This is a genomic window from Mesorhizobium sp. 131-3-5 (assembly GCF_016756575.1).
In the GTDB taxonomy this organism is placed as follows: Bacteria; Pseudomonadota; Alphaproteobacteria; order Rhizobiales; family Rhizobiaceae; genus Mesorhizobium; species Mesorhizobium jarvisii.
In genome coordinates, this window is sequence record NZ_AP023254.1 from 5,593,819 (window position 1) to 5,651,168 (window position 57,350).

Sequence of the window (57,350 nt, forward strand, 5' to 3'; positions counted from 1 at the left end):
CCAGGTCATTGCGGCGACCAGTTGGCCGCTGGCAAGCGCCTGCTCGACCGACGTCATGTCGGTGGTGTAACTCGACAGCAGCGGCCGCTGTTCGCGCAGCTTTGCCGCAACCTTGTCCATCTGCTCGGGCGTCATGTCGAACGGATTGACGCCGGCCAGAAGCGCGGCGACGATCGGCGTGTCGTGCACGGCGTCGATGGTCGCCATGCGGCCGGCATATTGTTTGTCCCAGAGCAGGTTCCAGCTTGCCTCGGGGTTCTTCACCAAATCGGTGCGGTAGAGGATGGAAGTGTTGCCCCAGTCCCACGGCACCATCCACACCTTGCCATCGCCGGCCTGCAGGTCGGGCAGGTTCTTGAACACCGGGAAGATCGAATCCCAGTTCTTGATGCGCTTGGTGTCGATCGGCTGCAGCAGGCCTTCCTTGTTCCAGCGCGCCACCTTGTCGTAGCAGGGGTGCGCGATGTCGGGCCGGAAGCCGGCCTTGACCTTGGTGAAGGCATCGTCGTCATCGCCAAAGATCGAGGCCTCGACGCCATCGGGATGCGCGGCGAGGAAGCTCTTGTTGAAATCGGGCAATTCGTAACCCGACCAGGTGAAATATTGCAGCTTTTCGGCGGCCAGCGCCACGGTCGAAGACAGTGCCAGCGCCAGCGCGGCGAGGCCGGCGCGCGCCTTGTGTCCGGTTATCGATGTCAGGTGGAATGTCATTTTCGTTCTCCTCTCATTGTTATGGTCAGGCTGGATTGCGGCGCGTGGCACCGAGCCCGCGATGGCGCAAGATCTCGGCGGTGCCGGCGATAATGAAGGATGTGGCCAGGATCACCGTCCCCAGCGCCATGACGGTCGGCAACGAGCGGGGGAAGCGCAGCTGGCTCCAGATATAGAGCGGCAGGGTCGGCTCGGTGCCGGCAAGGAAGAAGACGACGATGAATTCGTCGAAGGAGATCAGGAAGGCCAGCATGAAGGCCGACAGCACGGCGGGCAGGCTGAGCGGCAGCATGACCCGCCGGAACGTCGTCCAGTCGGAGGCGCCGAGGTCGAGCGCCGCCTCGCGAACCGTCCTGGGGATGGCGGCGAAACGGCTGCGCATGACGACGACGGTCGTGGGCAAAGCCACCAGTATGTGGCCGAGCACGATGGCGATGCGCGACGGCCCAAGGCCGATGAGGTTGATCAGGATCAGCAACGATATGCCAACGATGACGCCGGGGATCAGGATCGGCAGGCGGGCTATGGCGCTTATGGTGGCGGCAAGCGGCGAGCGGCCGTAAAGGTCCATATAGGAAACGGTGATGCCGCACAGTGTTGCACCGGAAGCGGCGACAGTGGCGATGACGAGGCTGTTCACGAGCGCGCCCGACAGCGCCGGATTGCCGTAGAGCGTCTCGTACCATTGCAGCGTGAACCCCTGGAGCGGAAACGCCGCCTGGATGGAATCGTTGAAGGAAAACAGCGGGATCAGCAGGACCGGCAGATATAGGAACACCAGATAGGCAAGCACGTAGAGGCCGAGCCAGCGGCCATCCCGTTTCGTCCCGGCCCGGTCCACTCTCATGTGCGGCTGCCAAATCTGCGGTCGGCGTTGCGCGCGACCAGCACCACGACGAGGATGACCAGCATGACGCAGACCGAAAGGGCGGCGCCGAACGGCCAGTCATTGGCCTTGCCGAACTGCGACTGGATCAGCGTGCCGATCATGGTGCTGGCCGGGCCGCCGACCATGGCCGGCGTGACATAGTCGCCGACTGTCGGCACGAAGACGACGAGCGCGGCCGCCAGCACGCCCGGCATCGAATTCGGCAGCACGACGCGGCGGAAAGCGGTGAACGGCCGCGCGCCGAGGTCGGAGGCAGCCTCGAGCAGCGATTTCGGGATGGTGTCCAGCGCCACGTAGATCGGCAGGATGGCGAAGGGCGCATAGGCGTGAGCCAGCGTGACGACCACAGCGGCTGGCGTGTTGAGAAATGCCAGTGTCGGCTCCGACCAGATGCCGCTTTCGATCAGCGCCGAGTTCAGGACGCCATTGTAGGCGAGTACGATCTTCCAGGCGAAGACGCGCAGGAGATAGCTGGTCCAGAACGGCAGCGTCACCAGGAACAACAGCAGGCCGCGCCGGCGCCCGGCATGGAAGGCAAGATAGTAGGCGACGGGATAGGCGGTGGCGACGGTTGCCAGCGTCACCAGGCCGGCGATAACCAACGAGCGCAGCGTCACCGTCCAGTAGAGCGGATCGGTGGCCACGGTGACGAAATTATCGACGGTCAGCCCAACGCCGAGGAGCGAGCCGTCATTGCCGCGAAAGGCAAGGAACAGCACCAGGCCAAGCGCGAACAGGATCAGCAGGAAAGTGACCAGCGCCCCTGGCAACAGCATGGCGAGCCGGAAGCCCGATGAAGACCGGGCCTCTGGCGCTTGTGCTGCAACTAAGGCCGACATCGACCAGCTCACCAAATTTGAAATTGGCTAACAGTTTTTCATATTCGTGAAACTGTCAAGCGGAATCCGGCTTTCCTGAATTGGTCGCCATCAACGTTCCAGCGACTGCCGGAACGCCGGGGCTTTGCCCGGAATGGTCGAAAAGCCGTAGCCGACCTGGTAAGCCTGCCGTTCTCGGCCGCGTCAGTCAGGTTATCTCATCCGAACCGTTTGGTCGGTGTGCCTCGAACGCCTGCGCGCACCGCGAACAACCCGCCCTCCTGCGGGTTGGCCTGCAAATGCCTCTCGCTCATGGTAAACCGCGCCGAAGTGACGAAGAGGATATCAAAATCCTCGCCGCCGAAGGTACAGCTCGTGGGCCAGCTGCAGGGCAGGTCCACCACCTTGTCCAGAACCCCGTCAGGTGAAATGCGAACCAGGCAGCCGCCCCCCGCAACGCGACAGTTCCAGACATAGCCCTCCGCATCCATGCACGACCCATCCGGCAGGCCGCGTGGAAAGTCCGAGAAGAAAGGGCGCCTGTCGGTTATTCGCGACTGCACCCTGTCCCAGTGATAGCGAAAGATCTGGTTCTTGGTCGTGTCCGCCGTGATGAAGGTATCATTCGCTGTCCAGACCATCGTGTTGGTGATGCCGAAGCGATCGGCGCTGAGCGCCTCGACGATGCCGGCCGTGTCGACGCGATAGATCCGCCCCGCATCTCGCCAAATATCGCGTGGACGATCGTCGGCGCCGATGTTGTTTTCCATGGTGCCGACCCAGAATGAGCCATCCGGGGCGACCACGCCTTCATTCAACCGTGTGTCAGGGCTGTCCGGCTCGATCGTCGCTATCGCCCTGAAGGCCTCTCCGAAATCCCACAGAGCCACATCCTTTCGCAGTCCGACGATCGCGCCGCCGTCCCTGCGCAGGCCAATCGATGTTGCGAGGTCCGGTGTCTGCCAACTCTGGTGATCGCGAGTAACGGGATCGAGCTGGTGGATGCGTCGCCCGATGATATCCACCCAGATCAGCGTCTTCCTGTTCTCGTCCCAGAGCAGGCTCTCACCGACGATATCCTGGGCATCGAACACGAAGCCTGGCTGTTTCTCTCCGCTATCCACTACCCTTTTCCCTTCCTAACTGTCGCGTAGTCAACCGCTATTGACAGACAAGGTTTCACAAAGATATACCCATTTCAAGAAAACATGTCATACAGGTTTTGGGCAAATGGTAAGCGATCGCGGCATAGGGCCTGACGAGACAAATCCCGGGCTGGTGAGTACCGCAATTCAGGCCATCACCCAGCACATCCGCGTTGAAGGCCTTGGCCCTGGCGACCTCTTGCCCAGTGAAGCCGACATGACCCGCAAGCTCAGTGTCTCGCGGACGGTGGTGCGGGAGGCGTTTCGGTCGCTGTCGGCGATGCGCCTCATCGACATGAGCGCCGGCCGGCGCGCCAGCGTTGCCAAGCTCGACATTGGCGCCATGTCGATGGTGATCGAGCACGGCGTCACGACCGAACAGATCAGCGTCCAGCAGGTTTATGATGTGCGCCGCACCATCGAAATGCGCACGGTGGCGCTCGCCGCACTCCGGCGGACCGACGCGGAGGCGGCTGAAATACAGAAATGCGCGCGGCTGATGCGCGAGAATTACCGTGCGCCCGAGATCGTCATGGAACACGACATCGCATTCCATGAGGCGATCGCGCGGGCCTCTCACAACCCGGTGTTTTCGTTGATCATCAACGCCTTCAGCGGCGTCACGCGACGCACTTGGGTGATCGGCTGGCGTACGCGTGTAACCGAGGAAGAACAGATCAAGATGATCGAGGGGCACGCGGATATTGCTCGGGCGATCATCGCGGGGAACCCGCAACTTGCCGCCGAACATATGGCCGCGCATTTCGACAAAAGCGTCAAGGCATTGATCGATGCGGGGATCGCATGAAAATCCGCTCACTTGAGACCATCCGCATCGAAGAGCGGCCCAATCTGCTCTGGATCGAGGTGCATACCGACGAAGGCATTACCGGCCTTGGCGAAACTTTTTTCTTGGCCCGCACGGTCGAGGAATATGTCCATGAATATGTCGCGCCACGCGTAATCGGCCGCGATCCACTTCAGATCGATTTGCTTTCCGCGGACCTGGTTGGCTATCTCGGTTTCCGCTCAAGCGGGGTCGAAGTCCGCGGCAATTCCGCCTTCGACATCGCGCTCTGGGATATTTTCGGCAAGGCCATGAACCAGCCGATCGCGCAACTTCTGGGAGGCTTTTCGCGCCGGTCCATCCGTACCTACAACACCTGCGCCGGTACCGAATACATCAAGGACGGCAAGGGACAGACCACCGCGAATTATGGTCTGGGCACAAGGCAAGGATACGACGACCTGAACGGGTTTCTCCACCGCGCCGACGAATTGGCGGCGGAGCTGCTTGAGGACGGCATCACGGCCATGAAGATCTGGCCTTTCGACCATGCCGCCGAGAAAAGCCGGGGGCAAGACATCACCGCCGGCGACCTCAAAGCCGCGCTGCAGCCCTTCGAAAAGATCCGCAAAGCGGTTGGTGACAAGATCGACATCATGGTCGAGTTCCACTCCATGTGGCAGCTCTTGCCGGCGATCAAGATCGCCAAGGCGCTCGGGCCTTATGGCACGTACTGGCATGAGGATCCCATCCGCATGGATAGCCTCGCCGATCTCAAGCGCTACGAGGCCGCGAGCCCGGCACCGATCTCGGCGTCGGAAACCCTGGGCAGTCGCTGGGCATTCCGCGACCTTCTGGAGACCGGCGCCGCAGGCATCGTCATGCTGGACATTTCCTGGTGCGGCGGGCTTTCCGAAGCACGCAAGATCGCCGCAATGGCGGAGGCCTGGCATTTGCCGGTCGCGCCGCATGACTGCACCGGGCCAGTGGTCCTGGCGGCATCCACGCATTTATCCCTCAACGCGCCCAACGCGCTCGTACAGGAGAGTGTGCGGGCATTTTACAGGACCTGGTACCGCGACCTCGTGACCGCGCTACCGGAAGTCAAGGACGGCATGATCACCGTGCCGCCTGGCCCAGGCCTCGGGCTGGAACTCAATCCCGACCTCGGTCGGGCCTACACCGTCCATCGCCGCGTCTCCGACAAGACGGACATCTGAAGAACACTCAACGGGAGGAATAGAAATGAAACGACTGACTGCAACGCTTTTGCTCGCCACGACGCTGCTTGCCGGGCCTTCCGTCGCCAGTGCCGACGGGCTCAACATCGTCTTTACACACCATTCGTCGGCCTCGAACACCTTCTGGCAGGCGGTGAAAAAGGGCTTTGACGATGCCTGCGGCAAGGTCGAGGCCAAGTGCAACATGATTTTCACCCAGACCGAAGGCTCGGTCGAGCAACAACTCGCCAACATGCGCGCCGCACTTGCCGCCAAGCCGGATGCCCTGCTGACCTCGATTGTCGACAACAAGGCGTTCGACGACGTCATCAAGGAGGCGCGAGATGCCGGTGTGTTGGTGATTGCCGTCAATGTCGATGACACCGAAGGCGCCAAGGGCAATGCGCGGCAGGCCTTCATAGGGCAAGGTTTCAAGCCGGCGGGCTATTCGCTCGGCAAGGCGATTTCCGAGAGCTTCCCGAAAGAGGGGCCAATCAAGGTTCTGGTCGGCATTTCCGCACCCGGCCAGAACTGGTCCGAAAGCCGTGGCGCAGGCGTGATGCAGTTCCTGGAAGAGTACAAGGCGGCCCATCCCGACCGCCAGGTCTCATGGGAGCGGATCGACAGCGGAACGGACCTCGCGATTACATCCGATCGTGTCGGCGCCTATCTCAATGCGCATCCCGACACCACAGCCTATTTCGACACCGGCTTCTGGTGCGCGGGCGTTGCGCGATCGCTGCAGGACCGCGGCGTCGCGCCGGGCAAGGTACTCCTTGGCGGTTTCGATCTGGTGCCGGAAGTTCTGCAGCAGATGCAGAAGGGCTACGTACAGGCTTTGGTGGACCAACAGCCCTACATGCAGGGCTTCATGCCCGTCATGGAAGCCTACCTGAACAAGAAGGTAGGTCTGGCCCCCTCCGACATCGATACGGGTCAAGGCATCGTGCGCCCGGATCAGGCCGACGCGATCATGACGCTTTCCTCGCAAGGTCTGCGTTAAGCCCACGCGCGCCATGTGTTCGCCCGGCAGTGCTCGCACCGCCGGGTGGTCCCTTGCCTCGAATTCCTGGAGCCTGCCTTGAAACGCCTCTTCAAGACCTATCTGGAAAAGCCGGAACTGGCGGGACTGATCCTGCTGGTGCTTCTGGTGGTGATTTTCGAGATCCGCTCGAATGGCGTGTTCCTCAACCAGGATAACCTTCGCGGCATACTCGGCATTCTGCCGGAAACGGGCCTCGTCGCCATCGGCGTCACGATCTTGATGATCAGCGGCGAATTCGACCTGTCGGTCGGATCGGTGTTCGCCCTGATGCCGATGTGCATGGCGGTCCTCATGGTCGAAGGGGTGCCTTTCCCACTTGCCTTGCTGGCCGGGCTTATCGTTTGCGCGGTGATCGGATTTATCAACGGCTATGTGACGATCTGGTTCGAGATCCCGAGCTTCATCACCACGCTCGGCATGCTTTTCATCGCCCGGTCGCTGACGATCGTCGTCTCGGGCGGGTTTCCACCCTTGCTTCCCGCCGATCTTCCGAACTGGCTGTTCACGTCGTTCGTCGGCCCCGGCAACATGTTCCGCATGTCGTTCCTGTGGTTTGCGGGAATTGCCCTTTTAACGTCACTGATGCTTTCCAGAACCAATTTCGGCAATTGGATAAAGGCCACCGGCGGCTTCCACCCGGCTGCCGCCTCGATGGGCATCCCGACAGCGAGAGTAAAACTCGCATGCTTCGTGCTTTGCTCGATGCTGTCGGGTTTCGCCGGCATGTTGCAAGTGCTGAGGCTGGGCTCTCCTTTGCCTTCCATTGGCGAAGGCCTGGAACTCCAGGCGGTGGCCTCGGCGGTCATCGGCGGCGCTTCGCTCGCAGGCGGCATCGGTACGGTCGCTGGCGGCATCATCGGCACGATCCTCATCCGCATCATCGACAACGGGCTGGTGCTCTCCAATGTCGACGCGAACTGGTTCAAATTCGCGATCGGCTTCCTGACCATTTTCGCCGTCGTGGCCAATGCCTGGATGCGCAAGCGCGCCAAGGCGATCAAGATGGAGGGCTGAGCCATGGAAGACGCAATCATCTCCGTCCGCAATCTTCACAAATGGTATTCCGGCGTCCATGCGTTGAAGGGCGTGAGCCTCGACCTGAAGCGAGGCGAGGCACTTGGGTTGGTCGGCGACAACGGTGCCGGCAAATCGACGCTCATCAACATTCTGTCGGGCGTCCATAGCGCCGACGAGGGCGAGATCCTGGTCGAAGGCAGACCGGTGCGGATCGCCAGGCCGCGCGACGCGATGAACCTCGGCATCGAGACCATCTACCAGTACAATTCGATGGTTCCCACCATGTCAATCGCCAGGAACCTGTTTATCGGCCGCGAACCGACGCTGTTTTCCGTATTCGGCGTCGGCATACTGGATCAAAAGAAGATGGGCAGCGAAAGCATCAAGGCGATCGCCAATGTCGACCTGCATCTGCGCTCGCCCGACGCACTGGTCGGTGAATTGTCAGGCGGCCAGCGGCAGGGCGTCGCCATCGCGAGGGCCATGCATTTCAAGTCGAAGGTGATGATCCTCGACGAGCCGACCAATCACCTTTCGGTCAAGGAGACCAGCAAGGTCATCGGCTTTGTACGTGGATTGAAGGCACAAGGGGTGACCGGCGTTTTCATCAGCCACAACATGCATCACGTTTTTGATTGCTGTGATCGCGTGGTGGCGATGGCGCGCGGCGAGGTCGTTCTCGACAAACGCATCGAGGAAACCTCCATCGATGAAGTTCACAACGTGCTTTGAGGGGCGGGAACGGTGATGACGAACCTTTCCGGTAAAGTTGTGCTCCTGACCGGCGGTCTGGGTTCGCTCGGCCGCGCCCAGGCTGCCGCGCTTGCCCGCGCTGGCGCGCGCGTGCTTCTGCTTGACCGGCCGGAGAATGCAGAAGGGCCCGGAATCGCAGCGGAATTGGCGGCGGCGAACAAGGGTACGATCGTCTATGTCGGTTGCGACTTGAACCAGTTGGCCGAAGCCGAGACAGCGGTCAAGGCGCTCGCCGACGAAGAAGGCACGATCGACATTCTGATCAACAACGCGGCGCTCATCATCAACCGTCCGTTCGAGGAATTCTCACTTGGCGAGTACGAGGACCAGATCCGTGTGAATTCGTCAGCCGCCTTCGCGCTGGCGCGCGCCTGCGCGCCTGGCATGAAGAAGAAAGGCCAGGGCAGGATCGTCAACTTCTGCTCGGTGACGCTGAACGGTCGCTGGGACGGCTACGTGCCCTACGTGGCTTCGAAGGGAGCCATGCTGGGACTCACCAAGTCGCTGGCGCGGGAATTGGGACCACACGGCATCACCGTGAACGCGGTGTCGCCAGGCGCCGTCGTTTCCGAGGCAGAGGAGCGCGTCTTCGGAGAACGGCTCGAGGAATACAATGACTGGATCCTTGCCAACCAATGCCTGAAGCGACGCATCGAGCCGCAGCATATCGCCGATCTCGTGCTGTTCCTCGTCTCCCCGGCCTCGGACATGATCAGCGGTCAGAACATCAACATCGATGGCGGATGGTAGCCATGGCTGCTTTTCAATGAGCAATGGCGATGAGATCGAACTTGCCGATGGGCGTGCGAGCGTCGTGGTGCGTCCTCGCGAGGGCGCTGCCATCCTGCGCTACGACGCGCTCCGCACCGGCCGAGCACCGACGCCTGTGCTTGAGCCATCGAGGGGTCTGCTGAAGTTCGGGTCCCAACTGCTGATCCCTTGGTCAAACCGCATTTCCGGCGGCGGCTTCGAGTTTGACGGGCGCTTCCATGCGATAGAGCCCAATGTCGACGGCGAGCCGTTCCCACTCCACGGCGACGCATTTCAAAGGCCGTGGCGGTTGACGAGGCGAACCGGCACTGAAATGGAGCTGGCTCTGGAGGATGGGGCGATCGGACCCTACCGCTACCATGCGAGCGTCCGCTATGCATTGGAGGATGGCGCGTTGTCCGCCGTGCTGGCTGTCGAGAACCGAGCCGCCATACGCCTGCCCTACGGGTTAGGCTTCCACCCCTGGTTTCCGCGCCGCCCGCGCACTCTGCTCCAAGCATCGGCGCGCAGTGTCTGGTTGGAGGACGACCGACACCTGCCGACGGGGGTGGTGCCGCTGGCCTCCCGGCCGGACTGGGATTTTTCGCAAGCCGCGCCGCTTCCCGACGCCTGGGTCAACAATGCCTTCGAAGGCTGGAACGGGCACGCCTCGATCATCCAGCCGGATGACGCTATCGCTGTCACGATCGAGGCGTCGCCCTCGCTGAATGTCTTCGTCCTCTATTCGCCGGCACGAGACGCTGATTTCTTCTGCTTCGAACCCGTTTCACATGTGGTGGATGCTCATCACGGCAGCGGCCTGACCACGCTGGAAAAAGGCGGATCGACAAGCGCGCATTTGCGGTTACGTTGGGATGAGCTGTAGCGCCACATCGGAAGTCGCGACGCAGTGCAGTGACATCGTGACAAAGGCCATTTTCGTTGATCGCCTGTCGCTTGGCACATGCTGCTTCAGGGTGTGTCGGCTTGAAGAGGCCATGCGCACCTCATAACATCGAACCATCCTGCGTAACGACGAGAGTGCAATGACAAACATGACGTTTCTGCCTGACGATGGCGTCTTTCTCGGCCGCGCTCGATCGGCTGATGTGCCTCACCCCCTCGTGGTCACGGTGCGTGACGACACCGTCTTCGATATCACCTCGATCGCAGCGCCGACCGTGCGGGACATCTGCGAAATGGCCGATCCGGCAGGTCATGTGCGCTCGGCCAAGGGCAAGCCGATCGGCTCGCTCGACGACATCGCAGCAAACAGTTTTCAAGCCAGACGCGATCCGACAAAGCCCCATCTCCTCTCCCCGGTCGACCTGCAGGCGGTCAAGGCGTCGGGCGTCACCTTCGTCGTCAGCCTGCTCGAGCGGGTGATCGAGGAACAGGCGCGCGGCTCGGCGGAAAAGGCCGACGCCATCCGCGCTGACATTGCCGGGCTGATCGGCCATGATTTGTCGAAGCTCAAGCCGGGTTCGCCGGAAGCCATGGAGATCAAGGCCAAGCTGATCGCGCGCGGCGCCTGGTCGCAATATCTGGAAGTCGGTATCGGTCCCGACGCCGAGATCTTCACCAAGTGCCAGCCGATGGCCTCGGTCGGCTTCGGCGCCGATGTCGGCCTGCACCCGGTGTCGACCTGGAACAATCCGGAGCCGGAGATCGCCATGATCGCCGCCTCGAGCGGCAGGATCGTCGGCGCCACCATCGGCAACGACGTCAATCTGCGCGACGTCGAAGGGCGCTCCGCGCTGCTGCTCGGCAAGGCCAAGGACAACAACGCTTCGGCGTCACTTGGACCCTTCATCCGACTGTTCGACGACACCTTCTCGATCGACGACGTGAAGCGCGCCGTGGTGCGCCTCAAGGTCGAGGGCGAGGATGACTTCTCGCTGGAGGGCGCAAGCTCGATGGCCGAGATCAGCCGTTCGCCCGAAGAACTGGTAGCCGCCGCTATGGGGCCGCACCACCAGTATCCGGACGGGCTGGCGCTCTATCTCGGCACCATGTTCGTGCCGTCGAAAGACCGCGGCGAAAAGGGCAAGGGGTTTACCCACAAGGTCGGCGACATCGTCACCATCTCGTCGGAAAAGTTCGGCGCGCTGGTCAACCGGGTGCGGCTGTCGCCCGATTGCCCGCACTGGACCTACGGCGCCAGCCATCTCATGCGCGACCTGGCAAAGGCCGATCTGATCTAAGAACCTGCCCACAACGCCATGACCTTGCTTGGCGTGGATGCCATCTGGGCCGCCTTCACCACCGGTGCTCTGGTCGTGCTTGGCTTGGCGATCGACCGGCTGATCCGGCCGTGGCGCCACTGGCACGCCGGACACAGCGGGGACAATCCGCTCGGCTGAGCCTCGCCGCCAATCATCATCCGGCCGCCCGGAAAAATCACCCCGACTGATGCAATCTGATGGGACCGTTGATGGCGCCGCGTCAGGCGCCAACTACATCTGCAGATGGAGGCTTGCCATCCGTCGAAAAAGGGAATGCTCTGAGGCATCCGAGCGGCGCTGGCAAAAGACGCAATCCGGCCGACGCCGGAACAAGAGACGGATCATCTTCAACCGGGAGGAAATCAAATGCTGACAAGACTGAGACTTGTGCTCTACGGCCTGCTGGTCGCGCTGACGGTCATTCCGGCAGCGGCGCAGGCCAAGACCTTCTACTGGATTTCGCACGGCGGCCCGGCCGACCCGGTCTGGACCTACTTCCTGGCCGGGGCCAAGCAATGGGCCAAGGACACCGGCAACACCGTCAACACCTCGTTTCACAATGGCGACGTCGCCTCCCAGCAGGAAGCGGTTCGCGCCGCCCTCTCGGCCAAGGCCGACGGCATCGTCACCACCAGCCCCGATCCGGGCAGCCTCGTCGAGATCGTCAAGGAAGCCCGCGCGGCCAACATCCCTATCATCAACTTCAACACGCCTGATCCAAAAGCCAATTTCAATGCCTATGTCGGCGGCGACAACGTCACCTTCGGCAAGCATTGGGCGCAATATCTGGTCGACAAGGGCCTGGTGAAGAAGGGCGACTTCGTCTGGATGCCCGTCGAGATCCCCGGCGCCACCTATGGCGTCCAGGAAGAGGAAGGCATCAAGAGCGTGTTTGGACCGCTCGGCATCACCTACGAAGTGACCGAAGCAACGCTCGACCAGGCCGAAGTGATCAACCGCATGGTCGACTACCTCACCGCCCACAAGGGCAAGGTCAACGCCATCATCGGTCTCGGCGACCTCGTCACCGGCTCGATCAAGCGGGTGTTCGACCAGGTCGGCGTCAAGCCGGGCGAAATCCCCGTTGTCGGCTGGGGCAACTCGCTCGACACCACGCAGGAAGTGCTGAACGGCTACGTCAATGCCGGCCAGTGGCAGGACCCGCAGGCGACCAGCTATGTCGCGCTGTCGCTCGCCAACATGGCGGCGTCAGGCATTCCTCCGGGCTTCAACGTCATCACCGGCGCGCTCTATGAGAAGGACACCGCCGGCATCTACGACAAGATACTGTCCGGCAAATAAACCGCGATCCCTGGCGCCGTGTCCGTCTGGCTCGCGGCGCCAGATATCTTCTTGCGTCGCGACAATCCATCCGAGGCGGTGGAGATCGCGGCCCGTTCCAAACCATGTCGCGGGTTCCCAGTGGAAAATCATTCGCTTGTCCAACGCCTGATTGCGCGGCCTGAATTCGGTCCCTTCGTGCTGCTCATCGTCGAGATCGGCGTTTTCTGGGGCTTCAATCACGACTTCCTGTCGCCGCAGAACATCTCCAACACCCTGGCCTTCACCGTCGAGCTCGGCCTGATCGCGCTGGCGATGACCTTGCTGATGACGTCAGGCGAATTCGACCTGTCCGTCGGATCCCTGTTCGGCTTCTCGCCCGTGCTGATGTGGACGCTGTTCAACAGCGGCGTCACCTCGCTGGAAATGGGCTTCGTTGCCGCGCTGGTGGTTGCCGCCCTGATCGGCCTGGTCAATGGCTGGTTCGTCACGCAACTCAAGATCCCGTCCTTCCTGGTCACGCTCGGCATGCTGCTCGTGGTGCGCGGCAGTGCGCTTTTCATCACCGACGGTTTTCCGCAGCGCACCTGGAGCGCCGAGGGCAGCTGGCTGGCAGAGGCGCTGGTCGGCGACTTCTTCATCGGGCCGTTCCGCATCTACATGTCGCTGTTCTGGTTCATCGCCGCGGCGATCGCGCTCGGCTATGTGCTGACGCAAAGCCGGACCGGAAACTGGATCCAGGCGGCGGGCGGCAATCCCAACGCCGCGCGCGCCCGCGGCGTCAATGTCAACCGCGTCAAGATCGGCCTGTTCGTGCTGTCGTCGCTCATGGCCTCGCTGGCCGGCGTCATCTCCTCGCTGCGAACTTCCGCCGCCAATCCCAATAGCGGCACCGGCTACGAACTCGAAGTCATCGCCATGGTGGTGATCGGCGGCACGGCGCTGACCGGCGGACGCGGGACCATCATCGGCACCGTGCTCGGCATCCTGATCCTGCGCGTGATGCGCAACGGCATCGTGCTGATCGGCGTGCCCGGTCTTGCCTACAATATCTTCATCGGCGCGATCATCCTTGGCATGATGGCGCTCCACTCATGGCTGGAACGCCGGCACCAGGCAGGGACTTGAACCATGGCCGAGCCACTGATCCGCATGCAGAACATCCGCAAGTCCTACGGCCGCGTGCAGGCGCTCGAGGACGCCAATTTCCATGTCAACGAGCGCGAGATCGTCGGCCTGCTCGGCGACAATGGCGCCGGTAAGTCGACGCTGATCAAGGTCTTGTCGGGCGCGGTGCCGCTGACCAGCGGCGACATCTTCATCCGCGGCAAGAAGGTCACCTTGCGCAGCACCAGCGACGCCATCGCGCAGGGCATCGAAACGATCTACCAGGATTCCGCGCTGGTCACGCAACTGTCGATCGCCCGCAATTTGTTTCTCGGGCGCGAGCCGATCAAGCCGCCGCGTTTCCTCAACCGCATGGACCAGGAGGCGATGAACACCGTCGCCCGCGACCTGCTCAAACAGGTCGGCATTTCGAAGAACATTCCGCCGACGACGCCGATCGGCTCGCTCTCCGGCGGCGAACGCCAGGCGGTGGCGATCGCGCGCGCCATGCATTTCGACAGCGACCTCATCATCCTCGACGAGCCGACCAACAATCTCGGCGTCGCCGAGACACAAGGCGTGCTGAGCTTCGTGCGCAACGCTCGCGATTCCGGCCATTCCTGCATCTTCATCGCGCACAACATCCATCATGTCTTCCAGGTGGTCGACCGCATCGTCGTCATGCGCCGGGGCAAGGTGGTCGCCGACGACATCGACCCGAAGAAGACAACCGTGACGGAAGTCGAACGGATCATCACCGGCATGTCGGACAAGGAAATTCGCGAAGCCATCGCCGACGGCAAGCCGCCGCACTGAGGGCGGAAGCCGCCTTGTCGAAACAGCCAAACGCGCATCGCGGTGATGGATGTCGATCACCCGTCCCTCGGATCGCATCGGCTGCGAAATTGCTTGTCTGGCGCACGATCGCATCGGCGCATAGGGTTGCGGCATGAAGGCCACCGTCTCCGACATCGCCAGGAATTGCGGACTCTCGACCGCGACGGTCGACAGGGTGCTCAACAACCGGCCGGGCGCCAGCGCCGCCAACCGGCAGCGCGTCATGGAAGCCGCCAAGCAGCTCGGCTATCTGCCGGTCGCCGACCAGGTTACGCTTCCCTCCAAGCCCGCAAACCTTGAATTCTTCCTGCCGATCGGCGGCAACGCCTTCATGCAGGATCTGGCAAGGCACATCGAGGACTATGCATCGCGCCTGCCGCTGGTCGCTTCGTGCCGGATCCACAACCTCGCCGGCATCTCGCCGAACGCACTGCAGAGCGCCGTAGAAAATCTGTCGCTGAGGGCCAATGGCGTCGGTGTCATCGCCATCGACCATCCGCGAACCCGCAACATCCTGCGCGACATTGTCGAGGCCGGCATCCGCCTGGTGACGCTGGTGTCCGATATTCCTGCCGCTCCCCGCTCGGCCTATATCGGCATCGACAACCGGGTGGCGGGCCGAACGGCGGCACTTCTGATGGGCCGCTTCCTCGGCGGCCGCGAGGGCCATCTGGCGATGGTCGTCGGTTCGCGCTCCTATCGCGGCCATGAGGAGCGTGAAATGGGCTTTCGCTCAGTGCTCGGCGAAGAGTTTCCCAACCTCACCGTAACCAGTGCCGTCGAGATCAACGACGAACCGGATGCCAGCTACGCCGAAACCATGAAGGCGCTGCACAACGAACCGGAGCTGCTCGGCATCTATTGCGTCGGGGCCGGACGCTCCGGCGTTGCCAAAGCCATCCGGGAACTCAGACCCAACCGCAAGCCGGTGTTCATCTGCCACGACCTGACGCGGGAAACCCGCGGCTATCTCGTCGACGACCTCGTCGACGTCGTCATCGACCAGAACGCCAGGCTGATCGCCGAACAGTCGGTTATCCGCCTGCTCGGCTCCATCGCCTCATCGGCGCCCTATCTCACCCGGAAATTCATCGAGCCGCGCCTGATTTTCAGGGAAAACGTGCCGGTGCAATAAGGCCGGCGCCTCGGAAAAGCCGGTTTCTTGGATTTGTCTGATAATTGATACGGCAAATCTGCACAGCTGCTATGCACAATTCATTGTTGCCGAATCATTGGGCAACTCGTAAGTTCTGGTTGTCGGCCATCTACTCCTCCCAGATGCGGTGCCGACGCTGAATGGGGTGCACCTCCTCCCGCGCCACATTCGAAATCGAGCCCGCTGCCACCTCCTCCCGGCAGCGGGCTTTTTTCATTCAGCATCGGAAATTCCTTTGCCCACGCCAAAGGGCGCCAAGCATCGCCTCGATCATACGCCGGCATATCGCCAACAGTCGCGGCGGATTTCAACCGGCGGCGGTGCCCCGGAAGGAAACGATCAACCCTTCGGCCATCCGCACGAACTGCGTGCTCGGACCTTCGGCGCCCACGGTCTGCACGCTGACACGGGCGCCTTCGAACAGCAGCGACAGCGTATCGGCAAGCAGTTCGGCCTGACCGATGCCCGCACCCCGGCATAGCGTCACAAGGCGTTCGCGCTGGGCTTCCTTGAGTTCCTTGATCACCAGCCTCGCCGGATGGTCTGGCTCGGTCAGCTCAGCGGCGGCATTGGCCATGTCGCAGCCGCGGCCGTCGGTATTGAGCATGGCAGCCGCCTTGCCAACCCAGGCATGCAGCTGCGCGAGCTTGTCGCCGGGAAACTCGGCCTCGAAAGCGTCCCACATGGCGCCGGCCTTGGCCGCGTTGGCGCGCAGGCACTCGACGATCAGTTCGTCCTTGGATTCGAAGTGACGATAGAGCGTCATCTTGTTCGTGCCGGCAGCTTCGGTGATGGCGTCGACGCCGACGCCCTTGATGCCGTGCTTGTGGAACATGTCGCGTGCCGTCTCCAGAATCCGATCCCGGGGACGAGAGCGCTCCACGACGCCGTCTGTCATCATGATCTCCTTTCGTTTCCAAAAAACCCTCGGCCACCTCTTGACTAGGGTGTTACCGGTCTGTAACTTCCAGAATGTTACTTACTGGTAACACCTATGTCGCCCGCCGTCAATAACAAGGCCGTGAACTGGTCCTGCCAGATGAGACGGACGAGAAACTGCCAATCATGCGGCTGCGGCCGGTGAGGAAATGAAAAACGGTTCGCGAGCATGGGCTGCGAATCGACAGACAAGGAGCCGGCCAATGCCACAGCGCCGCGATCTTACCATAGATGAGGCCGTCCGGGATCCGATGATCCGGCTGGTCATGAAGGCAGATGGGGTCGACCCCCGCGCCCTCGAGAAGATGCTTCGCTCGCTTGCCGATGGGCAGCGTCGCGAGGTGCCGTTGCTGCGTTCACGGGAAGTCTCCCGTGACGGGCACGGCCAGTTATCCAGAGTTGCCAGCGCCCTCGGGCGGGCAAGAGCAGCCGGCGAGGCATGTGTGTCGTGGTAAACTTCTTCATTCACCGTCCGATCTTCGCCTCGGCGATCGCCATCATCATGGTGCTCGCCGGGACGATTTGTTATTTCCTGCTGCCGGTCTCGCAGTTTCCAGACATCACGCCGCCCCAGGTCGTGGTCAGCGCCCACTATCCGGGCGCCAGCGCGCAAGTCGTGGCCGACACGGTGACGACGCCGCTGGAGCAGCAGATCAACGGCGTGCAGGGCATGACCTACATGTCGTCGACGAGCTCCAATGACGGCTCCTCGACCATCACCATCACCTTCGATGTCGGCTACTCCCTGAGCACCGCCGCCGTCGACGTCCAGAACCGCGTCTCGCAGGCGGCCTCGTCGCTGCCGGCGATCGTCAACCAGGGCGGCGTGACGATCAAGAAGCAGAACCCGAACTTCGTGCTCATCGTCAACCTCACCTCGCCCGACAAGTCGGTCGATCCGGTGGCGCTGTCGAACCTCGCCTACCTGCAGGTTGTCGATCCGCTGAAGCGTCTGCAAGGCGTCGGCGATGTGCAGATCTTCGGCGAGCGGCGCTATTCGATGCGCGTCTGGCTCGATCCGGACAAGCTTGCCAATCTCGGCATCACCGCCGTCGACGTGCAGAATGCCATCTCCGAGCAGAACGTCCAGGTGGCGGCCGGCAAGATCGGCCAGTCGCCGGCACCCGCCGGCACCGCCTTCGAGATGCAGGTCAACGCTGTCGGCCGCCTGAGCGACCCGAAGGAATTCGGCGACATCGTGGTGCGCGCCAACACCGACACCGGCTCGCTGGTGCGACTGCGCGACGTCGCGCGCATCGAACTCGGCGCCCTGCAATATTCGTCCTCGGCCTTCTTCGGCAAGGACCCGACCGTGGTGCTCGCGGTCTACCAGATGCCCGGTTCCAACGCGCTCGACCTTCAGCAGCGCGTCAAGGACAAGATGCAGGAACTGTCGGCGCGTTTCCCGAAGGGCGTGTCCTACGCCATGCACTACGACACGACGCGCTTCGTCTCGGCGTCGATGCATGACGTGCTGATCACGCTCGGCGAAGCGCTGGTGCTCGTCGTTGCCGTGGTGTTCATCTTCCTGCAGAGCTGGCGCACGACCATCATCCCGACCATCGCCATTCCGGTGTCGCTGGTGGCGACACTGGTCGTCATGGAGATGCTGGGCTTCTCGCTCAACATGCTGTCCCTGCTCGGCATGGTGCTGGCGATCGGCCTTGTCGTCGACGACGCCATCGTGGTGGTCGAGAATGTCGAACGACAACTCGAGGCCGGGCTGAAACCATTGGCGGCGACCAAGGCCGCCATGGCCGAAGTCACCGGTCCGATCATCGCCACCACCGCCGTGCTGATGGCCGTGTTCGTGCCGGTCGCCTTCATTCCGGGCGTCTCGGGTCGGCTCTACAACCAATTCGCGCTGACGGTGGCGATTTCGGTTGGCATCTCGGCTTTCAATTCGCTGACGCTGAGCCCCGCGCTCAGTGCCGCTTTCCTGCGCCATAGGCATGGGCCACAGTTCTTCCTGTTCCGCTGGTTCAACACCGGCTTCGACAAGCTGTCGCATGCCTACGCCCATGGCGTTCGCTTCCTCATCCGCCTGCGCTGGATCATGCTTGGCCTGTTCGCGGCCGGGCTGGTCGCCACCTATTTCGTCTGGCAGAAGCTGCCCTCGACCTTCCTTCCGGTCGAGGACCAGGGCTATTTCTTCGTCGTCATCCAGTTGCCCGACGGTGCCTCGCTCGAGCGCACCGACGCGGTGGCCCAGAAGGCGCGCGACATCCTGCAGGCGACGCCCGGTGTCGACATTGTCGGCTCGATCAGCGGCCTGAACTTCCTGACAAGTGCGGCGCAGTCGAACTCGGCGGTCGAGTTCGCCATCCTAAAGCCATGGGAAGAGCGTGGCCCCGACCAGAGCGCGTCGAAACTCGTCGCCGATGTGCGCGGCAAGCTGATGCAGATTCCGGAAGCTTTCGCGCTCTCCTTCGATCCGCCTTCGATCCCGGGTATCGGCACGACCGGTGGCTTCGAATTCGTCGTCGAGGATCTCACCGGTCGCGGCAGCACGGCCCTCAATGACGCGACGCAAGCCGTGATCGCTGAGGCGCGCAAGCAGCCTGAAATCAATCCGCAGCAGCTGTTCTCGCCGTTCTCGACCTCGACGCCGCAATTCAACTACGACCTCGACCGCAGCAAGGCCAAGCTTCTCGGCCTCAACCTGCCCGATGTCTTCAACACGCTGCAGATCTATCTCGGCTCGCTCTACGTGAACGACTTCAACCTGTTCGGCCGCACCTTCCGGGTGACCATCCAGGCCGACAAGGATGCACGTGCGGGCGCCGCCGACATATCGAGGCTCTATGTGCGCAATGCCTCGGGCGGCATGGTGCCGCTCTCGACGCTGGGCAAGCTGGTGCCGTTCGTCGGGCCGGAAACCGTGCCGCACTACAACAACAACGCCTCGGCCTCGATCAATGGCGGTGCCGCGCCGGGCTTCTCCTCGGGCCAGGCTGTCGCTGCCATGGAACGGGCGGCTGCCACCGCGCTCCCCAGGGATTTCGGTTTCGAATGGACCGGCATCACCTTCCAGGAACTCAAGGCGGGATCGATCGCGTCCGTCGTCTTCGGCCTCGCCATCGTCTTCGTCTTCCTGATCCTGGCGGCGCAGTATGAGAGCTGGGCGATGCCGTTCATGGTGCTGCTGGCGGTGCCATTGGCCTTGTTCGGCGCCTTCGCGGCCCTGTCGGTGCGCGGCATGCAGATCGACGTCTACTCGCAGATCGGCTTCGTCATGCTGATCGGCTTGGCGGCCAAGAACGCGATTCTGATTGTCGAGTTCGCCAGGCGGCGGCGCGAGGAGGGCCTCAGCATCGTCGAGGCGGCGATGGAAGCCGCGCGGCTGAGGCTGCGGCCGATCCTGATGACGGCCTTCGCCTTCATCCTTGGCGTGCTGCCACTGATGTTCGCCACCGGCGCCGGTGCCGCAAGCCGCCAGTCGATCGGCACCACGGTGTTTGGCGGCATGGTCGCCGCGACCATCCTGTCGCTGGTGTTCGTGCCGGTCTTCTACGCGGTCATCGAACAGTTGCGGGAGCGCCGCGAAAGCGGCGAACCCGCCTCCAAGCATACTGAACCAACTGCCGAACCCGCCTTCCCTCCCCTGGCGGAAGCGGCCGAATAAGATTGGAGAAATATTATGCGTAAATGGAAAATTGCTTTGGGAGCGGCTGTCGCGCTGGGCGCGATCTCCGTGGCCAGCGTCCACCTGCTCGATATGGGAAATCTCAGGCTGAGCACCGGCACGGCCGGTGCGGCAACGCCCGCTCCGGCGGCATTCGTCATGCCGGTGCCGGTGGCGAGCGTGGTCAAGAAGACGATCCCGATCTATCTGGACTATGCCGCCCGCATCGAGCCTATCCGCAGCATCACGCTGCAGGCGCGCGTGCCCGGCTATTTGCAGGAACAGACGGCGCAGGACGGCGCGGATGTGCGGCAAGGCGACGTTCTCTACAGGATCTCGCCCGACGACTTCCAGGCCGCGCTCGACCAGGCGAAAGCCCAGGTCCAGCGCGATACGGCGACGCTCGACTATGCGCGGTCCAATCTCGGCCGCGGCACCGAGCTTGCCAAGAGCGGTTACCTGGACAAGGACAGCTTCGACCAGCGCACCAGCACCTTGCGCGAAGCGCAGGCGTCGCTGGCGCTCAACCAGGCGGCCGTGCGCACGGCGGAGCTCAATCTGAGCTACGCCGAGATCCATGCTCCGTTCCCCGGGCGCCTGGGCCGCAACCAGGCTTCGGTCGGAACGCTGGTCAGCGTCGCCGGCACGGTGCTCAACACGCTGGTGCAACTCGACCCGATCTATGTCACCTTCAATCCGAGCGAGACGGATCTGGCCGAGATCGAGCAGGCCCGCGCGGCCGGCCCGGTCGATGTCGAAGTCCTGCTGCCGGGTCAGACCGAGACCAGCCAGACGGGCGAACTCACCTTCATCGACAACACGGTCGATCACTCGACCGGCACCATCACCGCGCGTGCCACCATCGGCAATGCGAAGTTCACGCTCATGCCTGGCCAGTACGTCCGCGTGCGGCTGCATATCAGGCAACAGCCGGACGCGCTGATGGTGCCGCAGACGGCGCTGGGTTCGAGCCAGCTCGGCAAATATCTCTACGTCGTCGGCAAGGGCAACACGGTCGACCAGCGGCTGGTCTCGCTCGGGCCGACCAGCGGCGACCTTGTAGCTATCTTGAGCGGCGTCTCGGAAGGCGACCAGGTGATCACAGGCAATCTGCAGAAGATCGGACCCGGAATGCCGATCTCGCCACTGCCACAGAAACCGGCTACCTGACACCCCCGCAGGCCCGGTTTCCGCGCGGCGCCCTCGACCTACCCACGGGTCGTGGGCGCCGTATTCACAAGCAGGCCGACAAGAGCGGCCACATCGGCACGGTCGGCCTTGGCCGGCGGCATGAAGGCGCAATAGGGGTTACCGAGGCGCACCGAGACCGATGACAGCGCGATCAGGCGCCCGGCCTCCAGATCGGCCTGCGCCATCACACGCTGGCCGAGCGCAATGCCCAGACCCAACCTCGCCGAGGCGATCGCCAGGCTGGACAGGCCGACGCGCCGGCCATGCGACGGGTCGGGCGAGCGGCCGCCTCCACATGCCGCGAACCAGTCCGCCCAGCTTGGGTGCGAGGCATAGTTCGGCCCCCAATTGGTGTGGATGAACAGGCTCTCATGCAGGTCCGTGAGCCCCGGATCGCCATTGCCGTGCCGGTGCCAGAATTCCGGCGCGCAGACCGGTAGCACATCGTCATGGACGAGGCGCACCATCCTCAGGCCGGGATAGTGATAATCGCCATAGGAGATGCGCAGGTCGACATTCTGGCGTACCAGATCGATCGGATCGTCTTCGGCCCGCACATCGATCGCCATATGCGGGAAGGCATCGAGAAGAGCGGCCAGCCTCGGCGCCAGCCACAGCTCTGCCAGCGAGAACGGCACGCTCACGACAAGCCGTGTCCTCAAGCCGCCTTCCAGCATGCGCTGGGCGATGGCGGCAATGTCACCCAATGCCCGCGCGGTCTGCGGGTAGATGGCGTGACCGGCGTCTGTCAGGGTGATGCGGTTGCCAGTGCGTACGAACAGCTGCTTGCCGAACCATGTTTCGAGATTGCGGATCTGCTGGCTGACCGCCGCCGAGGATACGCCGAGCTCGCTCGCGGCCAAAGTGAAGCTGCCGGCGCGGGCCGCGACCTCGAAGGCCTTGATCGCGTTCAGTGGCGGCAGTTTTTCCATGCCAATCTCCATAAGTTTTTCTTGCTCATTCCTAATAATTTTCGCCGTTGAGAGAAAGAATTTTTTGCGATCTTCTGTGCCCAACCGATGGAGCACGCGACATGAAAGACATTCTCGATCTCGACCGTTATCCGCTCGACCGCGAAGGCAGCGCCGAATGGAAGCGCCTCGTCGAACAGTCGATCGAAGCCCTCCGGACCGACGGCATGTTCAATCTCGAAGGTTTTCTGCGGCCCGGCGTCGCCGAACAGGCGGTGCGGGAAATCAAGCCGGTGATGGACACGCAGTCCCATGTCCACAAGCGCATGCACAACATCTACTTCAAGCCCAGCATTCCCGAGCTCGCACCCGACCACCCCGCTTTGCGCAAGGTCGAAACCATCAGTCACACTGTGTGCGCCGACCAGATTCCGGACAGCACCGTGCTTGCCATCTACGAATACGAGCCGCTCGTGCATTTCCTGGCGGCGACGATGGGCAAGGCAAAACTGCATGTCATGCAAGACCCACTGGCCCGCACCAATGTCATGGCCTATCGCGCCGGCGAGGCGTTGAATTGGCATTTCGACCGCTCGGAATTCACCACGACGCTGCTTTTGCAGCAGTCGCAACGTGGCGGCGACCTCGAATACCGCACCGATCTCAGATCGGATGACGACCCGAATTATGAGGGCGTCGCCAGGCTGCTCGAAGGCCGTGATCCCGACGCCAAGATCCTGCGCATGAAGCCGGGTACGCTCAATGTGTTCCGCGGCAAGAACACCGCGCACCGCGTCACCACGGTCGAAGGCGAGCGCGAACGCATGATCGCGGTGTTCTCCTACTACGAAAAACCAGGCGTGATGTTCAGCGCCGAGGAGCGGGTCGGCTTCTACGGCCGCGCGGCCTGAGCCGCCCAAACCGCGTCCGTATCGGAAATGCCGGGCGACGATGAAAAATCCGAAATGCCATCTTGTTAGATTGTCGACAATCTGATTGTCTTGCCCACTGTACTCGCTGGAGTGGGCCGGATGGTGACGACGGATTTCAGCCCGATTGCCGATACGACGCGTCGCGCCGAAATCGTCGCGCTGCTGCGGCGCGCCATCCTGACCGGGCAACTGCAACCTGGCCAGAAGCTCAACGAGCTCAGAATCTCCGAACAGATGCGGGTCAGCCGCGCGCCATTGCGCGAGGCGATGCGCGAGTTGGTGCAGGAAGGCATCCTGACCAGCATTCCCTATGCTGGCACCTTCGTCATCGGCGTCACCGCCAAGGACATCGACGATGCCTATTCGCTCAACCAGGTGCTGGATGAGTTCGCCATCGAACGAACATGGCCCCAGCGCGACCAGCGTTTCTTCGATGAACTTGACCGGCGCCACGAAGCGGTGAAGCAGGCGACACGCAACCTCGACACCACAAGGCAGATCGAAACCGCGCTGCAACTGCACGGACTGATCTATGAATGGGCCGACAATTCAGTGCTTCTGGAAACCTGGCAACGACTGACCAGCCGGCTTCAGATGTATTTCGCGCTGCACCAGCATGCGCGCAACGAGCCGGTGCCGGCCGAAGACGTCCATGAGATCTACGTGCAACTGATGAAGGGCGCCGATATGCGCGCTGCCCAGCGTCATGCACGCGAACATATCAATCTCGACTTCGAGCAGTTGCTCTCCTATGCGCGCAGCCTCGAACAGCGTCCGTCAAAGGGCGCCTGACCAATTCCCAGACATCGCAGCCAGCGGACAGACAGAAGTGCAGATCAAATCCATCAAAGCCTACCATGTCGTGCAGCCCTTCGTGGACGGCCCCTACCGCATGTCCAAGGGGCGCCAGGCCGACGCCTTTGACGCGGTGATCGTCGCCATCACCGCCGACAGCGGCCTGACCGGCTGGGGTGAAATGGCGCCGCTCGGCAATTTCTACTCGGCCGCGTTTCCAGCAGGAACACGCGCGGGCGTGCCGGAAATCGCGCCGCATCTCATCGGCCACGATCCGCGCGGCCTCGCCAGCATCGGCCGGCTTATGGACACGGTGTTCAAGGGCCATCCCTACATCAAGTCGGCGCTCGACATGGCCTGCTGGGATCTCGCCGCGCGCGCCGCCGACGTGCCGCTGGTGACCATGCTCGGCGGCCGCGAGAGCGACATGGCGGAGACCTACCGGGTCGTCACCCACGGCACGCTCGATCAGATGGCGGCACTGGCAAAAAGGATCATCGCGGAGGGCTGTCGGCGTTTGCAGGTCAAGGTCGGCGGCAATGTGCACGACGACATCGAGCGGGTGACGACGGTCGCCTCGGCCGTGCCGAAAGGTACGGTGATTTTCTGCGACGCCAATGCCGGCTGGACACCCTATCAGGCACGGCAGTTCGCCGATGCCACGCGCGGCATCGACTACACGTTCGAGCAGCCCTGCACGACGATCGAGGAGAACATGTCGGTGCGCCGCATGCTCGACAAGCCGATGGTGCTCGACGAATCCGTCACCGCGCTGGAAGCGATGCTGGAGATTCACCGCCTGGGCGCGGCCGACGGGTTGACACTGAAGATCTCGCGGTTGGGCGGTGTGACCAAGACCCGGCAGATTCGCGACGTTGCCGTCGACCTCGGCTTCATGATCACTGTCGAGGACACAGGCGGCGCCGAGATCGACACGGCAGCGATGGCGCATCTGTCGCTGTCGACGCCGGAGGAGCGCCGGCTGCATGCCATTGCCTTCCATCAATGGGTGACGGTGCGCACGGCCTTCAACGCCCCGCCGGTCACCGGCAGCCATATGGGCGTTCCAGACGGACCCGGCCTCGGCATCGACGTGGACCCGAGCCTGCTCGGCAAGCCTTTCTTCGAGATCGGCTGAGATGAAAATCCGCGGTATCACGGCAACGCCGATCAATCTTCGTCTCGAAGCGCCCTATGGCTGGGTGTTCGGCGAGCTCGACGGGTTTTCGCAGACCATTGTCGAGGTCGAGACCGAGGAAGGGCTGATCGGCCTCGGCGAGGCGCCGACGCCAGCGGCGGCCGCGATCATCAACGATGTTCTGGCCGCGCGCCTGGTGGGCCGCGATGCCTTCGACATCGCCGGCGCCGAGCATGTCTGCCTGCCCTACTGGACCGGCGTGCAGTCGATCAACGACCGCACCCGCATCATGGCCTTCGGCGCAATCGAGATGGCGCTGTGGGACCTGCGCGGCAAGGCGTGGAAGCAGCCGCTCTATCAGCTGCTCGGCGGCGCCGTGCGCAAGGATATCCCGTTCACCGACTATTTTTCGCTGCGCGGCGATGGACCCAAGGTGAAGGGCGAGACGACGCCGGAAGAAGTCGCCGACTATTGCGTCGAGCTGCACGAGACGCATGGCACGACCTTCTTCGAAGGCAAATTCTCGACCGAAGACCCGAAAGTCTCGCTCAGAATGGTCGAGCTGATCCGTGAAAAACTCGGCGACGAGGCGATGATCCGCATCGATTCCAACCAGGCCTATTCGCTGGCGACGGCGCGGCGGCTGGCGCGGCCGCTGGAAGAGCTCGGCGTGCGCAACTGGGAGGATCCGGTGGCGACGATCGAGGAGATGCGCCAGTTGCGGCAGCATTGCTCGATCCCGTTCTCGACCCACAACATCGACATTGCGCGCGCCATGGACCTCAAGGTTCCCGATGCCTTCGTCGGCAATCCGACGGCGCATGGCGGCATCGGCCGCCTCACGCGTTTCGTCGGCGCCTGCGAGCACGCCGGCGTCGATTTCTGGTGCTACAGCGGCGACAGTGGCATCGGCAGCGCGGCCTATCTGCATCTTTGCGCGGCGCTTGGCTGGATCCGGGAGCCGAACCAGTCGCTGTTTCGCATGCAGCCCATGGACATTACCGAGGAAGGGCCGTTTTCGCCGAGGAACAATGTCGTGCGCGTCCCGGAAGTCCCCGGTCTCGGCGTCACCTTATCGCGGAAAAACCTCACGGCCTGCCATCGCGATTTCGTCGAGAACGGCCCGTGCAACAAATATCATGACCCGGCGAAGCCCGGAACATATCGCCGCCTGCCGCTGAACTAGGAGACCGAGAAGGAAAGGAGACTAGCCAACACAAGGGTCCGCCGTAGCAATCTGGATCGCCACGACAGGGCCTGACGAGTGAAAGCATGGCCTCAAGAAAATCTGAACCCTGCGCCGCCAGGATCGGATGGACCAGAAAAGACAGCATGCTACAGTCGCGGTCGACCGACTTCGTTGATGACCGGGACAGGAGAACTCCACGGAATTTCGTCAACCGGAAGTGCATTCTTCAGCCATAAGAAACAAGGGGAAAGGGTTAAACCCATGAGCAAGAACTACCGCATTCTCGACCTGATCCGTCGCAATCGCTCGCCGCTCGAAAACCATCTCATCGACGGTCTCGTCGACGGCCGTGTCAGCCGCCGCGACTTCATTCGCCACGGCAGTCTGCTCGGCCTGTCGCTGCCGCTTCTGGGCGGCATCACCACCGCTGCCGGCCTTAGTGGCATGCCGTCGCTCGCCCGCGCCCAGGGCGCGCCCGGCGCGACCATCCGTGTCGGCAGCAGCGTGCCGGCGGCAACCATCGACCCGGTCACCATCGCCGATGCCGGCGGCCTGCTGATCATGCAGCAGGTTGCCGAATTCCTCTGCGTCGACGGCCCCGACCTGGTGCTCAAGCCGGCACTGGCCGAAAGCTGGAAGCCTAACGACAACGGCACGGTGTGGACCTTCAAGCTGCGCAAGGGCGTCAAATTCCACTCAGGCGGCGAGATGAAGGCCGACGACGTCGTAGCCAGCATCGACCGCCTCGCCGACCCGGCAAACTCGTCCAACGCGTTGTCGGTGTTCACCGGCATTCTGCAGAAGGGCGCCACCAAGAAGGTCGACGACTACACGGTGGAATTCCACCTCGACGCCCCGAACGGCAACTTCCCCTACATGGTGTCGTCCGACAACTACAACGCCGTCATCATCCCGGCAAGCTACAAGGGCGACTACGAGAAAAGCTTCGACGGCACCGGGCCGTTCAAGATCGAAAAATACACGGCCAAGGTCGGCGCCTCCTTCGTCCGCAACGAGGACTATTGGGGCGAAAAGGCTCTGCCGGAGCGCACCGAGTTCACCTTCTTCGCCGACATGCAGCCGCAGATCCTAGCGCTGCAGGGCGGACAGATCGACATCATCAACCAGATGCCGGTGCTCGCGGGCGTCGCCCTGCTCAATGATCCGAGCGTCGACATCATCAGCCTGAAGTCGGTCGCGCACCAGCAACTGCATCTGCGCTGCGATTCCGATCCGTTCAAGGACCCGCGCGTGCGCCGCGCCATCGCGCTCAGCCTCGATCGCGACAAGCTGGTCGCCGGCCTGATGAAGGGCCGCGCTTCGGCCGGCAATGACAGCCCGTTCGCGCCTGCCTATCCTTCGACCGATACCAGCGTGCCGCAGCGCAAGCAGGACATCGCGCAGGCCAAGCAGCTGATGGAAGCGGCCGGCGCCGGCAAGGGTTTCAAGGTGACCCTGACCACCGAGCGCTACCTGGAAATACCGGAATACGCCCAGCTCATCCAGAACTGGGTCAAGGAGATCGGCATCGAGCTCGAGCTCAACATCCTCGACCAGGGCGCGTATTACGGCGACGCCGTATTCGGCAAATCGAACTGGCTGGATTCGGTGATGGGCATCACCGACTACGGCCACCGCGGCGTGCCGAACGTGTACCTTGCAGCACCGCTGAAGAGCGACGGCACCTGGAACGCCGCGCACTTCAAGAACAAGGACTATGACACGCTGGCGACCAGCTATATCGCCGCGCTCGATCTCGAAGCGCAGAAGGCGACGGCGGGCAAGATCCAGAACCTGCTGCTCGAGGAAACGCCCGTCATCTTGGGCTACTTCTACGACTACCTGACGGCGACGGCGAAGGGCGTGGCCGGCGTGCAGCCGACCGCCATGTCGCAGCTGTTCCTCGAAAAGGCATCGAAGGCCTAAAACGAAAGGGAAAGCCAATCCTCTAACAGCCAGCTCCCGCGTGGGGGCTGGCTCCACAAGGAGTCTTAGCCATTCTCTCCTTCTTTGCACGGCGTGTGTCGCTGTCGCTGGTTACATTGTTCCTGCTCAGCATCATGGTGTTCCTGGGCGGCCAGGTGCTGCCCGGCAATGTCGGGCGCGCGATCCTGGGGCCGTTTGCCGACCAGCGCGCTGTCGACGCGCTCAATCACACGCTGGGCGTCGATCGGCCGCTGCTCACCCAATATGCGACCTGGATCTGGAATTTCATCCGCGGCGACATGGGCACGTCCTACATCTTCCGCTCGCCGGTGGCGCCGTTCGTCATCGATGCCCTGGGCAATTCGATGAAGCTGGCCGCGGTCGCCTTCGTGCTGGTGGTGCCGATCGGCATCCTCGGCGGCGTCGTGGCCGCGCTCAACCTTAACCGCCCGCTCGACCGTATCATCAGCCTGGGCGGCCTGTCGGTGACGGTGCTGCCGGAATTCGTCACCGGCATCATCCTAATCCTAATCTTCGGCGTCTGGCTGCGCTGGCTGCCGATATCGGCGGCATGGCCGAAGAACGCCGGCTTCTTCACCCAGCTCTACTATCTGATCCTGCCGTCTCTGCCGCTGTTCCTGGTGCTGTTCGGCTATATAGCGCGCATGGCGCGCTCCGGCATGATCGAAGCGCTCGATTCCGACTATACGCGAACGGCGGTGCTCAAGGGCCTGCCCTGGCGCACGGTGATCTGGCGCCATGTGCTGCGCAATGCGCTGCTGCCGACCATCACCGTCATCGCCACCCAGACCGGCTATCTCATCGGCGGCCTGGTGGTGATCGAGACGCTGTTCCGCTACCAGGGCATCGGCTCGCTGATCTTCACCGCCGCGCGCGGCAAGGATTTCCCGATGCTGGAATCCGGTATCCTCACCATCGGCATCGTCTATGCCGTGGCGACATTGATCGCCGACTTCCTCTATTCCGTACTCAATCCGCGTATCCGGCTGGGGTCAGACCAATGAGCGCCGTCCAGACCACCTCCCCTCCGCAAGACGATACGCGCCGGCGCAGCCCCATGGCGGAAGTCTTTTTCTCGCTCATGCGCTCGCGGACCTTCCTTGTCGGTCTCTTAATCGTGCTGTTCTGGGTCGCCTGCGCACTGTTCGGCGAGCACTTCGCACCCTACGACCCGCTTGCCGACGACATCATCAATGCGTTGGCGCCGCCCTCGTCCGAACACTGGTTCGGTACCGACCAGATCGGCCGCGACGTCTTCTCGCGCGTCATCGTCGGCTCGCGCGACATCCTCACCGTCGCCCCGCTGGCAACCTTGCTGGCGACGGTCGCCGGCACGGCACTCGGCCTGCTCACCGGCTATTTCCGCGGTATCGTCGACGATGTCGTCAGCCGCATCCTGGAAGCCTTCATGGCCATCCCCGTGGTCATTGTCGCGCTGCTCGCGATCGTCGCGCTCGGCACCTCCAAGGCCACCGTCATCGTCGTCATCGGCCTGAGCTTCGCGCCGATCATCGCCCGGACCGTGCGCTCGGCGGTGCTGGCCGAGCGCGAACTCGATTATGTCGCCGCCGCGCAGCTCAGGCACGAGAGCGCCTTCCACACGATGTTCGTCGAGATCCTGCCCAACGTCATCCCGCCGATTCTGGTCGAGACCACCGTGCGGCTGGGCTACGCCATCTTCGCGGTCGCCACGCTCTCCTTCATGGGCTTCGGCATCCAGCCGCCCTCACCCGACTGGGGGCTGTCGATCTCCAGCAACTACGGCATGATCGGCGGCGGCTTCTGGTGGACAGTGCTGTTCGACGCGCTCGCCATCGCCTCGCTGGTGATCGGTGTCAACCTTGTGGCCGACGGCGTGCATGGAGCACTCAATGACTAATTCCGCCCCGATTAAACCGGCAAAGGCTGAAAACGCCCTCGAACTGCACGACCTGTCGGTCGCCTACCGGGTCGCCGGGCGCAACCGCGCCGTGCTGCGCAATCTCAGCCTCAATATCAGGCAAGGCGAGGCCTATGGGCTGGTCGGCGAATCCGGCTGCGGCAAATCCACCGTGGCGCTCACCGTCGTGCGCTATTTGCCGAGGAACGGCTCGATATCGGGCGGCGCGATCTCGCTCGACGGCCAGGACGTCATGAAGCTCGATGCCGAGGCCTTGCGGCGGGCGCGCGCCGAAAGCGTCTCGATGGTCTATCAGGATCCCGGCAAGGCGCTGAACCCGTCGATTCGCATCGGCCGGCAACTGACCGAGATCTTCGAGCTCGGCGGCATCACGGGACAGGCGGCGACCGATCGCGCCATCGCCATGCTCAACCGCGTGCGCATCTCCGATCCGCCAAGCGTCATGCAGCGCTATCCGCACCAGCTCTCCGGCGGCATGCAGCAGCGCGTGGCGATCGCCATGGCGCTGGCCAACGATCCCTCGATGCTGATCCTCGACGAGCCGACCACCGGCCTTGATGCGACGGTCGAAGCCGAGGTGCTCGACCTCATTGCGCAGCTCAGGCAAGAGCTCTCGGCCTCGATCCTGTTCATCAGCCACAACCTCGCCGTCGTCTCCAACATGTGCGACCGCGTCGGCGTGCTCTATGCCGGCATGCTGGTGGAAGAAGGGCCGACGGATGTCGTCTTCAACGATCCGCGCCATCCCTATACGGTCGCGCTGCTGCGCTGCCTGCCACGCGGCGGCCAGCGCAAGGACCAGGGCCGGCTCGACACCATTCCGGGCTTCCTGCCCGGCATAGGTGCCGACATCAAGGGCTGTGCCTTTGCCGACCGCTGTGCGCTCGCCGACAATCGCTGCCGCACCGAATTGCCGCCGCTCTATGATTTGAGCGACGAGCGCGGCAAGCGCCTGTCGCGCTGCTTCCATCACGACAAGGCGCAGGCTCTGCCGCGCGCCACACCGAGCGATGTTGCGACAGCGCCCAAGCCGACAACCGCGCCGGTGCTGCGCGTTGCCGGACTGAACAAGACCTATGCCAGCCACGGCCATCCCTTGCGCGCCGTCAAGGATGTCTCGCTTGATCTGCGGCCCGGCGAGACGCTGGGGCTGGTCGGCGAATCCGGCAGCGGCAAGACCACCTTCGCCAGGCTGCTGCTCGGCCTTGTGCCGCCCGATGACGGCGGCACCATCGAACTCGAGGGCAAGGCGCTGGCGCCGAAGCTGGAGAACCGTGGCGACGACCAGGTCAAGGCGATGCAGATCGTCTTCCAGAACCCGGACTCCGCGCTTAACCGCTCGCATTCGATCCGCCACATTCTCGGCCGCGCCTTGAAGCGGCTGGCCGGCCTCTCCGGCAAGGCGCAGGAGGCACGCCTCGACGATCTCGTCCGCTCGGTGCGCCTGACCGACCGGCATCTCGCCGTCAAGCCGCGCCAGCTGTCAGGCGGCCTGAAGCAGCGCGTCGCCATTGCGCGCGCCTTTGCCGGCGATCCGCGCATCGTCGTCTGCGACGAGCCGACCTCGGCGCTCGACGTCTCGGTCCAGGCGGCGATCCTCAACCTGCTCGCCGACCTGCAATCGAAGGAACATGTCAGCTACATCTTCATCTCGCACGACCTTGGGGTGGTGCGTTACCTCTCCGACAAGATCGCCGTGCTCTATCTCGGCCGCATCATGGAGATCGGACCTTCGGAGGAAGTCTTCTCCGGTCCGCATCATCCCTATACCGAGGCATTGCTGTCGGCTGTGCCGAAGCTCGACCAGACCGAGACGGCGCGCATCCGGCTCGACGGCGAAATCCCCAGCGCCACCAACCCGCCCCCGGGCTGCGTCTTCAACACACGCTGCCCGCGCAAGATCGGCCCGATCTGCGAGCAGCAGGAGCCGCCGCTGGCCGAAGCGCAGCCCGGCCATTCCATCCGCTGCCATATCCCCTACCCGGAACTTGCCAGGCTGCAGAAGGCCGCCGTGATTGAACCGGCATAGCAGGATATTGCCGGCCGGCTACCTCAGGCCGGCCATGCCTAGAGCAATTCCAGGAAAAGTGTGAAACGGTTTTCCCGGGAAAAGCGCGTAGCGCTTTCCCTAGGGAATTGCGTCAAAACAAGGAGTTAGAGCAGTTCATCGTTTCCGCGAAATGTGAACTGCTCTAAGGAACGGTCGCCTTCCGAAAAACCCTGTTCGCTGGTCCAGTCCCTGGCCAGCGAGCGCAAGCCCGTCAGGGCGACATCCAGAACATCCGACGAGACGGGATTCGATGGATAAGCGAGATAGATCGGCCGCTGGAACACCGGCGTGTTGTCCATACGCCGCATCTCGCCGCGCTCGATGTGAGTGCTGACGGCGCTGAGCGGCAGATAGGCGGCCGCTTGCCGCGACAGCACATGCTGCAGGCCGATGAAGACCAGGCCAGCCGAGATGGCTGGCTTCACCATGCCGGCAAAGGCGCGGTCATGCTCGATGCGGAATTCGAGCCCCCAATCCATCAGTATGTAGTTTTCGGTCCATGGCTTGGTCTGCGCCGCATGCTGGACGAGCACGACCTGATCGACGGCCAGCGTCTCATAGACGATGCCGGGATGCGGGCGCGGCAGATAGAGGATGCAGATGTCGAGCAGGCCTTCCGCCAGCTGGTCGATCGCCAGATCCGGGAAACTGCCCTCGAGGCGCAGCGCCACGTTCGGCCGCCTGGCGCGCATCCACTCGACCCATGGCGAAGTGATCCGGTCCCACAGGTAGGCGGGAGCGGTCAGCCGCAGCAGGCTGTCATAGCCATCGGGAACGGCGATATCCTGCCTCGATTGCTCCCAGGTGCGGGTGATGGACGAGGCGTGCGGCAGGAATTGCCGGCCGGCGGGCGTCAGCTTGACGCCGTCGCGGTCGCGCACGAAAAGCCGGCGCCCCAACTGCTCCTCCAGCCCCCTGATCCGCGCGCTGACGGTCGACTGCGCGAGATTGAGCCGGCTGGCCGCCACGGTGAAGCTGCCATGTTCGGCGACCTCCAGGAAACTGCGCAGGTTCTCTGTATCCATGGCTTAGACCTTGCATCGAAGATTTCGATGGACCCTATCAAAAAATATCGCTTTCCGGTCGCGGTCAACAATGACCTAAATGGCTGGTCCCTCAAGGGCAAGCGAGGAATGCAGCCATGCCAAGGCATTTCATGACGATCGACGCCGCTCGCAAAAACCTGACGGCAATCGAAAATTCCGCTGTCGACGAATTGCTGGCCGGCAGGCTCGACCGCCGCGATTTCCTGCGCCATGGCAGCGTGCTCGGCCTTTCCCTGCCGTTCCTGGCCAGCCTTGTCGCGGCCGCCGGCCTCGGCACCCCGAAGGCCCGCGCCGAGGGCAAGCCCGGCGGCACGGTGCGCGCCGGCGTGGCGACGCCTGGCGGCGCCATCGATCCCGTACCTATTATGACAGCGGCAGCTACCAGCTGGTTTTCCAGACCGCCGAATTCCTGTGCATCACGCAGCCGGATCTCACCCTGAAGCCGGTGCTGGCGGAAAGCTGGTCGCCGAACGCGGATGGCAGTGTCTGGACCTTCAAGCTGCGCAAGGGCGTGAAGTTCCACAATGGCGAGGATTTTAAAGCCGACGACGTGGTGGCGACCTTCGATCGCCTCGCCGATCCCAACGGCGCCTCGAACGCGCTTTCGGTGTTCAAGGGTCTGCTGTCGAAGGGCGGCACGCAGAAAGTCGACGACCACACTGTCGCCTTCCATCTCGATGCGCCGAACGGCAGCTTTCCCTATTCGGTGTCGATCGACAATTACAACGCCGTCATCCTGCCGGCGAGCTACAAGGGCGATTACGAAAAGACCTTTGAGGGCACCGGACCGTTCCGGCTGGAGAGCTACACGCCGAAGGTCGGCGCGACCTTCGTGCGCAACGAGGACTATTGGGGCGAGAAGGCGCTGCCCGACCGGCTCGAATTCAAATTCTACGGCGACGTGCAGCCGCGCATCCTGGCGCTGCAGGCCGGCGAGGTCGACGTCCTCGACGCCGTGCCGCTCGATGTCAGCCAGGTGGTGGTCAACAGCCCCGACATCACGGTGCTGCGTGTCGCCTCGACCGCGCACCGCCAGCTGCACATGCGCTGCGACACCGGTCCCTTCACCGACAAGCGCGTGCGCCAGGCACTGGCGCTCAGCATCGACCGCTCCAAGCTGGTCGACGGCCTGTGCCGCGGCATGGCGGCGACGGGCAATGACAGCCCGTTCGCGCCGGCCTTTCCCGCCACCGACAAGACGGTGCCGCAGCGTGTCCAGGACATCGCCAAGGCCAAGCAGCTCATGGAGGCGGCCGGCCTCGCCAGCGGCTTCGACATCACGCTGACGACGCTGCGCTATTCCGACATTCCAGGCTACGCGCAGCTGTTCCAGAATTTCGCCAAGGAGATCGGCGCCCGCATCGCGCTCAACATCGAGGACCAGGACAAATATTACGGCAAGGCGGTGTTCGGCCAGTCGGATTGGCTGGACAGCCCTCTCGGCATCACCGACTACGCGCACCGCAGCGTGCCCAATGTGTTCCTCAAGAGCCCGCTGGTCAGCGACGGCCCGTGGAACGCGGCGCATTTCAAGAACACTGCCTATGACGGCATGGTCACTTCCTACCTCAAGGCGCTCGATATCGGCGCACAGCGCGCGGCGGCCTCCGACATCCAGAAGCTGCTGCTCGACGAGACACCGGTCATTTTCAGCTATTTTCCGGACCTGCTGGTGCCGGTGCGCAAGAATGTCAGCGGCCTGCCGCCGATCGCAGCCGGTCTGCTGCTCGATCGTGTGTCGCTGGGATAGAGGCTGGATTGGACAATTCTGCTTTCGGGCGGTGAGGCTATCCGCTGGCAAGGCTGCGAAAAGCGATGGGGGGCCATCGTTCGAGCGGCTCGATGCAACGGAAACCCGCCGCCCGGAAACCTTCTCTGGCACCATGGCTCAATCCAGGTTCATCTCGCTGTGCGCCAACGCTCGATGACAAAAGACAAGAAACGGGAGACTACCATTCGCAAGCCTCATTTGCGCGGTCGCGGACCGCATTTCCCCTTGCTCGACAGTATCGTGCAGTACGAGTTCGAGCCGGGCTATGTCGCCTTCACCATGCCGATGCAGAAGCGGCTGCGCGTGCAGGTGGGATCGATGATCGTCGCCGATACGACCAAGGCGCTGGTGCTCTACGAATCCGATCATCTGCCAGTTTACTACTTTCCGATGAGCGACGTGCGCGAGGAGTTCCTGCTGCCGAGCAGGACGACGACAGAAAGCCCGTTCAAGGGCGTCGCCACGCATTATTCGCTGAACACCGGCATCACGCTGGTCGAGGATGCCGCCTGGCGTTATCTGGATCCGGTCAAGGGATCGCCTGACCTATCGGACTACATGTCCTTCTATTGGCCCAAGATGACGCACTGGTACGAGGAAGACGAAGAGATCTTCGTCCACGCCCGCGACCCGTTCCGCCGGGTCGACTGCCTGCCCTCCTCGCGGCGGGTGCAGGTCATTCTCGACGGCGAACAGGTCGCCGATTCACGCCGTGGCATATTTCTGTTCGAAACCGGCCATCCGGTGCGCCACTATCTGCCGATCTCGGACACGCGGCTCGATATGTTCGCGCCCAGCCGCTACATTTCGCGCTGCCCCTACAAGGGCATCTCCAACTACTATCACGTGACGACGCCCAAGAAGCGGCACGAGAATCTCGTCTGGTACTATCCCGAGCCGGTGCATGAGGCCGAGCGCATCAAGGGACTGGTCTGCTTCCACCACGAACTGGTCGACAAGATCCTGGTCGACGGCGTCGAGATCCCGAAAGAGGCGACGGCGGCATCGGACGGTTATTTCTAGGCATCGCCGCCCCTTGGCGGCTTGCGCATTGAGCGCTTGATCGAAACATGGCCCAGCGCATACCTTCCCTGAAACGGGAGGGCTATCGATGGATCTTTTCAAGCTGGATGGCGATGTCGCGCTGGTCACCGGTGCCGGCAGCGGCATTGGCCAGGCAATCGCAATTGGATTGGCCGAGGCAGGAGCCGACGTCGCGTGTTTCGGTCATGCGTCGAAAGGTGGGCTTGAAGAGACCGCGCACCAAGTCACGGCACTTGGCCGCAGGGCTTTGGTGCTGACCGGCACGGTCGCTTCGGCGAGCGATCTGGCGGCGGCAATCGATCGCGTCGAGGCCGAACTCGGTGCATTGACCGTTGCCGTCAACAATGCCGGCATCGCCGGTTCGGAACCGGCCGAGACCTTGTCGCTCGAGACATGGCAGAAGGTGCACGAGGTCAACGTCGCCGGCGTGTTCCTGTCCTGCCAGGCCGAAGCCCGCAAGATGCTGGCGCGCCGCAAAGGCTCGATCATCAACATCGCCTCGATGTCCGGCACTATAGTCAATCGCGGATTGACGCAGGCGCACTACAACTCCTCGAAAGCCGCCGTCATCCACATGTCCAAGAGCCTTGCCATGGAGTGGGCTGATCGCGGATTGCGCGTCAATGTCGTCAGCCCAGGCTATACGCTGACACCGATGAACAAGCGGCCGGAGGTGGCGGAGGAGATCAAGATCTTCAAGCGCGACACGCCGATGGGGCGCATGGCCGCGCCGGAGGAAATGGTCGGGCCGACGGTGTTCCTGGCCAGCCGCGCGTCGAGCTTCGTCACCGGCCTCGACCTGATCGTCGATGGCGGCTACATCTGCTGGTAGGGCCACATCTCGCCGAACTTCGCCTGCAGTCTGAATTTGTGCATCTGCGAAGCGTTAGTCGTTGCGCGAGATGAACGTTGGTATATATAATTTCATCCTATGAAAGGGCTTGGCGAGATGGGGCTTGCCATGCCGACAGCCGAGATCATGGGACCTTGATGGCTTGCACCTTGCCGGGCGCCGCAAGACTGGCAATTGATCCGCAGATGATCGCTCCACCAGCGGTCTGTCGGCAGCCATGACGCGGACGGCATATTCCATCATCACGAGAATTGAGCAACATCTTGCCTGCGCTGGCCAAGGCCAGGGCGACAATTTTGGCGCCGACGGACTTGCGCAGCGAACCGCCTTTCCAACACAATCAAGAAAAGCCGCAAGAAGGGAACGACCGATAACCGTCACAGCTTGAAGGAGAACAAGCATGTCATTTCGCAGTCGAGTTTCAAAACTATCGATGGGCGCCGTTGCGCTCGCAACGCTGAGTCTGCTGACACCTTCCGCCCAGGCCGCCGCACCGGAATCCAACGACCCGATCAAGATCGCGCTGTTCGACTGGACCAGCGTCAATCTCAACGCCAAGATCCTCGGCGGCATCCTGGAAAAGCTCGGCTATACCGTTGAATACCCGACCGCCGACTACCTCTCCAGCCTGACCACCGGCCTCACCAATGGCGACCTCGATGTCGGCCTGGAGTTCTGGGACACGACAGCCGGCGAGGCGATGAAGGCCTCCGATGCGACCGGCCAGACCGAGCGGCTGGGCAAGCTCGGCCCGAAGGCCAAGGAAGAGTGGTGGTTTCCTGAGTACATGAAGGAGAAATGCCCAACCTTGCCAGACTGGCATGCCTTGCTCGACGCCACATGCGCGGCTTCGTTCTCGACGGCGGAGACCGCACCAAAGGGGCGCTATCTCGGCGGCCCAGTGACCTGGGAAGGCTTTGACGACGAGCGCGTCGCGGCACTGAAACTGCCCTTCACCGTCATCCATGCCGGCACCGATGCGGCGATGTTCGCCGAACTCGATTCCGCCTATCAGCGCAAGGCGCCGATCATGCTGTGGATCTATTCGCCGCACTGGGCGCCCGCCAAGTACAAGGGCGAATGGGTGCAGTTCCCCGAATACACGCCTGAATGCTACAACGATCCGAAATGGGGCGTGAACCCCGACGCCAAATATGATTGCGGCAAGCCGCATGGCGAGATCTGGAAATATGCCTGGAACGGCATGAAGGACAAATGGCCGGTCGCCTACAAGGTGGCCAAGGCCTTCACGATCGATACCGACGAGCTCAACAAGATGAGCGGAGAGATCGACCTTGACGGCAAGAAGCCGGAAGATGTCGCCGCCGCCTGGATCGCCGCCCACGAGGCAGACTGGAAAGCCTGGGCGCAGTGATCGTTCCGACTGGAAAGCGAGACCCGGCCGTTGATCGGCCGGGTCCCAAGTCTTGATGTTCCAGAAGGACGATTGGATGACGACTGAACAGGGATCGACCCAACCAGGCACCAACGATCGCCCGGTAAAACTTGCCTGCCGCAATGTCTGGAAGCTGTTCGGGGCGAACGCGGCCAGTTTCATCCGCGAGCGCGACGGCAAGGCCAGCATGGCCGATGTCAATGCTGCCGGACTGGTCGGCGCCGTGCGCGCCGTCGATCTCGAAATTCGCCAGGGCGAGATCTTCATTATCATGGGCCTGTCGGGCTCCGGCAAATCGACGCTGGTGCGCTGCATGTCGCGGCTGGTCGAGCCGAGCCATGGCAAGATCGAATTCGAGGGCAAGGACCTGCTCAAGATTTCCGATGCGGCGCTTATCGAATTGCGCCGCCACCGCATGGGCATGGTGTTCCAGAATTTCGCGCTGCTGCCGCATCTCAATGTGCTCGACAACATCGCCTTTCCGCTCAGCATCCAGGGGCAGGACCGGGCAACGCGCGAGGGGCGCGCCCGCGAGGTCATCGAGCTGGTCGGCTTGCGCGGCCGCGAGCATTTCTACCCACGCGAATTGTCCGGCGGCCAGCAGCAGCGCGTCGGCATAGCCCGCAGCCTGGCGACCAAACCGGAGATCTGGTTCCTCGACGAGCCGTTCTCCGCGCTCGATCCGCTGATCCGGCGCGAAATGCAGGACGAGCTGATGCGGCTGCAGACCATGCTGCACAAGACCATCGTCTTCATCACCCATGATTTCGACGAGGCGATCCGGCTGGCCGACCGTATCGCCATCATGAAGGACGGCGAGGTCATCCAGATCGGCACGCCGGAGGAACTGGTGGTCAATCCGGCGACCGACTATGTCGCAGAGTTTACCCGCGACGTCGACCGCGCCAAGGTGATTTCGGCGCGCAGCCTGATGCGGACTTGCGATGGTTCGGAGCATGGCGGCACGGTTTCGCCTGATGCCAAGATCGCCAGTTTCTCGGCCAGCATCGTCTCGGCCGGCAAGCCGTTCGCGGTGATCAACGGCACCGGCAAGCCCATCGGCGAAGTGACGCCGCAAGCGGTCATCGATCTGCTGGCCGGCATCGAGCACGCGAGAGCCGGCGCATGACGGTGGCGGCAAGCGCCAGCGAGGCCAGGCCGCCACTTCAGCGGTGGCTGCTCGTCTGGGCGGCGGCCCTTGCCGCTGTGCTGTTGGTGTTCCTGCTGCAGGACAGTGTCCCCTGGGCTGTCAACTATCCGGCCAGCGCCGTCGTACCGGTCGCCGACTGGGTCAGCGCGCTGATGGGCTGGATCAAGTCGAACCTGTCCTGGCTGACGCGCTCGATCACCGCGGTGCTCGGCGTGCCGCTCGATTTCGCGCTCAATCTCTTGGCCAAGAATTTCAAGATCGGCCATGGCGCGGACGCCTATGTCTTGCCGCGCCTCTCCTGGGTTGGCGTCTGCGCCGTCGCCTTCATCGCCGGACATGCCGTAGGCGGTCGGAAACTCAGCCTGCTGGTCGGCGGCTGCTTCCTCTACATCGCGCTGTTCGGCCAATGGACCAGCGCCATGCTGACGCTGGCGCTGATCTCCATCGCCGTGCCGTTCTGCATCGTCACTGGCCTGTTCGCCGGCATCTGGGCCTGGCGCAAGCCTTGGGCGGAAAGGCTCATCGTCTCCCCTGCCCTCGACCTGATGCAGACGATCCCGACCTTCGCATATCTCATCCCGATGCTGCTCCTGTTCGGCAACAGCCCGGTATCGGCGATGATCGCCACCGCCATTTTCGCCACGCCGCCGATGGTGCGGGCGACGATGCTCGGCCTCACCCGCGTGCCGCTGGAGATCGGCGAATTCAGCGACATGGCAGGCTGCACGGCGCGGCAGAAACTCTGGCGGGTGCTGTTGCCCTCGGCGCGGCCGACGCTGATGGTCGGCGTCAACCAGGTCATCATGCTGGCGCTCAACATGGTCATTATCGCCTCGATGATCGGCGCCGGCGGCCTCGGCTACGACGTGCTTCTGGCGCTGCGCGCGCTGAAGGTTGGCGAGGCGATGGAGGCTGGTCTCGCCATCGTGGCGCTGGCGATCGCACTCGACCGGCTGAGCCAGGCCATAGCCCACAAGCAGGCGAAGGGCCATGTTCATCAGGCGGTGAACCCGAGCTTCTGGCGACGCCATCCCAATCTGTCGCTGGCCATCGCCATCCTTTCCGTCACCACGCTGCTCGGCCTGTTCGTCCCGGCTTTCGCGGCGGTGCCGAAGGCGATCACCTTCACCACCGCGCCGCTGTGGAAGGCGGCGGTGAACTGGGTGACGATCAACTTCTTCGATGCGATCGAAGCCTTTCGCGTGGCGCTGATCCTCAACGTGCTCAACCCGGTGCGCGCCTTCTGCGAAGGCTTTCCGTGGCTGGGCGCGGTGTTCCTGCTCGGCCTTGCCGGCTATCAGCTCTCAGGCCTGCGCCTGGCGGCCCTGGTCGCCGCGCTGACCGCTTTCTGCGCGGTCACCGGGCTGTGGGAAAAGACCATGGCGACGGTCTATCTCTGCGGCATCTCGGCCTTCATCGCCTGCCTGATCGGCATCCCGATCGGGCTGATGGCAGCGCGCAGCGACCGCTTCGAGAAGGTCGTCACACCCATTATCGACACGCTGCAGGTACTGCCGTCCTTCTGCTTCATCATCCCGGTGGTGATGCTGTTCAGAGTCGGCGACGTGACCGCCATGATTGCAACGATAGCCTTCGCCGTGGTGCCGGCGATCCGCTACACCAATCACGGCATAAGACAGGTGCCGCCGGCTCTGATCGAGGCGGCCAAGGTGTCGGGCTGCACGCCGCGCCAGACCTTCTTTCGCGTGCAATTGCCGCTGGCGCTTCCCGAGATCATGCTCGGCGTCAACCAGACCATCCTGATGGCGCTGGCGATGATCATCATCTGCGCCATGGTCGGCACGCGCGACCTCGGGCAGGAGGTGTTCATCGCGCTGTCCAAAGCCGATTCCGGCCGCGGCATTGTCGCGGGCCTGGCAATCGCCTTCATCGGCATCGTCGCCGACCGGCTGTTTAACGCCTGGACGGCGAAGGCGCGGGCAAGGCTGGGTTAGAGCAATTCCAGGAAAGTGTGAGCGGTTTTCCGTCCGGAATTTCTTCAAAAACAAAGCGCTAGAGCCGCTCACCGTTTCCGTTAAACGGTGAGCGGTGAGCGGTGAGCGGCTCTAGGTAGGAAGATGCGCCGCGGCTACTCCGCCGCGACGCCCTTCACCTCGAGATAGCTCTCCATGGAATCGTCCAGCGCCTGCAGCCAGGGCGTATGGTGCAGCGGCGCCATGGTGCCGGTCATCAGCGAACGGTAGGCGTGGTCGCGGAAGCCCATAATGTCTTCCGCCTTGTGGTGTTCCCATTCCATGAAAGTCTGGTTGACCGCCTCGACATCGAAGCCGGGATAGTCGGTCTGGTCCATCAATTCCTTGGTATAGTCGCCCTGGAACCAGATCATCTGCTCGGCGTCTTCCAGCGTTTCCTCGCGGGCGCGCCATTTGGCGCTGTGCTCGGCCATCGCCTCGACTGACGGCAGCTTGATGCGGCCCATGATGACATCGCGGGCGAACCAGGCCTGCGCGTCGAACATGTTGAAGGTGTAGAACTGGTCCTGCATGCCGATATAGAACAGCTTCGGATTCTTTTCCCACACCACGCCTTCATAGAGATCGAGCGGCCACATGCGGTTGGCGGTCTTAAGCTTGAGGTCGTCGGTGAGGAAGGGGAAGGAATGGAGGTAGCCGGTGCACAGGATGATGGCGTCGACGTCCTTGGTCGAACCGTCCTTGAAGTGGGCTGTCTTGCCGACGACCTTCTGCAGCAGCGGCACCTCCTTCCAATTCTCCGGCCATTTGAAGCCCATCGGCTTGGAGCGATAGCTGGAGGTGATGGATTTGGCGCCGTATTTGTAGCATTGGGAACCGATGTCCTCGGCCGAATAGGAGCGGCCGATGATCAATATGTCCTTACCCTTGAATTCCATCGCGTCGCGGAAATCATGGCTGTGCAGAATGCGGCCGTTGAAGGTGGCAAAGCCCTCGAAATAGGGAACGTTGGGGACGGAGAAATGGCCTGAGGCGACGACGACGTTGTCGAACTCTTCGGAATAGGTGACGTCGTTGGCGCGGTCATGCGCGGTGACGGTGAATTTCTTGGTCTCGTCCGAGAAGGTCACCATGCGCACCGGGCTGTTGAAGCGCACCCATTTGCGCAGGCCCGATTTTTCGACGCGGCCCTTGATGTAGTCCCACAAAACGGCGCGCGGCGGATAGGAGCCGATCGGCCGGCCGAAATGCTCCTCGAACGTATAGTCGGCGAACTCCAGGCATTCCTTCGGCCCGTTCGACCAGAGGTAGCGGTACATCGAGCCATGCACGGGATCGCCATGCTCGTCGAGGCCGGTGCGCCAGGTATAGTTCCACAGGCCGCCCCAGTCCGACTGCTTTTCGAAGCAAACGATTTCAGGGATGTCGGCGCCCTTGTCCTCAGCCGACTTGAAGGCCCTGAGCTGTGCCAGGCCGGACGGTCCGGCGCCGATGACGGCAACACGCGTTTTCATTTCAAGGGCCTCCTCATTTTTTGATTTCCCCAGCGAAACAAATTTCACTGACAGTGACACTAATTGGCCCTTCGGTGCTGTCAACTGACATCTGCGGGAACAGCGTTTGCCCGCAAAGGATTCCTGGCGAAAAACCTACGCGGACAGAATCCATGGGATCGTCCGATGGCACTTAAGACGGCTTGCCGACACCGCCGCGCTGCTGTATCGCCAGCTCTGATGTTCACCTTGAGTGAAATTAATCCGCGAAATCCGGGAGCGACATGGCGAAAGACAGTTCCAAGGCCGGGCTTGCCGGTGCCAAGCCGAAGCCCCAGCCAAAGGTCTCGGCGGACGGCAAGACCATCCGCGCACCGCTGACGCAGAACCCACACGCCATCCGCGACACACGCGAGAAAGTTCTGGAGGTGGCTATCGGCCGCGAGGTGCGGGCGTTCCGCAAGAAGCTCGGTATCACCGTCGCCGATCTCGCCGTCGCCACCGACATTTCGCTGGGCATGCTGTCGAAGATCGAGAACGGCATCACCTCGCCGTCGCTGACCACGCTGCAGGCGCTGTCGCGGGCGCTCGGCGTTCCCGTCACCGCCTTCTTCCGCCGCTTCGAGGAGGAGCGCAGCGCTGTCTTCGTCAAGGCCGGCGAAGGCCTGGATGTCGAGCGCCGCGGCACGCGCGCCGGCCACCAGTACAATCTGCTCGGCCATATCGGGTCGAACACCAGCGGTGTCGTCGTCGAACCCTACCTGATCACGCTGACCGAGGATTCGGATGTGTTCCCGACCTTCCAGCACGAGGGCATGGAGTTCCTCTATATGTTGGAGGGCGAAGTCGTTTACCGGCACGGCAGCAACCTCTATCCGATGAAGCCGGGCGACAGCCTGTTCTTCGACGCCGACGCGCCGCACGGCCCGGAGCAGCTGACGAAACTGCCGATGCGGTATCTGTCGATCATCTGCTATCCGCAGAACAGCGCGGGTTAATCGGGCCCAAAACCCGGGCTGGTCGCGCTGCCATCATCCAGCTTCGACAGCCACTCGACCAGCGCCGGCCGGTACCGTGTCAGACCCTTGTAGGTGGCGAGTTCCTCGGGCAGGTCGCGGATGACGCGGTGCAGGCGGCGTGCCCATTTCGGCTGCGTCACCAGCTCGTCCATCTTGATCAGGTAGCAGCGGATCGGGAAGACGATGCCGTTGGAGCGCGGCAGCCGCCAGAAGCTTTGCAGCTCGACGCGCAGATGCACCTTGTCGCCGACATTCTCGGGCGTCACGGTCGTCCGGTCCGGACCCCATTTGTGGTAATTTTCCGGGCTGGTATCGAGGCGCGGATTGATGGTCATCGTCCAGTTGAGGCGCCGCGCCGGCTTGCCCTGCTGGATGTTGGTGAGGAATTTCAGCGCCCGCGTGAAAATCCCCTTCTCATGCGCCAGCGGCACCGGTGCATGCCACTCGAAAAAATTCATGCCGATGTCGAAATCCAGCGACCAGTCGGCCTGGGTGGTGACCATGCCGGCATCCATCCACAGATTGCCGTCGCGCTGATCGAGGATGCAGAAATCGCCCTGGCTCTGGCGGGTGATGTATTCCATCGGCCCGTAAGGCAGGGTCGAGGTGTCGCCGAATGTGAAGGTGTCGTCGATGCCGAGCGGCCGGTTGATCCAGCGCCAACGGTCGCCGTCCCGCGTCAGCGTGAAATGCTCGGGATAGCCCAGCGCCTGCTGTTCCATCAGCAGTTCGAGCAGATCCCAGCCGGCCAGCGTCATATGCGGCAGCGACTGGCAGCGCAGCGGATCCTCGGCGAGCACCAAAGCGCGGTCCTGCATCTCGGCGACGTAGTGCTCGTCGACATCGATCAGATTCTCCAGCACGCTGCCCTTCGGCCCGACGACGTGCGGCTCGATGTTGACCGCATACATGTAGGCGTCTTCATGGAACGGGAACGGGAACCGCCTGATGTGCTCCGGGCTGTTCCTGAAGGTGAAATCGTCGCGGAAGGTTTCCTTGCGAAAGGTGATGCCCAAGCTCGCCTCCTATCTTTCCAGCACCAGCGACCGGCCCTCGAAGCGCGACACGCATGGCATGATCTTGCAGCCCGAGCGGTGGTCTTCCTCGCTCAGCCAGTGGTCGTTGTGGATGAACTTGCCATCGTAAGAGATGACATTGGTTTCGCATTGGCCGCAGACGCCGCCTCGGCAGAGATAGGGCGGATCGACACCGGCGGCCTCGATCGCTTCCAGCAGGCTCTGCTGTTCATCAACGCGGATCGTCTTGCCGCTGACAGCCAGCGTCACATCGAAAGGCAGGCCGGGCTGGGGTGCCGCGAAATGCTCGAAATGCACGGCCTCCGATGGCCAGCCCAAGGCGGCCGCGCGGTCGCGCACCCAGTTGATCATGCCAGCGGGGCCGCAGACATAGAGATGCGTGCCGAGCGGCTGCGTCGACAGCAGCCGGTCGAGATCGATGCGCTCGTCACGGTCGTCATGGTAGAGCCGGATGCGCCTGTCGTAGCGCTCCCGCAGCACGTCGGCATAAGTGCCCAGAGAGGCGGTCCGGCAGGTGTAGTGCAGTTCGAAATTGCCGCCCTCGCCCGCCAGTTGCGCTGTCTGCGCCATGAAGGGCGTGATGCCGATACCGCCGGCCAGCATCAAGTGCTTCTTCGCCCTGAGATCGAGCGAAAACAAATTGACGGGATAGCTTATCACCATCTCCAGGCCCGGCTTGACGGACCGGTGCATGAACAGCGAGCCGCCGCGGCCGACATCGTCGCGGCGCACCGAGATCGTGTATTCGCGCGTGTCGAGCGGCGAACCCATCAGCGAATAGGGATTGAGCCTCGTGCGATCGCCATCGCGCATCTCCACCACGACATGCGCACCGCCGGAAAAGGTCGGCAACAGCTCGCCGTCGCGGCGACGGAAATGGAAGCGGGTGACCAGTTCGTTGACCGGGACGACATCGCTGACGACGACATCGAGCTTGGTGGTGCCGGTGCTCATGGGAAGGCCTCCTCGATTGGAGGGATCTCCGAGCGATCCTCGGCGTTGATGCAGACACCCTGGAAAGCGGCGAGGCGCCGCGAATAGTGATCGCGCACCAGAAGCAGCAGGCCGCAATGCGAACAGGCTGCTGGCTGTGTCGTGACGTTCTCGGTGATGCCCTTGCAGTGCACGCACTGCATGCGCCTGGCCAGCGAGCCGCGATGCTCGGTCTGCATCGAGGTGTGGTCGATACCGGCTTCGAGCGCCACCTGCATGGCCTGGCCGATCAATCCCTCGGTGCCGGCGAGGTAGAGGCGCAGGCCCATATGCGCATTGCCCAGCGTCTGCTTCAGCCTCGGCAGCAGGCTGGCAAAGGATGGCGCGAGATGAAACTGCGCCGGCTTCAGCGCTTCGAGGGTGGCGACGTGTTTGTTGTCCGGACCCGGGATAAAGTCGATTTCGGCGCCATCGAAAAACCCGGCGGGCGCTTTTGCGGCCATATCTGAAATAGCGAGCGCACCTTCGGCATCGGCGATGAAAAGATGATGTTTGCCGGGCTGCGGAGAGAGCGTTCCGTAGACCGGCCGGCTGATGATGCTTTTGGCTGCCATTTAAGTCTTCGTGCCTCGAACCTCTCGCTGTTGAGTATGCCTCAGCCTTTCGCCGTGCGCTTGGTCTTCTTGGGATCGTCGAACGGCAATGGCTGCGCCGTCGCTTTGATCGATCCGCTCTTGTTGCGGATTTCGAGCTCGGTGTCCTTGACCGCGCAGTCGACGTCGAGACGGGCGATACCCATCGATTTCTTGACCAGCGGCGAATACATGGCGCAGGTCACCACGCCGACCTTTTTGCCGTCGCGATAGACCGGCGCGCCCTCGTCGGCCGGCTCCTTGCCGTCGAGCAGCACGCCAAAAATCTTGAAACGCTCCTTGCCCTTCAGGCGGTAATGTTCCTCGGCCCCACGGAAGCCGGTCTTGCCGGGGCTGACGGTGAAGTCGAGGCCGAGTTCCCACAGCGTGTCGCCAGGACCTTCATTCTCGAACGGATATTTTTGCGAATTGTCGTAGGGATAGAACAGCAGGTAGCTTTCGACGCGCAGCATGTCGAGCGTGGTGAAGCGGCAGGGAATGATGCCGACGCTCTTGCCCTCGTCGAGGATCCTGTCCCAGATCGTGCCGGCATCCTGGCCGCGGCAGAAGATTTCGTAGCCGCGCTCGCCGGTATAGCCGGTGCGCGAGATCATGACGGGGAAACCGAACAGCTGCGTCTGCATGTGATGGAAATAGTTGAGGTCGCGAATCCCCGGCACATGCTTGGCCAGATAGTCGACCGCGGTCGGCCCCTGCAGCGACAGATCGTGCAGATTGTCGTCGAAGCGCAGCGAGACATCGCGGCCCATCGCGGCGCGCTGCAATTCCTCATGGCCGGTGCCCGAGCCATGCACGACCATCCAGCTGTTCGGGCCGGTGCGGTAGAGGATGCAGTCGTCGGTGAATTTTCCCGCCTCGTTGAGCATGCAGGCATAGGCCGATTTGCCGGGATAGATCTTTTCGACGTCGCGGGTGGTTGCGAGATCGATGAGATGCGAGGCGTGCGGCCCTGTGATGTGCACCTTCTTCAGGCCCGACACATCCATCAGCCCGGCCTTGGTGCGGATGGCGATGTACTCTTCGTCAGCATCCTTGTCGTAGGTCCAGGCGGTGCCCATGCCGCTCCAGTCTTCGAGCTTCGAACCCAGCGCGCGATGGCGATCCGCCAGGGTCGAAAATCTCCAGGATGCCGTCATCCGATCGTCCTCCGTTCAAAAATCCACTGTTCCCCGCTCCTTGGCTTGAAGGCCGGAGCTTTGGGTTGAATATTGACCGCAAACGCGGGAGGGCCGCAATCCCCTGAAAGCAAATAATTTCATTGTCAGGCAAAATTCATCACCCCAAGCAAACGGTTAACTCAGCGTAAATTCGTCTTGACAATTGCGGTAAACGGCCTGAATTTATGAAAAAAATTTCACTCTCTTGAAAGAGAGCGATGCGCGGTGGATTCGGAACCGGGGCGTCGAAAAAAGGGGAAAAACCGATGTCAGACCTGCAGCAGCGCATCGAGGTGCTGTACCGTTCCGATTTGCGCGGATCCGCGCTGCTGATCATCTGCCTGTGGGCGACGATCCTCTTCGTCCTGTTCATGACGTGGCCATACATCCCGCACGCCGGCATCAAGGCCGTCGTCGCGATCGCCGCTGCAGCCGTGCTGATCTTCAACACGGCCGCGATCCTGGCGATGGTCAAACACTACAAGGAAGACAAGGACTTCATCTACGGCCTCGACATCAAGAACGCCGACGCATCCCGCAACCGCCAGTCCTGAGGGGTACAAGAAATGTCGCGCTATACGCCGCCGGAGCAGAGCAAGGCCGGCCAGGTTTTCGATATCGTCGTCGTTGTGGTCGCCATCTTCGTGGCGTTGTGGCTGCCGCTGAAGCTCGGCCTTGCCGGAGCCGCCAAATCCATCGACGCGCTCGATGCCAAGACCTGGGAAGCGCTTGGCCAGAACCCGACCATGGCCGCCATCTGGGAGAAGCTCGGCTACACGCCCGAGACGGCGCATGACGTCATCCAGAACCGGTTCCACTATGTCATCGACTGGCCGACGCTGATCATCATGGCGGCGGTGCTGATCGGTTATTTCGTCTTCCTGTTCCGAGCCTCCGACCGCGAATATCGCGACGTCATCAACGAAAAATTCGACGACAAGTAAGAGTTCCGAAGACAAGCAATCGGGGACGCACCATGTGGATTTCACTCTCTTACGCATGCTGGGGCATCTCGATCGTGCTCGCGCTGTGGATGCTCTACGACTGGTTCAAGGTCGACACGACCTATTCCGAAGACGTTCTGACCTCGTCACGCGAAGGCGAGCTTGAAGCCGTTTCCGAGAAACACCGGATTTGAGTGGGGACGAACAATGACGACGACCGTACTTGAACCGGCAATTCACGGCGACAGGGTTTCACTGCTGCGGGTGCTCGGCCCATCCCATGTCTGGGCACTCGGCGTCGGCATCGTTCTGGTCGGTGAATTCACCGGCTGGAATTTTTCGGCCGACAAGGGCGGCGCGCTCGCCGCGCTGATCGTCTGCTGGATCGTCGGGCTGCTCTATACCTCGGTCGCCATGATCGATTCCGAGGTAACGTCGACGGTCGCCGCGGCCGGCGGCCAATACGCGCAGGCCAAGCATATTGTCGGGCCGCTGATGGCCTTCAACGTCGCGCTGTTCCTGGTCTTCGCCTACACGATGCTCGAAGTCTCGGACGCGATCCTGCTGGGCGACACCATCGTCGCCAAGGCCGGCGTCGAAGGGCTCACGCACAATTCCTTCATCGCCGCCACCATCGTCGTGCTGGCCTGGCTCAACTATCGCGGCGTGCTGATGACGCTCAACGTCAACTTCGTCATCACCGCAATTGCCTATGTCTCGATCGTCATCCTGTTCTTCTCGGTCAGCCCGTGGACGCAAGGCGCGGTGCTGAAGCTCAACGAGTTGGTGACGCCGGGCAATGCGCTGCCCTATGGCTGGATCGGCGTCATCGCCGCCTTCCAGTTCGGCATCTGGTATTATCTCGGCATCGAAGGCACCACGCAGGCGGCCGAGGAAGTGCGTTCGCCGGCCCGCTCGCTGCCCTACGGCACGATGGCCGGCATGATCACGCTTTTGATCGCCGCCGCCATGACCTGGTATGTCTGCGCCTCGCTGATGCCCTGGGAATATCTCGGCATCACCTATTATCCCTTGTGGGACGCCGGCAAGCTGACCGGCAGCCCGCTGCTGGAAAACCTCTTGTTCATCGCAACGCTGCTGGCGGCGCTGGCCTCCGCCAATGGCTGCATCAACGATGCAGCGCGCGCATGGTTCTCGCTCGGCCGCGACCGCTATCTGCCGAGCTGGTTCTCGGCGGTGCATCCGAAATACCGCACGCCCTACCGCTCGATCCTGTTCCTGCTGCCGATCGCGCTTGCCTTCGCCTTCATTGCCGACCTCAACCAGGCGATCACCTTCTCGATCCTGTCGGGCGTGCTGCAATACACCTTCATGAGCATCAACATCATGATGTTCCGCAAGAAGTGGCCCCTCGGCACGATCCGCCGTGGCTACACGCACCCGTTCCATCCGCTGCCGGCGATCGTGCTGTTCTGCCTTTGCGTGGTGACCTTCTTCGCCATCTTCCTCGGTTTCGGCTCGCAGCTGATCGCGATGACCATCTTCTATTTCCTGATCTCGCTGTGGTTCCATTTCTACCGCTACAAATTCGTGCGGCGCGGCGACCAGTTCACCATGCCGTGGCCGAAACCGCAGGGCTATTGATGGGAGACGGCCCGCCCCGATCCTTGGCGGGCCAGACATGACAAATGTCCGAAGTGACATCAGCACTGCTCGCCGGGGTCATTGTCCTGGCTCTCGTCCTCCATCTTGCGTGGCTGGCGCGGCGCAGCCGCAACAGGGCATTGGCGGCACTCGCCGCCGAGGAGGCCAGCATACGCACCATTGTCGCCGACGCCGCTGATGTTTTGGACGGCACCGCCGGTGTCGTCACCTGGGAAGGCTCGTGGAACGGCCAGCGCGTCCAGTTGCGCACCATCGTAGACACGCTGGCGACACGAAAACTCCCGGCGCGCTGGCTCAGCGTTTCGATCACCGAAAAGGTAGCCGTGCCAGCGACGTTCGACATGATGATGCGGCCGGGCTCGCCGACGACCTTCTCCAATTTCGATCACCTCCAGCATACGCTGCCGAAGGCGCCGGGATTTCCGGCCGAGGCGGTGCTGCGGACCGACCGCCGCGGCACGCGTTTCCCGCAAGGCATCATCGCCGAACATCTGGAACCCTTTTCGGAAGGGCGCGCCAAGGAACTGCTGATCACGCCAAACGGCGTGCGCATCGTGTGGCTGCTGGCCGAGGCCGAACGGGCGCGCTACGGCGTTTTCCGGCAGGCCGCGTTCGGTGAGGCACAGATCGATCCAGCGCTGATCGAGCGGCTGCTCGCCTCGCTCTCGGCACTGCGCGACGCCATCAACCAAAGCGAACGGCAAGCCGCATGACCAGTTTGAATACGCAGCCGGCACCGGTGAGCCCTTATCTCGTCCTCGGCGCGTCAATCGTGCTGCCGGCAAGCGGCCATGTCATTCTGGGCGTGCCGGTGCGCGGGCTGCAGTTCCTTTTCTTCATGGTGATCCTGGCTTGGGTGACCGCCAAGATCGCGCCGCCCGACGCCAGCTTCATCGGCCGTCACGCCGGCGGCTTGCTGATCTATGCGCTATCCATCTTGGACGCCTACAAGCTCGCCCGTATCCGCCATGCCCAATGGGTTCACAATGCCGCGCAGGGCAGTGATAATTCGCAAAGCGGCATTGCGCCACATACGTAACTACAGGAAAATTTTTTTCATATGATTGAATTTGCGGGACTCATCCGATACATCATCTTCTAGCTACAAACGCCGGGAGGCTGACATGTGTGGAATTGTCGGACTGTTTTTAAAGGACAAGTCGCTGGAGCCGAAGCTCGGCGCGATGCTGTCGGAGATGCTGGTATCGCTCAGTGACCGCGGGCCCGACAGCGCAGGCATCGCCATCTATGGCGCGCCTTCCAGCAATGAGGCCAAGATCACCATCCAGTCGGCGAAGCCCGCGCGCGATTTTCGCGACCTCGATACCGAGCTTGCCAAGGCCATCGGTGCGCCCGTGAGCATTGCGGTGAAGTCGACCCATGCCGTTGTCAGGACCGCGCCTGCCAAGATCGACGAAGCGCGCGAGGCGATCCAGGCGCTGCGCCCCGACATCCGCATCATGGGCGCCGGCGACGTCGTCGAGATCTACAAGGAAGTCGGACTGCCGGAGGCGGTTGTCGATCGCTTCGACGTCCGCAAGATGAGCGGCACGCATGGTATCGGCCACACCCGCATGGCGACGGAATCCGCGGTGACGACGATGGGCGCGCATCCCTTCTCGACCGGCGCCGACCAGTGCCTGGTGCACAATGGCTCGCTCTCCAACCACAACAATGTCCGCCGCGAGCTGATCCGTGAGGGCATGAAATTCGAGACCGAGAACGATACCGAGGTCGCGGCCGCCTATCTCTCCTCGCAGATGGCGCATGGCAAGAACCTCGGCGAAGCGCTGGAAGGCACGCTTTCGGACCTCGACGGCTTCTTCACCTTCGTCGTCGGCACCAAGAACGGTTTTGGCGTGGTGCGCGACCCGATCGCCTGCAAGCCCGCCGTCATGGCCGAAACCGACCAGTATGTCGCCTTCGGCTCGGAATATCGCGCGCTGACCAAACTGCCCGGCATAGACAATGCGAGGGTCTGGGAACCGGAACCCGCAACCGTCTATTTCTGGGAGCATTGAGTTCATGCCGGCAACCAAACTTTCAAAGGCGGCGTCGCACGATCAGGCCTCCCGGATCTTCGATCTCGATGTGTCGTCGCTGCGCGAGCTTAACCAGGCGCTGCACAATCTGACGCCCGGTTCCAACGAAACGGCGTGGGAAGTGCTGCATCCAAAGGGCAGCCATTCGGTCGCCGTCGGCGTCGACCAGCCCATCACCATCGATGTGCGCGGCAGCGTCGGCTACTACTGCGGCGGTATGAATTCCGGCAGCACCATCACCGTGCACGGCTCGGCCGGACCCGGCGTCGGCGAGAATATGATGTCGGGCTCGATCATCGTGAAAGGCGACGCCAGCCAATATGCCGGCGCCACCGGCAAGGGCGGCCTGCTGGTCATCGAGGGCAATGCCTCGTCGCGCTGCGGCATCTCGATGAAAGGCATCGATATCGTCGTGCACGGTAATATCGGCCACATGTCGGCCTTCATGGCGCAGTCCGGCAATCTGGTGGTGCTAGGTGATGCCGGCGATGCGCTGGGCGACTCCATCTACGAGGCGCGGCTGTTCGTGCGCGGCAAGGTCGACAGCCTCGGCGCCGACTGCATCGCCAAGGAGATGCGGGCCGAACACCTGGAACTGCTTCAGGGGCTGCTCGACCGCGCCGGCGTCACCGGCGTCAAGCCATCGGAGTTCAAGCGCTACGGCTCGGCGCGCACCCTCTACAATTTCAATATCGACAACGCCGACGCGTATTGAGGCAGCATGACCTATCGCAACCCGCCGACGACGCCGCGCAAATCCGCGACCTTCGACGACTACACGCTTTCCGAAATCCGCCGTGCCGCGGCGACCGGCATCTATGACATCCGGGGCGCCGGCGCCAAGCGCAAGCTGCCGCATTTCGACGACCTGCTGTTCCTCGGCGCCTCAATCTCGCGCTATCCGCTCGAAGGTTATCGCGAGCGCTGCGACACATCAGTAGTGCTCGGCTCGCGCCATGCCAAGAAGCCGATCGAGTTGAAGATACCGATCACCATTGCCGGCATGAGCTTTGGTTCGCTCTCCGGCCCGGCCAAGGAAGCGCTCGGACGCGGCGCGACCCTGGCGGGCACCTCGACCACCACGGGCGACGGCGGCATGACCGAGGAAGAGCGCGGCCATTCCAAGCAGCTGGTCTATCAATATCTGCCGTCACGCTATGGCATGAATTTGCGCGACCTGCGCCGCGCCGATGCGATCGAGGTGGTTGTCGGCCAGGGCGCCAAGCCCGGCGGCGGCGGCATGCTGCTCGGCCAGAAGATTTCCGACCGCGTCGCCGAAATGCGCACCCTGCCCAAGGGCATCGACCAGCGCTCGGCCTCGCGCCATCCCGACTGGACCGGCCCGGACGATCTCGAGATCAAGATCCTCGAACTGCGCGAAATCACCGACTGGGAGAAGCCGATCTACGTCAAGGTCGGCGGCGCCCGCCCCTATTACGATACCGCGCTTGCGGTGAAGGCCGGCGCCGATGTCGTCGTCGTCGACGGCATGCAGGGCGGCACGGCGGCAACGCAGGAAGTGTTCATCGAGAATGTCGGCCAGCCGACGCTCGCCTGCATAAGGCCCGCGGTGCAGGCGCTGCAGGATCTCGGCATGCACCGCAAGGTGCAGCTGATCGTCTCCGGCGGCATCCGCAACGGCGCCGATGTCGCCAAGGCGCTTGCACTCGGCGTCGATGCGGTCTCGATCGGCACGGCTGCTCTCGTCGCGCTCGGCGACAACGATCCCCGCTGGGAGGCGGAGTACAACGAACTCGGCACCACGGCCGGCGCCTATGATGACTGGCATGAAGGCCGCGATCCCGCCGGCATCACCACACAGGACCCGGAGCTGATGAAGCGGGTCGATCCGATCGCTGCTGGACGGCGGCTCGCCAACTACCTCAAGGTGATGACGCTTGAGGCGCAGACGATTGCGCGGGCCTGCGGCAAGAACAGCCTGCACAATCTCGAACCCGAGGATCTCGTCGCCCTGACGATCGAGGCAGCCGCCATGGCCGGCGTGCCGCTCGCCGGCACCAACTGGATACCGGGGAAGAACGGCTTCTAAAACAGCATCCAAATACCATAAACGAGGAACTATAATGGGGAACGATCTCGCCGCTTTCGCCAAAAAGAACGGCGTCAAATATTTCATGATTTCATACACCGACCTGTTCGGTGGCCAGCGCGCCAAGCTGGTGCCGGCGCAGGCGATATCAGACATGCAGAAGGATGGCGCCGGCTTTGCCGGCTTCGCCACCTGGCTCGACCTGACGCCGGCGCATCCCGACATGCTCGCGGTGCCGGATCCGGACTCGGTCATCCAGTTGCCATGGAAAAAGGAAGTGGCCTGGGTCGCCGCCAACTGCATCATGGACGACAAGGAGGTCGACCAGACGCCGCGCAACACATTGCGGCGGCTGATCGCGGAGGCGGCCGGCGACGGCATGCATGTCAAGACCGGCGTCGAGGCCGAGTTCTTCCTGATCTCGCCGGACGGCAGCGTCATCTCTGACCAATACGACACGGCCTCGAAGCCCTGCTACGACCAGCAGGCGGTGATGCGACGCTACGACGTCATCGCCGAGATCTGCGACCACATGCTGGAACTCGGCTGGGGCCCCTACCAGAACGACCATGAGGACGCCAACGGCCAGTTCGAGATGAACTGGGCCTTCGACGACGTGCTCGCCACCGCCGACAAGCACTCCTTCTTCAAATTCATGGTCAAGTCGGTGGCCGAGAAGCACGGCCTGCGGGCCACCTTCATGCCGAAACCCTTCCAGGGCCTGACCGGCAATGGCTGCCATGCCCACATCTCGGTGTGGGACAAGGCGGGCAAGACCAATGTCTTCGCCGACAATTCGATGGAGCTCGGCCTATCGGCCAAGGGCAAGCACTTCCTCGGCGGCATCATGAAGCATGCCTCCGCACTCGCCGCGATCACCAACCCGACGGTCAATTCCTACAAGCGCATCAATGCCCCGCGCACGATTTCCGGCGCCACCTGGGCGCCGAACACGGTGACGTGGACCGGCAACAACCGCACCCACATGGTGCGCGTGCCGGGCCCCGGCCGCTTCGAGCTGCGCCTGCCCGATGGTGCGGCAAACCCCTATCTCTTGCAGGCCGTGATCATTGCCGCCGGCCTCGACGGCATCCGCTCCAAGGCCGATCCCGGCAAGCGCTACGACATCGACATGTACCAGCACGGCCACACGGTGAAGGGCGCGCCGAAACTGCCACTCAACCTGCTCGACGCACTGCGCGAGTTCGACAAGGACAAATCACTCAAGGCGGCGCTGGGTGAGGAATTCTCGTCGGCATACCTAAAGCTGAAGCACCAGGAATGGAATTCCTATGCTTCGCACTTCACGCAATGGGAGCGCGACCACACGCTGGATATCTAGGCGCATCGGACCGAAAAGTGTCACACGGTTTTCGGGCAAATCCGATGCGTCAAGAAAATTCCCTGCCGGTGCGAGCGACCTCGGAATGAACTGATGAAATACTCGATCTTCTCGCTCGCCCGCGCCGCCTTGTCCGGCCACAAGAACTGGCAGCGCACCTGGCGCGACGCCACGCCGAAAGATCGCTACGACGTAGTGATCATCGGCGGTGGCGGCCATGGCCTGGCCACCGCCTGGTTCCTGGCCAGCGAGTACGGCATCAGGAATGTCGCGGTGCTGGAAAAAGGCTGGATCGGCTCCGGCAATGCCGGCCGCAACACCACAATCATCCGCTCCAATTACGGCCTGCCCGGCAATACCGGCTTCTACGAATTGTCGATGAAGCTGTGGGAGCGGATGGAGCAAGACCTCAACTACAATGCGATGGTCAGCCAGCGCGGCGTCATCAACCTCTACCATTCCGACGCGCAGCGCGACGCCTATGCGCGGCGAGGCAACACCATGCGCATTAACGGCATCGACGCCGAACTGCTCGACCTCGCGGCGGTCAAGAAGATGATGCCGTTCCTGAACTTCGACAATGCGCGTTTCCCCGTGCAAGGCGGGCTGTTGCAGCGGCGCGGCGGCACGGCGCGGCACGATGCCGTGGTCTGGGGCTATGCCCATGCGGCGAGCGAGCTCGGCGTCGACATCATCCAGAATTGCGAGGTGACCGGCTTTGTCAGGGATGCCAACGGCAAGGTGAGCGGCGTGGAAACCTCGCGCGGCAGGATCGGCGCCGGCAAGGTCGGCATGGCGGTCGCCGGCTCCTCGTCGCGCGTCGCTGATATGGCGGGCCTGCGCCTGCCGATCGAAAGCCACGTGCTGCAGGCCTTCGTCTCCGAGGCGATCAAGCCGCTGATCCCCAACGTCATGACCTTCGGCGCCGGCCATTTCTATGTCAGCCAGTCGGATAAGGGCGGCCTTGTCTTCGGCGGCGACATTGACGGCTACAATTCCTACGCCCAGCGCGGCAATCTGCCTGTGATGGAGGATGTCTGCGAGGGCGGCATGGCGCTGATGCCGATGATCGGGCGCGTGCGGCTTTTGCGCCAGTGGGGCGGCATCATGGACATGTCGATGGACGGCTCGCCGATCATCGACAAGACGCCAGTTGAAGGCCTCTATCTCAACGCCGGCTGGTGCTATGGCGGCTTCAAGGCGACGCCCGGCTCAGGCTTCGTCTTTGCCCATCTTCTGGCCCGCGACACGCCGCATGAAGAGGCTGCACGGTTCCGCCTCGACCGGTTCCGGACTGGCGCCATGATCGACGAAAAGGGCCAGGGCGCCCAACCGAACCTGCACTGAGGACGGCCGGAAAATCATGCGCATTGTCTGTCCCTTCTGCGGCGAACGCGAACTCGGCGAGTTCACCTATCTCGGCGACGCCAAACCGGTGCGGCCGGCGGCGGATGCCGGTGAGGAAGCGGTCTACGACTATGTCTATCTGCGCGACAATGTCG

The 57,350-nt window shown here is 62.7% G+C and carries 53 protein-coding genes and 1 pseudogene (2 of these 54 only partly in view); 42 read left to right on the forward strand and 12 right to left on the reverse strand.

All coding sequences use genetic code 11. The features are described from left to right. The 4 genes from JG747_RS27530 to JG747_RS27545 form a co-directional block, all read right to left on the reverse strand. Positions 1 to 711 carry the 5' portion of an ABC transporter substrate-binding protein gene (locus JG747_RS27530; RefSeq protein WP_038645319.1) on the reverse strand. It extends 360 nt beyond the left edge of the window, so 711 of the gene's 1,071 nt are visible here — the first part of the coding sequence; the start codon lies at positions 709 to 711; its stop codon lies beyond the left edge, outside the window. A gap of 25 nt (positions 712 to 736) precedes the next feature. Then, complete coding sequence (locus tag JG747_RS27535; protein WP_019856905.1) at positions 737 to 1,558, reverse strand: ABC transporter permease; 822 nt, start codon at positions 1,556 to 1,558, stop codon at positions 737 to 739. Beyond that, positions 1,555 to 2,439 carry an ABC transporter permease gene (locus JG747_RS27540; RefSeq protein ID WP_069093354.1) on the reverse strand — a complete coding sequence of 295 codons (885 nt, stop codon included), beginning with the start codon at positions 2,437 to 2,439 and terminating at the stop codon, positions 1,555 to 1,557. The genes JG747_RS27535 and JG747_RS27540 overlap by 4 nt, the downstream gene beginning before the upstream one ends. 197 nt (positions 2,440 to 2,636) lie before the next feature. After that, the gene (locus JG747_RS27545; protein WP_202360430.1) at positions 2,637 to 3,542 is read right to left on the reverse strand and encodes an SMP-30/gluconolactonase/LRE family protein; all 906 of its coding nucleotides are present in this window, start codon (positions 3,540 to 3,542) and stop codon (positions 2,637 to 2,639) included. A 106-nt stretch (positions 3,543 to 3,648) separates the two neighbouring features. Between JG747_RS27545 and JG747_RS27550 the strand changes: the two genes are divergently transcribed. From JG747_RS27550 to JG747_RS27610, 13 genes are all read left to right on the forward strand, one after another. Next, positions 3,649 to 4,371, forward strand: a complete 723-nt coding sequence (locus JG747_RS27550) for a FadR/GntR family transcriptional regulator (protein WP_069091642.1) — start codon at positions 3,649 to 3,651, stop codon at positions 4,369 to 4,371. Beyond that, a complete protein-coding gene (locus JG747_RS27555) occupies positions 4,368 to 5,570 on the forward strand; it encodes a mandelate racemase/muconate lactonizing enzyme family protein (RefSeq protein ID WP_019856901.1) in 1,203 nt (400 codons plus the stop codon). The genes JG747_RS27550 and JG747_RS27555 overlap by 4 nt, the downstream gene beginning before the upstream one ends. Before the next feature lie 25 nt (positions 5,571 to 5,595). Next, entirely contained in the window at positions 5,596 to 6,573 is a 978-nt protein-coding gene (locus JG747_RS27560) for a sugar ABC transporter substrate-binding protein (protein ID WP_069091641.1), read from the forward strand. Positions 6,574 to 6,651: 78 nt separating this feature from the next. Beyond that, positions 6,652 to 7,629, forward strand: a complete 978-nt coding sequence (locus JG747_RS27565; RefSeq protein WP_019856899.1) for an ABC transporter permease — start codon at positions 6,652 to 6,654, stop codon at positions 7,627 to 7,629. Between the two features lie 3 nt (positions 7,630 to 7,632). Next, a complete protein-coding gene (locus tag JG747_RS27570; RefSeq protein ID WP_202360431.1) occupies positions 7,633 to 8,364 on the forward strand; it encodes an ATP-binding cassette domain-containing protein in 732 nt (243 codons plus the stop codon). A 15-nt stretch (positions 8,365 to 8,379) separates the two neighbouring features. Further along, positions 8,380 to 9,135, forward strand: a complete 756-nt coding sequence (locus JG747_RS27575) for an SDR family oxidoreductase (protein ID WP_019856897.1) — start codon at positions 8,380 to 8,382, stop codon at positions 9,133 to 9,135. Positions 9,136 to 9,151: 16 nt separating this feature from the next. Further along, a complete protein-coding gene (locus tag JG747_RS27580; protein ID WP_244748242.1) occupies positions 9,152 to 10,021 on the forward strand; it encodes an aldose 1-epimerase in 870 nt (289 codons plus the stop codon). Positions 10,022 to 10,181: 160 nt separating this feature from the next. Beyond that, positions 10,182 to 11,339, forward strand: a complete 1,158-nt coding sequence (locus JG747_RS27585) for a fumarylacetoacetate hydrolase family protein (RefSeq protein WP_202360433.1) — start codon at positions 10,182 to 10,184, stop codon at positions 11,337 to 11,339. Positions 11,340 to 11,357: 18 nt separating this feature from the next. Next, on the forward strand, positions 11,358 to 11,498 hold the full coding sequence (locus tag JG747_RS27590; protein WP_019856894.1) for a hypothetical protein: 141 nt from the start codon (positions 11,358 to 11,360) through the stop codon (positions 11,496 to 11,498). Positions 11,499 to 11,726: 228 nt separating this feature from the next. Further along, positions 11,727 to 12,662 carry a substrate-binding domain-containing protein gene (locus JG747_RS27595; protein WP_019856893.1) on the forward strand — a complete coding sequence of 312 codons (936 nt, stop codon included), beginning with the start codon at positions 11,727 to 11,729 and terminating at the stop codon, positions 12,660 to 12,662. Positions 12,663 to 12,782: 120 nt separating this feature from the next. Continuing rightward, positions 12,783 to 13,769, forward strand: a complete 987-nt coding sequence (locus JG747_RS27600) for an ABC transporter permease (RefSeq protein WP_020628799.1) — start codon at positions 12,783 to 12,785, stop codon at positions 13,767 to 13,769. 3 nt (positions 13,770 to 13,772) lie between these two features. Next, on the forward strand, positions 13,773 to 14,564 hold the full coding sequence (locus JG747_RS27605; protein ID WP_202360434.1) for an ATP-binding cassette domain-containing protein: 792 nt from the start codon (positions 13,773 to 13,775) through the stop codon (positions 14,562 to 14,564). 133 nt (positions 14,565 to 14,697) lie between these two features. Then, positions 14,698 to 15,720 (forward strand): LacI family DNA-binding transcriptional regulator, encoded by a 1,023-nt coding sequence (locus JG747_RS27610; protein WP_202360435.1) that lies wholly within the window; start codon positions 14,698 to 14,700, stop codon positions 15,718 to 15,720. 328 nt (positions 15,721 to 16,048) lie between these two features. Here the strand turns inward: JG747_RS27610 and JG747_RS27615 are convergent, their stop codons facing one another. Continuing rightward, complete coding sequence (locus tag JG747_RS27615) at positions 16,049 to 16,639, reverse strand: TetR/AcrR family transcriptional regulator (protein WP_027046599.1); 591 nt, start codon at positions 16,637 to 16,639, stop codon at positions 16,049 to 16,051. A gap of 480 nt (positions 16,640 to 17,119) precedes the next feature. Here JG747_RS27615 and JG747_RS27620 point away from each other — a divergent pair, with 480 nt between their 5' ends. Together JG747_RS27620 and JG747_RS27625 are read left to right on the forward strand one after the other, a co-directional pair. Further along, the gene (locus tag JG747_RS27620) at positions 17,120 to 20,305 is read left to right on the forward strand and encodes an efflux RND transporter permease subunit (RefSeq protein ID WP_171880399.1); all 3,186 of its coding nucleotides are present in this window, start codon (positions 17,120 to 17,122) and stop codon (positions 20,303 to 20,305) included. A gap of 15 nt (positions 20,306 to 20,320) precedes the next feature. Beyond that, positions 20,321 to 21,475 (forward strand): efflux RND transporter periplasmic adaptor subunit, encoded by a 1,155-nt coding sequence (locus tag JG747_RS27625; RefSeq protein WP_019856885.1) that lies wholly within the window; start codon positions 20,321 to 20,323, stop codon positions 21,473 to 21,475. A gap of 38 nt (positions 21,476 to 21,513) precedes the next feature. Here the strand turns inward: JG747_RS27625 and JG747_RS27630 are convergent, their stop codons facing one another. After that, the gene (locus tag JG747_RS27630) at positions 21,514 to 22,428 is read right to left on the reverse strand and encodes a LysR substrate-binding domain-containing protein (RefSeq protein WP_202360436.1); all 915 of its coding nucleotides are present in this window, start codon (positions 22,426 to 22,428) and stop codon (positions 21,514 to 21,516) included. 101 nt (positions 22,429 to 22,529) lie between these two features. On the opposite strand from JG747_RS27630, the gene JG747_RS27635 reads away from it, so the two are divergent. From JG747_RS27635 to JG747_RS27670, 8 genes are all read left to right on the forward strand, one after another. Next, entirely contained in the window at positions 22,530 to 23,318 is a 789-nt protein-coding gene (locus JG747_RS27635; RefSeq protein WP_019856883.1) for a HalD/BesD family halogenase, read from the forward strand. 120 nt (positions 23,319 to 23,438) lie between these two features. Further along, complete coding sequence (locus JG747_RS27640; protein WP_202360437.1) at positions 23,439 to 24,131, forward strand: GntR family transcriptional regulator; 693 nt, start codon at positions 23,439 to 23,441, stop codon at positions 24,129 to 24,131. A 37-nt stretch (positions 24,132 to 24,168) separates the two neighbouring features. After that, on the forward strand, positions 24,169 to 25,272 hold the full coding sequence (locus JG747_RS27645; RefSeq protein ID WP_202360438.1) for a mandelate racemase/muconate lactonizing enzyme family protein: 1,104 nt from the start codon (positions 24,169 to 24,171) through the stop codon (positions 25,270 to 25,272). 1 nt (position 25,273) lies between these two features. After that, positions 25,274 to 26,458: a mandelate racemase/muconate lactonizing enzyme family protein gene (locus JG747_RS27650; protein WP_064983199.1), complete on the forward strand. Its 1,185-nt coding sequence runs from the start codon at positions 25,274 to 25,276 to the stop codon at positions 26,456 to 26,458. 264 nt (positions 26,459 to 26,722) lie between these two features. Then, positions 26,723 to 28,387 carry an ABC transporter substrate-binding protein gene (locus tag JG747_RS27655; RefSeq protein ID WP_202360439.1) on the forward strand — a complete coding sequence of 555 codons (1,665 nt, stop codon included), beginning with the start codon at positions 26,723 to 26,725 and terminating at the stop codon, positions 28,385 to 28,387. A gap of 134 nt (positions 28,388 to 28,521) precedes the next feature. Then, a complete protein-coding gene (locus JG747_RS27660; RefSeq protein WP_032920998.1) occupies positions 28,522 to 29,412 on the forward strand; it encodes an ABC transporter permease in 891 nt (296 codons plus the stop codon). Beyond that, the gene (locus JG747_RS27665) at positions 29,409 to 30,287 is read left to right on the forward strand and encodes an ABC transporter permease (RefSeq protein ID WP_019856877.1); all 879 of its coding nucleotides are present in this window, start codon (positions 29,409 to 29,411) and stop codon (positions 30,285 to 30,287) included. The genes JG747_RS27660 and JG747_RS27665 overlap by 4 nt, the downstream gene beginning before the upstream one ends. After that, entirely contained in the window at positions 30,280 to 32,337 is a 2,058-nt protein-coding gene (locus JG747_RS27670) for an ABC transporter ATP-binding protein (RefSeq protein WP_202360440.1), read from the forward strand. The genes JG747_RS27665 and JG747_RS27670 overlap by 8 nt, the downstream gene beginning before the upstream one ends. A 125-nt stretch (positions 32,338 to 32,462) precedes the next feature. Here the strand turns inward: JG747_RS27670 and JG747_RS27675 are convergent, their stop codons facing one another. Further along, positions 32,463 to 33,383 carry a LysR family transcriptional regulator gene (locus JG747_RS27675; protein ID WP_202360441.1) on the reverse strand — a complete coding sequence of 307 codons (921 nt, stop codon included), beginning with the start codon at positions 33,381 to 33,383 and terminating at the stop codon, positions 32,463 to 32,465. Positions 33,384 to 33,499: 116 nt separating this feature from the next. On the opposite strand from JG747_RS27675, the pseudogene JG747_RS27680 reads away from it, so the two are divergent. From JG747_RS27680 to JG747_RS27705, 6 genes and pseudogenes are all read left to right on the forward strand, one after another. Further along, positions 33,500 to 35,154 (forward strand): annotated as a pseudogene (locus tag JG747_RS27680) (ABC transporter substrate-binding protein). A 246-nt stretch (positions 35,155 to 35,400) separates the two neighbouring features. Continuing rightward, positions 35,401 to 36,198 carry a DUF427 domain-containing protein gene (locus JG747_RS27685; protein ID WP_244748244.1) on the forward strand — a complete coding sequence of 266 codons (798 nt, stop codon included), beginning with the start codon at positions 35,401 to 35,403 and terminating at the stop codon, positions 36,196 to 36,198. A gap of 88 nt (positions 36,199 to 36,286) precedes the next feature. Next, entirely contained in the window at positions 36,287 to 37,051 is a 765-nt protein-coding gene (locus JG747_RS27690) for an SDR family oxidoreductase (RefSeq protein ID WP_202360443.1), read from the forward strand. 421 nt (positions 37,052 to 37,472) lie between these two features. Then, positions 37,473 to 38,447 carry an ABC transporter substrate-binding protein gene (locus JG747_RS27695; protein WP_019856871.1) on the forward strand — a complete coding sequence of 325 codons (975 nt, stop codon included), beginning with the start codon at positions 37,473 to 37,475 and terminating at the stop codon, positions 38,445 to 38,447. A gap of 76 nt (positions 38,448 to 38,523) precedes the next feature. Continuing rightward, positions 38,524 to 39,597, forward strand: coding sequence for a quaternary amine ABC transporter ATP-binding protein (locus JG747_RS27700; protein ID WP_202360444.1), 1,074 nt, complete (start codon positions 38,524 to 38,526; stop codon positions 39,595 to 39,597). After that, on the forward strand, positions 39,594 to 41,573 hold the full coding sequence (locus JG747_RS27705; RefSeq protein ID WP_202360445.1) for an ABC transporter permease: 1,980 nt from the start codon (positions 39,594 to 39,596) through the stop codon (positions 41,571 to 41,573). The genes JG747_RS27700 and JG747_RS27705 overlap by 4 nt, the downstream gene beginning before the upstream one ends. 134 nt (positions 41,574 to 41,707) lie before the next feature. Here JG747_RS27705 and JG747_RS27710 read toward each other — a convergent pair whose 3' ends face one another. Next, on the reverse strand, positions 41,708 to 43,066 hold the full coding sequence (locus JG747_RS27710) for an NAD(P)-binding domain-containing protein (protein WP_038645283.1): 1,359 nt from the start codon (positions 43,064 to 43,066) through the stop codon (positions 41,708 to 41,710). Positions 43,067 to 43,329: 263 nt separating this feature from the next. Between JG747_RS27710 and JG747_RS27715 the strand changes: the two genes are divergently transcribed. Further along, positions 43,330 to 44,043, forward strand: coding sequence for a helix-turn-helix domain-containing protein (locus JG747_RS27715; RefSeq protein ID WP_064983208.1), 714 nt, complete (start codon positions 43,330 to 43,332; stop codon positions 44,041 to 44,043). Here the strand turns inward: JG747_RS27715 and JG747_RS27720 are convergent. Genes JG747_RS27720 through JG747_RS27735 form a run of 4 tightly spaced genes read right to left on the reverse strand, consistent with a single transcriptional unit; the run spans position 44,040 to position 47,823 of the window. Further along, a complete protein-coding gene (locus tag JG747_RS27720) occupies positions 44,040 to 45,080 on the reverse strand; it encodes a heme-dependent oxidative N-demethylase family protein (RefSeq protein WP_202360446.1) in 1,041 nt (346 codons plus the stop codon). The two genes, JG747_RS27715 and JG747_RS27720, sit on opposite strands and share 4 nt — an antisense overlap. 9 nt (positions 45,081 to 45,089) lie before the next feature. Continuing rightward, entirely contained in the window at positions 45,090 to 46,055 is a 966-nt protein-coding gene (locus tag JG747_RS27725) for a PDR/VanB family oxidoreductase (RefSeq protein WP_010914761.1), read from the reverse strand. Further along, positions 46,052 to 46,648, reverse strand: a complete 597-nt coding sequence (locus tag JG747_RS27730) for a dimethylamine monooxygenase subunit DmmA family protein (RefSeq protein ID WP_202360447.1) — start codon at positions 46,646 to 46,648, stop codon at positions 46,052 to 46,054. The genes JG747_RS27725 and JG747_RS27730 overlap by 4 nt, the downstream gene beginning before the upstream one ends. Positions 46,649 to 46,689: 41 nt before the next feature. Beyond that, the gene (locus tag JG747_RS27735) at positions 46,690 to 47,823 is read right to left on the reverse strand and encodes an aminomethyltransferase family protein (RefSeq protein WP_038645279.1); all 1,134 of its coding nucleotides are present in this window, start codon (positions 47,821 to 47,823) and stop codon (positions 46,690 to 46,692) included. A 287-nt stretch (positions 47,824 to 48,110) separates the two neighbouring features. On the opposite strand from JG747_RS27735, the gene JG747_RS27740 reads away from it, so the two are divergent. The 12 genes from JG747_RS27740 to JG747_RS27795 all read left to right on the forward strand — a co-directional run. Further along, positions 48,111 to 48,398: a hypothetical protein gene (locus tag JG747_RS27740; RefSeq protein WP_027046594.1), complete on the forward strand. Its 288-nt coding sequence runs from the start codon at positions 48,111 to 48,113 to the stop codon at positions 48,396 to 48,398. A gap of 12 nt (positions 48,399 to 48,410) precedes the next feature. Further along, positions 48,411 to 48,788 (forward strand): hypothetical protein, encoded by a 378-nt coding sequence (locus JG747_RS27745; RefSeq protein WP_019856864.1) that lies wholly within the window; start codon positions 48,411 to 48,413, stop codon positions 48,786 to 48,788. A 32-nt stretch (positions 48,789 to 48,820) separates the two neighbouring features. After that, entirely contained in the window at positions 48,821 to 48,982 is a 162-nt protein-coding gene (locus JG747_RS27750) for a hypothetical protein (RefSeq protein ID WP_019856863.1), read from the forward strand. A 13-nt stretch (positions 48,983 to 48,995) separates the two neighbouring features. Next, entirely contained in the window at positions 48,996 to 50,393 is a 1,398-nt protein-coding gene (locus JG747_RS27755; RefSeq protein WP_202360448.1) for an APC family permease, read from the forward strand. A 44-nt stretch (positions 50,394 to 50,437) separates the two neighbouring features. Further along, positions 50,438 to 51,127 (forward strand): hypothetical protein, encoded by a 690-nt coding sequence (locus tag JG747_RS27760; protein ID WP_202360449.1) that lies wholly within the window; start codon positions 50,438 to 50,440, stop codon positions 51,125 to 51,127. Further along, positions 51,124 to 51,453: a hypothetical protein gene (locus tag JG747_RS27765; protein ID WP_019856860.1), complete on the forward strand. Its 330-nt coding sequence runs from the start codon at positions 51,124 to 51,126 to the stop codon at positions 51,451 to 51,453. The genes JG747_RS27760 and JG747_RS27765 overlap by 4 nt, the downstream gene beginning before the upstream one ends. Positions 51,454 to 51,538: 85 nt before the next feature. After that, on the forward strand, positions 51,539 to 52,435 hold the full coding sequence (locus JG747_RS27770; RefSeq protein ID WP_019856859.1) for a class II glutamine amidotransferase: 897 nt from the start codon (positions 51,539 to 51,541) through the stop codon (positions 52,433 to 52,435). A 4-nt stretch (positions 52,436 to 52,439) separates the two neighbouring features. Then, positions 52,440 to 53,171 (forward strand): GltB/FmdC/FwdC-like GXGXG domain-containing protein, encoded by a 732-nt coding sequence (locus JG747_RS27775; protein WP_202360450.1) that lies wholly within the window; start codon positions 52,440 to 52,442, stop codon positions 53,169 to 53,171. 6 nt (positions 53,172 to 53,177) lie between these two features. Continuing rightward, positions 53,178 to 54,506, forward strand: a complete 1,329-nt coding sequence (locus JG747_RS27780) for an FMN-binding glutamate synthase family protein (protein WP_019856857.1) — start codon at positions 53,178 to 53,180, stop codon at positions 54,504 to 54,506. A gap of 34 nt (positions 54,507 to 54,540) precedes the next feature. Then, on the forward strand, positions 54,541 to 55,848 hold the full coding sequence (gene glnT, locus JG747_RS27785; RefSeq protein ID WP_019856856.1) for a type III glutamate--ammonia ligase: 1,308 nt from the start codon (positions 54,541 to 54,543) through the stop codon (positions 55,846 to 55,848). Positions 55,849 to 55,941: 93 nt separating this feature from the next. Next, complete coding sequence (locus JG747_RS27790; RefSeq protein WP_038645276.1) at positions 55,942 to 57,195, forward strand: sarcosine oxidase subunit beta family protein; 1,254 nt, start codon at positions 55,942 to 55,944, stop codon at positions 57,193 to 57,195. 16 nt (positions 57,196 to 57,211) lie between these two features. Beyond that, positions 57,212 to 57,350 carry the 5' portion of a sarcosine oxidase subunit delta gene (locus JG747_RS27795; protein ID WP_038645274.1) on the forward strand. It continues 137 nt past the right edge of the window, so the window shows 139 of its 276 coding nt (coding positions 1-139); the start codon lies at positions 57,212 to 57,214; its stop codon lies off the right edge, out of view.

Bases quoted from the DNA above. Each gene is read 5' to 3' on its own strand.
- JG747_RS27770 (WP_019856859.1), top strand. From the start codon at position 51,539: ATGTGTGGAATTGTCGGACTGTTTTTAAAGGACAAGTCGCTGGAGCCG.
- JG747_RS27775 (WP_202360450.1), top strand. From the start codon at position 52,440: ATGCCGGCAACCAAACTTTCAAAGGCGGCGTCGCACGATCAGGCCTCC.
- JG747_RS27670 (WP_202360440.1), top strand. From the start codon at position 30,280: ATGACTAATTCCGCCCCGATTAAACCGGCAAAGGCTGAAAACGCCCTC.
- JG747_RS27750 (WP_019856863.1), top strand. From the start codon at position 48,821: ATGTGGATTTCACTCTCTTACGCATGCTGGGGCATCTCGATCGTGCTC.
- JG747_RS27620 (WP_171880399.1), top strand. From the start codon at position 17,120: ATGTGTGTCGTGGTAAACTTCTTCATTCACCGTCCGATCTTCGCCTCG.
- JG747_RS27615 (WP_027046599.1), bottom strand. From the start codon at position 16,639: ATGACAGACGGCGTCGTGGAGCGCTCTCGTCCCCGGGATCGGATTCTG.
- JG747_RS27735 (WP_038645279.1), bottom strand. From the start codon at position 47,823: ATGACGGCATCCTGGAGATTTTCGACCCTGGCGGATCGCCATCGCGCG.
- JG747_RS27765 (WP_019856860.1), top strand. From the start codon at position 51,124: ATGACCAGTTTGAATACGCAGCCGGCACCGGTGAGCCCTTATCTCGTC.
- JG747_RS27760 (WP_202360449.1), top strand. From the start codon at position 50,438: ATGTCCGAAGTGACATCAGCACTGCTCGCCGGGGTCATTGTCCTGGCT.
- JG747_RS27580 (WP_244748242.1), top strand. From the start codon at position 9,152: ATGAGCAATGGCGATGAGATCGAACTTGCCGATGGGCGTGCGAGCGTC.
- JG747_RS27705 (WP_202360445.1), top strand. From the start codon at position 39,594: ATGACGGTGGCGGCAAGCGCCAGCGAGGCCAGGCCGCCACTTCAGCGG.
- JG747_RS27630 (WP_202360436.1), bottom strand. From the start codon at position 22,428: ATGGAAAAACTGCCGCCACTGAACGCGATCAAGGCCTTCGAGGTCGCG.
- JG747_RS27550 (WP_069091642.1), top strand. From the start codon at position 3,649: ATGGTAAGCGATCGCGGCATAGGGCCTGACGAGACAAATCCCGGGCTG.
- JG747_RS27710 (WP_038645283.1), bottom strand. From the start codon at position 43,066: ATGAAAACGCGTGTTGCCGTCATCGGCGCCGGACCGTCCGGCCTGGCA.
- JG747_RS27640 (WP_202360437.1), top strand. From the start codon at position 23,439: ATGGTGACGACGGATTTCAGCCCGATTGCCGATACGACGCGTCGCGCC.
- JG747_RS27575 (WP_019856897.1), top strand. From the start codon at position 8,380: ATGACGAACCTTTCCGGTAAAGTTGTGCTCCTGACCGGCGGTCTGGGT.
- JG747_RS27605 (WP_202360434.1), top strand. From the start codon at position 13,773: ATGGCCGAGCCACTGATCCGCATGCAGAACATCCGCAAGTCCTACGGC.
- JG747_RS27660 (WP_032920998.1), top strand. From the start codon at position 28,522: ATGGTGTTCCTGGGCGGCCAGGTGCTGCCCGGCAATGTCGGGCGCGCG.
- JG747_RS27590 (WP_019856894.1), top strand. From the start codon at position 11,358: ATGACCTTGCTTGGCGTGGATGCCATCTGGGCCGCCTTCACCACCGGT.
- JG747_RS27655 (WP_202360439.1), top strand. From the start codon at position 26,723: ATGAGCAAGAACTACCGCATTCTCGACCTGATCCGTCGCAATCGCTCG.
- JG747_RS27535 (WP_019856905.1), bottom strand. From the start codon at position 1,558: ATGAGAGTGGACCGGGCCGGGACGAAACGGGATGGCCGCTGGCTCGGC.
- JG747_RS27790 (WP_038645276.1), top strand. From the start codon at position 55,942: ATGAAATACTCGATCTTCTCGCTCGCCCGCGCCGCCTTGTCCGGCCAC.
- JG747_RS27570 (WP_202360431.1), top strand. From the start codon at position 7,633: ATGGAAGACGCAATCATCTCCGTCCGCAATCTTCACAAATGGTATTCC.
- JG747_RS27595 (WP_019856893.1), top strand. From the start codon at position 11,727: ATGCTGACAAGACTGAGACTTGTGCTCTACGGCCTGCTGGTCGCGCTG.
- JG747_RS27745 (WP_019856864.1), top strand. From the start codon at position 48,411: ATGTCGCGCTATACGCCGCCGGAGCAGAGCAAGGCCGGCCAGGTTTTC.
- glnT (WP_019856856.1), top strand. From the start codon at position 54,541: ATGGGGAACGATCTCGCCGCTTTCGCCAAAAAGAACGGCGTCAAATAT.
- JG747_RS27665 (WP_019856877.1), top strand. From the start codon at position 29,409: ATGAGCGCCGTCCAGACCACCTCCCCTCCGCAAGACGATACGCGCCGG.
- JG747_RS27755 (WP_202360448.1), top strand. From the start codon at position 48,996: ATGACGACGACCGTACTTGAACCGGCAATTCACGGCGACAGGGTTTCA.
- JG747_RS27540 (WP_069093354.1), bottom strand. From the start codon at position 2,439: ATGTCGGCCTTAGTTGCAGCACAAGCGCCAGAGGCCCGGTCTTCATCG.
- JG747_RS27675 (WP_202360441.1), bottom strand. From the start codon at position 33,383: ATGGATACAGAGAACCTGCGCAGTTTCCTGGAGGTCGCCGAACATGGC.
- JG747_RS27700 (WP_202360444.1), top strand. From the start codon at position 38,524: ATGACGACTGAACAGGGATCGACCCAACCAGGCACCAACGATCGCCCG.
- JG747_RS27695 (WP_019856871.1), top strand. From the start codon at position 37,473: ATGTCATTTCGCAGTCGAGTTTCAAAACTATCGATGGGCGCCGTTGCG.
- JG747_RS27730 (WP_202360447.1), bottom strand. From the start codon at position 46,648: ATGGCAGCCAAAAGCATCATCAGCCGGCCGGTCTACGGAACGCTCTCT.
- JG747_RS27560 (WP_069091641.1), top strand. From the start codon at position 5,596: ATGAAACGACTGACTGCAACGCTTTTGCTCGCCACGACGCTGCTTGCC.
- JG747_RS27715 (WP_064983208.1), top strand. From the start codon at position 43,330: ATGGCGAAAGACAGTTCCAAGGCCGGGCTTGCCGGTGCCAAGCCGAAG.
- JG747_RS27635 (WP_019856883.1), top strand. From the start codon at position 22,530: ATGAAAGACATTCTCGATCTCGACCGTTATCCGCTCGACCGCGAAGGC.
- JG747_RS27585 (WP_202360433.1), top strand. From the start codon at position 10,182: ATGACAAACATGACGTTTCTGCCTGACGATGGCGTCTTTCTCGGCCGC.
- JG747_RS27610 (WP_202360435.1), top strand. From the start codon at position 14,698: ATGAAGGCCACCGTCTCCGACATCGCCAGGAATTGCGGACTCTCGACC.
- JG747_RS27555 (WP_019856901.1), top strand. From the start codon at position 4,368: ATGAAAATCCGCTCACTTGAGACCATCCGCATCGAAGAGCGGCCCAAT.
- JG747_RS27740 (WP_027046594.1), top strand. From the start codon at position 48,111: ATGTCAGACCTGCAGCAGCGCATCGAGGTGCTGTACCGTTCCGATTTG.
- JG747_RS27780 (WP_019856857.1), top strand. From the start codon at position 53,178: ATGACCTATCGCAACCCGCCGACGACGCCGCGCAAATCCGCGACCTTC.
- JG747_RS27725 (WP_010914761.1), bottom strand. From the start codon at position 46,055: ATGAGCACCGGCACCACCAAGCTCGATGTCGTCGTCAGCGATGTCGTC.
- JG747_RS27625 (WP_019856885.1), top strand. From the start codon at position 20,321: ATGCGTAAATGGAAAATTGCTTTGGGAGCGGCTGTCGCGCTGGGCGCG.
- JG747_RS27650 (WP_064983199.1), top strand. From the start codon at position 25,274: ATGAAAATCCGCGGTATCACGGCAACGCCGATCAATCTTCGTCTCGAA.
- JG747_RS27690 (WP_202360443.1), top strand. From the start codon at position 36,287: ATGGATCTTTTCAAGCTGGATGGCGATGTCGCGCTGGTCACCGGTGCC.